Raw genomic sequence first — 56,030 nt, 5'->3', positions numbered from 1 at the left:
TTTCTGGCCGGGTCGATCGGGGTGGCGGCGGCCGAGCGGATCGTGTCGGCGGTGGAGCGGGCCACCGAGCTGGGGCTGCCGTTGATCGCCTCGCCGACCTCCGGTGGTACCCGGATGCAGGAGGGCACCGTCGCTTTCGTGCAGATGATCAAGATCGCCGGGGCGGTCACCGTGCACAAGGCGGCGGGGTATCCCTACCTGGTTTATCTGCGTGATCCGACCATGGGTGGTGTGTTCGCCTCGTGGGGATCGCTGGGGCACATCACCTTCGCCGCGCCGGGAGCGCTCATCGGCTTCCTCGGCCCACGGGTCTACGAAGCCCTCTACGGCAAACCGTTTCCGCCCGGTGTGCAGACCGCCGAGAACCTCTATCGCAACGGCGTGATCGACGGCGTGGTCCCGGTCGAGGTGTTCCGCCGCATCGCCCATCGCGCGTTGAGCGTGGCCAGTGGCGCGGTGCTGCCGGTCTCCGCGGAGCCGGGATGGGCCGCGCCCGTGCTGAGTCCGGCGGCAACCGCGAATACCACAGCGAGCGCCTGGGATTCGGTACTCAGCACCCGCCGCCCCGGCCGCCCCGGCATTCGCGATCTGCTTCGCCATGTGACGCAACGAGTTCCGCTCAGCGGCACCGGGCAGGGCGAATCCGATCGCACGGTGGTGCTGGCCCTGGTGCGTTTCGGTGGTCAGCCGTGCGTCGTCTTCGGTCACGATCGCTCGGGTCAGCGCGGCGAACACACCATGGGCCCGGCCGCATTACGCGAAGCGCGTCGGGCGATGGCGCTCGCGCAGGAGTTGCGTCTGCCGCTCGTACTCGTCATCGATACCGTCGGCGCAGCCCTGTCCAAGGAGGCCGAGGAGCGTGGCCTGGCGCCCGAAATCGCCCGCTGCCTGGCCGATCTCGTCACCCTCGACACCCCGACCGTCTCGATCCTGCTCGGTCAGGGCACCGGTGGCGGCGCCCTGGCGCTGCTGCCCGCCGACCGCGTGCTGGCCGCCGGGCACGGCTGGCTGGCCCCACTGCCGCCCGAAGGCGCGAGCGCGATCGTCTTCCGCGATACCGCCCACGCACCGGAACTGGCTGACGCGCAAGGCATTCGCGCCGCCGACCTGCGCCGCGACGGCGTGGTCGACCGCATCGTCGACGAATACCCCGACGCCGCGGACGAACCCGTCGCCTTCGCCCGCCGCATGGTCCTGGCCGTCACCGAGGAACTCGCCGGCCTGCGCGCCACCCCGGTCGGCGAACTGCGCACCCAACGCGCCCGGCGATACCGCCGGATCGGGCTCCTCAGGGTCCCGCACTGACCAGCGCCCCGTTTCATACCCATTCCACGACCCGGGAAACACGCACAGTGGCGTCGTTGACGCTACGGCCAACCACTTCTACGGTCGGAAGGGTGACCTTCCGTAGCGCAAGCAGTCCCGTGCCCACCATCGTGCTCAACGACGGGCACGTGATCCCGCAGCTGGGGTTCGGCGTGTTCCAGGTGCCCGCGGACGATGTCACCGGAGTGGTCGCCGAGGCGTTGAAGGTCGGCTACCGCAGTATCGACACGGCCGCGGTCTACGGAAACGAGGAAGGCGTAGGCCGCGCCATCCGTGAGTCGGGCATTCCGCGCGACGAGATCTACCTGACCACCAAGTTGTGGAACGCCGATCAGGGCTACGACTCCACGTTGCGCGCCTTCGACCTCAGCATGAAGCGTCTGGGACTGGACTATTTAGACCTGTATCTCATCCACTGGCCGGTGCCCTCGGCCGGACGCTACGTCGACACCTTCCGCGCGTTCCAGGCGCTCAAGGCCCAGGGCCGGATCGGCTCGATCGGCGTCTCGAACTTCCGGGTGATCGATCTCGAGACCCTGATCGCGGAGGCGGGCGAGACCCCGGCGGTCAACCAGATCGAACTGCACCCCACGCTGTCGCAGCGTGACCTGCGCCAATACGGCGCCAACCACGCCATCGCGACCGAGGCGTGGAGCCCGCTCGGGCAGGGCACCCTGCTGGACGACCCCACCATCGCGAGCATCGCCGAGGAGCTCGACCGCACCCCGGCGCAGGTGCTCATCCGCTGGCACCTGCAGCTGGGCAATATCGTCATCCCCAAGTCGGTCACCTCGTCGCGGATCGCGGAGAACTTCGACGTGTTCACCTTCGAACTCGACGCCGAGGCGATGGAGGCGATCAGCCGCCTCGACAAGGGCACCCGGGTCGGACCCGACCCCGCCACGTTCAGCGCCGGTCTGGACTGATCCCCAAGTAGCCGGTCAGTTCGACCGCCGCCGCCCGGCCCGCCCGGTTCGCGCCGATGGTGCTGGCCGATGGCCCGTAGCCGATCAGATGCACGCGCGGATCGACCTCTACCTGGGTGGCGAGCCGCCCGGTCATGGTGATCCCGCCGCCCGGCCCGCGCAGCCGCAGCGGCGCCAGATGATCGAGCGCGGAACGGAATCCGGTCGCCCACACAATGACATCGGCCGCCTGGAACGTGCCATCGGCCCAGCGCACCCCGTCGGTTTCGATCCGCTCGAACATCGGCCGCCGCGCCAGCGCGCCCCGCTCGCGCGCGGCCCGCAGCCGGTCGTCGAGTGGCAGGCCGGTCACCGAGACCACCGATCCCGGCGGCAGCCCGCGCCGCACCCGGTCCTCCACCACCGCCACCGCGTCGCGGCCGTCCTGCTCGGCGAACGGCGTCTCGCGCCAGCGCGGCTCGGTCCTGGTGACCCACGTGGTGGAGGTCACCTGGGAGATCTCGTCGAGCAGCTGCACCGCCGAGATGCCACCGCCGACGACCACCACGTGCTCGCCCGCGAACTCCGCGGCCGTGTGGTAATCGCGGGTGTGCAGCTGACGTCCGGCGAATCCGCTCGCCCCGGGATACCTGGGGATGAACGGATGTTCCCAGGTGCCGGTGCCGTTGATCAGCCCGCGCACCCGCAGCGTGCCCGCACCCTCGGTCTCGACCTGCAGCACCTCGCCCCGGCCCGCGCAGCTGTTCCCGTCGGCGGTCCGGTCGCACACCACCTGCACCGAAACCTGCCGCTGAACCCGCAGGTCGAAGCGCTTTTCGTAGAGTTCGTAATAGTGCGGCACGGCCGTCGCGGCGGGCGCGGACGCCGAACCGGGCGGCAGCGTTTCGGCGAAGGACATCCCCGGCAGATCGTGCACCCGGTTCACCGTGGTCAGCGTCAGCGAGGGCCACCGGAACTGCCAGGCGCCGCCGGGTCCCGGTGCGTGATCGACGATCAGGAAGTCGCGTTCGGGCGCCAGGCCGAGCCTGCGCAGGTGATAGCCGGCCGACAACCCGGCCTGCCCCGCGCCGATCACCAGGATGTCGAAGTCGGTCGCCACAGCCGCCGATGGTATCGCCTTACCCGGCCCCGACCGTGGCCTGTGGCAAAGTGATGACATCCAGTGAACCCGTCCTTCAGGGGAGGATCCATGCTCGGCGTGACCCGCGACGGTGACGTGATCACTATCGAATTGCAGCGTGAACAGCGGCGCAACGCACTCAACGAGGACCTGGTCGGCCAGCTCCGTACGGCGATGCTCGATGCCGTCGACCAGGGCGCCCGCGTCATCGTGCTGACCGGCCGTGGCCCGATCTTCAGTGCCGGTGCCGACCTGACCGGCGTGTACTCCGAGTCGTTCCTGACCGGTCTGCTCGACATGCTGCACACCATCGAATCCCTTCCGGTGCCGGTGATCTCGGCGATCAACGGCGGCGCGCTCGGCGCGGGGGTGCAGCTGGCGCTGGCCTCGGATCTGCGGGTGATCGAACCCGACGCCTACATCGCGGTGCCCGCGGCCAAGCTGGGCATCTCGGTGGATCGCTGGACGGTGAGCAGGCTGGTCTCGCTGATCGGCGGCGGACCGGCTCGCACGATTCTGCTCGGCGCCGAACAGGTCTCGGCCGCCGACGCCTACGCCTACGGCTTCGCCAACAAGCTCGGCACTCTGGCCGATGCCAAGGACTGGGCGAAATCCATCGCCGCGCTGGCCCCGCTGTCGCTGCGGGCGATGAAACTGATGCTCAACGACGACGGCACCCGCGAACCGGCCAGCGCGCTGCAGCAGGCCGCGCTGGAGGCCGCGTGGACCAGTGACGACGCGAAGGAGGGCAGATTGGCCCGGCAGGAGAAGCGTCCCGCGAAATTCGTGGGCCGGTGAAGCGCCTCACGCGCGTCGCCGGGTCGGTGGCGAGCTCGCTCGGGCTCGCCTGGGTGGCGCGCGCGGTGTGGGGTCTGCCCACCGCGCTCGGCGCCGGGCCGTCGGCAATCGCGCCGACCGCCCTGGGCAAGTCGTCCTATCGGGACGGCCGGTTCCACAACACCGAACCCGCCAGCATGCTCGCCGCGGGGGCGGCGCCGTCGCTGCTGTGGTCCGGGCTCACCAAGGGCCGGATCGGGCGACCGGGCAAGCCCGTCCCGCTGGTCACGCCCGCGGTCCCCGAACAGGCCGCCGACCTGGCGGTCACCTGGTACGGCCACGCGAGCGCGCTGATCGAGCTCGACGGCTACCGCGTGCTGGCCGACCCGGTGTGGAGCGAGCGGGTCTCGCCGTCCCCGCTGATCGGCCCCGCCCGGCTGCACCCGGTGCCCGGCGCGCTGGCCTCGCTGCCCAGCGTCGACGCGGTGATCATCTCCCACGATCACTACGACCACCTCGACAAGGCGACCGTCGACGAGCTGGTCCGCGGTCAGCTCGCCCCCTTCGTCGTGCCCACCGGTATCGGCGCCCACCTGCGCCAATGGGGTGTGCCCGAGTACCGGATCATCGAGCTCGACTGGGGCGGCTCGGTCTCGCTGGGCCATCGCGAGGGCGATCGCGGCCTGACCATCACCTGCGCCGAGGCCAGGCACTTCTCCGGTCGCGGGCTGGTCCGCAACACCACGCTGTGGGCCTCGTGGGCGCTGGCCGGGCCGGCCAAGCGGGTGTATTTCGGCGGCGACACCGGTTACACCAAGGCCTTCGCCCAGGCCGGCGCGGTGCTCGGCCCGTTCGATCTCACGCTGCTGCCGATCGGCGCCTACGACGAGCGCTGGACCGATGTGCACATGAATCCCGAGGAGGCGGTGCGCGCGCACGCCGACCTGTGCCTGGGCGATCCGGGCTACGGGCTGCTGGTCCCGATCCACTGGGCGACGTTCAATCTGGCCTTCCACGGCTGGTCCGAACCGGTCCATCGGCTGGTCGCGGCGGCCGATGCCGCCGGAACGGCGACGGTCGTGCCCAAGCCTGGCCAGCGGGTGGTTCCGAATGACCTCCCACCACGGGTTTCGTGGTGGGAAGATGTGGAGTGACCCTCCTCGCGAAAGGAATTTCGGCAGATGAGTCTCGTGGATACCTTGAAGGGCCTGCTCGGTAAGGGCAAGGACGCGGCCGCCCAGAACGCCGACAAGATCAACGACGCGGTCGACAAGGCCGGTTCGTTCATCGACGAGAAGACCGGCGGCAAGTACAGCGACAAGATCGAAAAGGGCAAGGACGCGGCGAAGAAGGTCGTGCCGCCCCAGCAGCCCGGCACCGGTCAGGGGCCGGCCACCGGCGGTCCGGTCGATCCGGAACCGAAGGCCTGATCGGGGCCGACCCAGGTCGATGGCCCGCCGGGAGTTCCGGGGCGCGCCGGGTGAGCCGGACATCGAGGTTGAGCTCAGCAACCTCGACAAGGTCCTGTACCCGGCGACCGGAACGACCAAAGGCGAGGTGATCGCCTACTACTCGGCGATCGCCGAGGCGATGCTGCCCCATCTCGCGGATCGGCCGGTCACCAGGAAGCGGTGGCCGAACGGGGTGGACGGCGGTGATTTCTTCGAGAAGAATCTGCCCGCGCACGCGCCGGAGTGGATCCGCCGCGTCGCCGTCGAGCATTCCAGCCGCCGGGTGGTGTACCCGCTGATCGACTCCGAGGCGGGGATGGCCTGGCTGGGTCAGCAGGCCGCGCTGGAAGTCCATGTGCCGCAATGGCGTTTCGACGGCGACCAGCGTGGGCCTGCCACCCGGATCGTCTTCGACCTCGATCCGGGCCCCGACGTGGGGCTGGCCGAATGCGCGCGGGTGGCACTGGCGGTGCGCGACATGGTCGCCGGGATCGGCATGTCGGCGTACCCGGTCACCAGCGGCAGCAAGGGAATTCACCTCTACGTGCCGCTGGACCGGACGGTGAGTTCGCGGGGCGCCTCGACGGTGGCCAGGCAGGTGGCCACCAATCTCGAACAGCTGCACCCGGATCTGGTGACGGCGACCATGGCGAAGGCGGCGCGCACCGGCAAGGTGTTCCTGGACTGGAGCCAGAACAATGCCGCCAAGACCACCATCGCCCCCTACTCCCTGCGCGGGCGCACCGAGCCCAATGTCGCGGCCCCGCGCACCTGGGCCGAGCTAGAAGACTCGGATGTCCTGCGCCAGTTGCGTTTCGACGAGGTGCTGGCCCGCTGGCGCGACGACGGCGACCTGCTCGCCGCCCTGGACCCGCCGCTGCCCGGCCGGGCACGCGGTGACGCACTCGACAAGTACCGCAGCATGCGCGATCCGGGCCGCACGCCCGAACCGGTCCCCGCGGCCACTCCCGCTCCGGGACCTGGCAACCGCTTCGTCGTCCAGGAACACCACGCCCGCCGCCTGCACTGGGACGTCCGCCTCGAACGTGACGGCGTGCTGGCCTCCTGGGCCGTGCCCAAAGGCCCGCCGACCGAGCCCCGGCACAATCGGCTCGCCGTACGCACCGAGGACCACCCGCTGGAGTACCTCGACTTCCACGGCACCATCCCGAAGGGCGAATACGGTGCGGGGGAGATGACCATCTGGGACTCGGGCACCTATCTCACCGAGAAATGGCGTGCCGACGAGGTGATCGTCGAACTCGACGGCACCCGCCTGCAGGGCCGCTACGCCTTCATCCAGACCAAGGGCGACCAGTGGCTCATGCACTTCATGCGCGACCAGGTCCGCCGGGAACCGGTGGCGGACAACGGTTCCGGTGATCTACCGCGCGGACTCTCGCCCATGCTCGCCACCGCGGGCGAGGTCACCGCGCTGACCGCCCGCGACTGGGCCTTCGAAACCAAATGGGACGGGTTCCGCGTGATCGTCGAGATCGCCGACGGCGCTGTCACCGTCCGCAGCCGCGCGGGCAACACCGTCACCGGCCGCTACCCGCGCCTGGCCGCCCTCGGCACGGAACTCGCGGGGCACCGCGTCGTGCTCGACGGCGAGGCGGTGGTCCTCGATGATGCGGGCCTCTCGGATATTTCAGCGCTGCAAGCGGATTCGGCCCGGGCGATCTTCATCGCCTTCGATGTCCTGTACCTGGACGGCACCTCGCTGCTACGCAAGAAATACACCGACCGGCGCGCGGTGCTCGAGGCGCTCGCCCAGCTGTCACCGTCGATGAATGTGTCCGCGCTGCTGCCCGGTTCAGGAGCCGAGGCGATGGAACTCAGCCGGGGCCAGGGCCAGGAAGGGGTGGTCGCCAAGCGCCGCGAGTCGGTGTATCAACCGGGCAAGCGCGCGCGGACCTGGCTCAAACAGCGCAACTGGCGGTCCAGGGAAATGGTCGTCGGCGGCTGGCGGCGCAGCGAGAAACGGCAGTTCAAGTCACTGCTGCTGGGCATTCCGCACGACAACGGGCTCGTCTATGTTGGCCGGGTAGGCACCGGATTCGACGAGGAGCAGGCGCGCCGGATCGCCGGGCACCTGGCCCACCTGCGTCGCGACAGCTCGCCGTTCGTCAATGAGATGACCGCCGAGGAACGTCACGACGCCGAATGGGTCGACCCCGAACTCACCGGCACCGTCCGCTTCCAGTCCTGGACCGACTCCGGCCGCCTCTGGCACCCGGTCTGGGACGGTGTGACGAGTTCACCGCGATGAGACCTGCCCGCGAAAGCTGTGGTGTTGCTAGGGTGATCGCGTTGTACCCGGTTTCACACAGCGAGGAGTGCACGGTGGATTTCAAGAACCTGGCAGGCAAGGCGATGGACCTGGCGGCCCAGCACGCGGACAAGGTCGACGATGTGATCGACAAGGCCGGTGATGTGGTCGACGCGAAGACCGGTGGCAAGTTCGCCGGTCAGGTCGATTCGGCCCAGGAAGCCGCCAAGAACGCTATCCGCGACAAGGCCTGATCCGCTACGGCGGGCCGGCCGCCACCGGCCCGCCGGACAGCGCGCTGAGAGTTTGCCGCGACGTCACTGTCCGGTCATCAGTCCGGTGATCGTCGCGACATCGGTGACCAGCGCATTGCCCTGAAAAGTGAACTCGTCGTAGGCCCGTGCCATCGCGTCCTTGTCGCGACCGCCGCAGGCATCCGAGATCACCACCGGGACGAAACCGAGGTCGGTGGAGTGGGCGACGGTCGGCACGATGCCGATCTCGAGTGCCACGCCGGCGATCGCGTACGAGCCGATGCGCAGGTCGCGCAGCAGGGTGGCCAGGGCGGTGCCCTCGAAGGCCGACATCGACATCTTGTCGAGGACCAGTTCGTCCGAGCGCGGAACCAGTTCCGGCACCAGTTCGAACGGTGGGGTGTCGCGCTGCAGGACGAAGTCCAGTTCGTCGACGGAATCGGTCTGTTGCCAGCTCATCAGCAGGCGCAGGCCGTAGGTGCCGGTGAGGCGGCGCGGCGGGAAGAAGTGCCGCAGGAAGATGATCGGGTAGCCGCCGCGACGGGCGGCCTCGACTACGCGCACCACCCGGTCGACGACCTCCTGGCCGTCCGGCAGCTGGCCGAGCACGCCGACCTGCATGTCGTAGACGATCAGCGCCATCCGGTCGGGCGTACACAGGTCGTCGAGGGTTTCGGGGATGTCGAGTCCGTTGCCTTGTCGCACCGGCGCCAGTGTAGGCGCCGGTGCGACAGGCAAAGGGGTTGTTCGCGGACTAGCTGGTCTGCTTGGCCCACTGGGTGGTGCCGGGCGGGGCGGCGAGGGTGTTGATCAGGTCGATGCCTGCCACGATCAGCGTCGGGCCGCCGACGATGATGGTGCCGAGGATGCCGCCGACGCTGGCGCCGGTGATCAGGCCGGGGATCGCGCCGATGCCACCGGCGGCCGCGCCGATGACCAGACCGATCACCGCGCCGATCCCCATGCCGACGAAACTGCCGATGGCCGTGGCCAATCCGAAGGTCGAGGCGAAGTTGTTCTGCGCCGCATAGTTTTCCGCGGGCGAGGCGACCGGGGTGAGGTTCGGCTTCGCGTTCGCGACGTCCTTGACCGCGGTGATCTCCAGAACCCGGTTGTCCTCCCGAAGGCTGTGCGGCAGCGGGTATTCCAGCGCACCGTCGCGCACCGAGAGCGGCAAGGCGATCAAGGTCGCGCCCGCCTCGTCCTTGATCTCGACGCCGGCGTCGGTGAGCGAGAAGGTGCCGTGGGTGAGAGTGGTGACGACCTTGTTGCCGACCAGTTCGGTGCGGTAGTCGACATTGGGTGTGACCGGCTCGGCATGCGAGATGCCGGTACCGACCAGTGCTGCCGCGAGCACGGGAATGGCGACCGCGGCGATCTTACGGATGATCATGTGAACGATTCCCATCTAGGTTCATCAGGTGACGTGCCCAAACGAAATGCGCCGTGGTCGTGCCTCCCCCGAGAAGCTAGTGACGGCGCGTGATGCGGTCCAGCTCGAATTATCGGTTGAACCATAGCCCGCTATGCGGTGTCCGAACAGCGAATTCCGATTTTAAACCTAAAACTTCTCATAGATAATCGCTATGGATCGACGGTGTCAGAGCGCGATGCTGAGCGCAACGCCACCCGCGCACACCGCGACGACCAGCGCCAACGCGACCGCGTCGCGGCGTCCGGGCGCACTCGGGTGCGCGGTGAGCATGCCGGTGCCGCCGCGCGCGGTGATCGCCTCGCCCAGCTCGCCCGCCCGGCGCGAAGCCACTGCCATGCAGGCGGTGAGGATGTCGATGAGCGGATTCTGGTCGGCGGCGCGATGCAGCAGGTTGTCCTTGGGGCGCAGTTTGCGCGCGGCGCGCAGTACCCGGATCTCGTCGAGCAGCAGCGGCAGGCCACGCAGCGTCAGCGCCACGACCACCGCCCACTCGTCGACCGGCAGACCCAGCTTGCGCAGGGGCGCACCGAGTTTCGCGAGCGCGGGCGCGATCTCGCCCATCGGGGTGGTGTAGGCGATCAGGAACGACGCGGCGACCAGCACCATGCTGAAAACGAACACCTGCGCGTAACCGAGCACCGCCTTGGTGCCGATCGGCAGGTTGACCAGCGCCCCGGCCACGACCAGACCCCAGAACCACCACGGCAACCGCGGCAGCGTGCGGATCGGCAACCGGGCCGCGATCCAGATGACGACCAGGAACGCGATCATCAGCCCGAGCACCGGCCACGACGGCAGGAACACCAGCAGCAGGCTGATTCCGAACGCGGCGATCATCTTGGTCCCGGCCCAGAGCCGGTGCACCACACTGTCGACCGGGACCTCGCGCAGCAGGACGGTGCTCATCGGACCCCCGGTTCGTTGTGCGGTGAATTGTCCAGGCGCCACCGGGTTTCGGCGCGGCCCGCCGCAGCGGCGACGGGATGGCGGGCGCCCGCGGTCTCCACGATGACGCCCGCGTCCAGGTGCACCGTGCGGTCGCACACCGTGGCCATATCGGCCACATCGTGTGAGATGACGATCAATGTCAGCCCTGAATCCCGCAGCCGGGCAAGCAGTTCCACGATCTCGGCGCGACCCTGCGGATCCAGGCCTGCCAGCGGCTCGTCCAGGACGACCACCTGCGGGCGGCTGGCCACCATCGCCGCCAGCACCACCCGCTTGGCCTGCCCGCCGCTGAGCTCCTCGATCGACCGGGCGGCCAGCCGGCGATCCAGGCCCACCGCGTCCAGCGCCTGCCCGACCGCGCCGGAACCGGTCGCCCGGCCACCCCAATCCGCGATCTCGGCGCCGACGGTCTGCTTCTGCAACTGCAACCGGGAATGCTGGAAGGCCAGCGCGACATCGCCGATCTGCTTGTCGACCGGGCTGCCACGCAGGGCGCAGCGGCCCTCGCTCGGGGCGATCAGACCGGCGATGATCCAGGCCAGCGTCGACTTACCCGAGCCGTTACCACCGACGATCAGCAGTGCCTCACCCTGCCGCACCGTCAGATCGACACCGTGCAGCGCGGGTGCCTCCCACGGGGTGCCCCGGTTGTAGGTGTGGCGCACGCCGGACAGTTCCAGGACGGTCGCGCCCATCGCGCTGCGGCGCCGAGCACCGGCCGGTTGCGGCCAGCTCGCCAGCCGCTCGACCATCCGGCCGTTCGCCAGGTGGACCACCCGGTCGGCCGCGTCGGCATCGGCCTCGTGATGGGTGACCAGCACGACGGCGGTGCCGTGGCGGCGCGGCAGCTCGGCCAGCAACGCGACCAGACCGCGGCGGCCGTCCGGGTCGATCATCGATGTCGCCTCGTCGGCGATGAGCAGGGCGGGGCGGCGGGCCAGTGCGGCGGCCACCGCGAGGCGCTGCTGCTGGCCGCCGGAGAGCGTGGCGGTCTCGCGCGCGCCCATCCCCGCCAGGCCGACCTCGGCGAGCAGCCCGTCGACGTCGACCTCACCGGCCAGCTCCGCCGACAGACCCCACACCACATCGTCGGCGACCGACACACCCAGCGTCTGACTCTCCGGGCGTTGCAGCACCAGCGCCGTGCCGCCGAGCTCGCCCAGCCCCGCTGAACCGGGGCGATCCACCGCACCGGCCGTCGGCGGCCGGCCCGCTAACACCCTGGTCAGCGTCGACTTCCCCGAACCGTTGTGGCCGACGACGGCCACGAACTCCGCGGCCGCGATGGTGAGATCAATATCGGTCAGCGCGTCGACACTCGCCCCCGCGTACCGATAGCTGACGCCGTGCAGGCGCACCGGCAGCGGCGCCACCGGGCGATCATCGGCCGGGGCGTCGAGCCGGTCACTGCCCGGCAGCCAGGCCAGCCGATCCAGCACCGTGCCGAGCACGAACCACGACACCGCCGCGCTGACGACCACGCCCAGCCCCACCGTGGCGCCGATATACAGCCACCACCAGCGCAGCACCGCGTCCGTGGCCTCGGCGGTCATCCGGCCCAGCGGTTCGAGCTGGGACTGCCTGGCCGCCAGCTTCTCGATGCCCTCGGCGGTATTACGGATGGCGTTGAAGAACAGCTCCCTGGTCCGGGCGAACAGCAGCAGCGCCCCGACAGTGAACAGCGACCACGCCACACCGGCGACCACCGACATGGCGAGCACCGTGGCAAGCCCGCCACCGCGCCGCTTGACGATGCCGATGATGCCGGCCAAGGTGGCCGCGCCGAGCACGCCGACAGCAGGCATCACACCCGCGGCGACGAAGGTGACCAGGGCGGCCGCGATCGTCGCGGTGACCAGGGCGCGCACGCGGTAACGGTGCGCCAGCAAGCCCAGCGGGACGGCGGCGACCAGTTGGAGAGCGGCGGCCATGGGGACCAGCGAACCGATGGTGATCAGGCCGACGGTGAGGCCGGCCATGACCGCGGCGGTGGCCAGTTCTATCGGGCGTAGGGGGCCGCGGGTATCTGCCGCGGGCTGGTCTCTCACGCGTCCAGTCTGCCAGGGAGGCCTGTGCGGACGATGTGAGTGGGAGTGGGGGTCGTGTGGAGAAACGGTGTACCGGTCGCGGGTGCGGGGTCAGGCCGGGGGTTCGGAGAGCCAGCCGCCCATGGCGATTGTGCGGAAGTGGGTGGTGAGGGTGAAATCGTCGTCGATGGCGTGGAGGGCGATGGCGGGGTCGGGGGCGTAGTCCATGACGCGGTGGGGTGGGGTGAGTTCCCAGGTGCCGCCGAGGACGGAGGCGGTGCTGGGGCAGGTGATCATGGGTTTGCCGGCGAAGGTGGTGGCCACGGGGGCGTGGGCGTGGCCGGTGAGGGTGCCGACGATGCGGTGGTCGCCGGCGACCACGGCGGCCAGGCGGCCGGGGTCGGCCAGGGCGATGACGTCGACGATGGGGCTGAACAGGGGTTTCGGCGGGTGGTGCAGGGCCAGCAGGATGGGGTCGGCGGCGGGTGCTTCGGCGAGGGCGGTGCGCAGCCAGTCGTAGGTGTCCTCGGACAGGCGGCCGCTGGGTTCGCCGGGGATGCTGGAATCGAGCATGAGGACGGTGAGCGGACCGACACGGTGGGCGCTGTTGAGCGGGGTGCCGGACGCCGGTTCGCCGAGGAATTCGGTGCGCAGCGTGGCCCGGTCGTCGTGGTTGCCGGGCAGCACGTGCACGGGGATCTCGGAGCGCAGAGCCAGGCGCGCTTGCGCGTATTGCTCCGGCCGGCCGGAATCGGTCAGGTCGCCGGTCACGAGAATGACGTCGGGCCTGCGTGGCAGCTCGGCCAGGTACCCCATCACCGCCACTACCCGTTCGGCATTGCGTGCGCTGAGGTCGAAGTGGGTGTCGCTGAGCTGAGCCGCCAGAATCATCGGCAGTCGCTTTCTACTCCGGGATCGCTCCGTTGCGTCAGAGTGTGCCGGTATGACTCATCGACACCTCTCAAGGCTAGATGACCTGCGCATATCCGTCTTCATGAGCCGTACCACGACCGAAAACCCAATCACCGGTCTGTGACGTCAGTCACTGCTCAGCTGTGTGGCGGTGTGGAGAAGTTCGGTGCCCGCGTCGGGGTCGGTGGTGAGGGGCGTCCAGAAGTCGGGGCCGGGGGTGGCTTCGAGGGCGAGGACCGGGGGTGTCAGCCAGTCGGCGTCGAGGCGCAGGCGCCAGGAGTGCAGGTGGGTGCGGGGGTGGGTGGCGGTGCGGTCGAAGAGGGGGTCGCCGAGGATGGGGTGGCCGATCCAGGCCAACTGGACGCGGATCTGATGACGACGGCCGGTCACCGGTTCCACCGCGAGCAGGGCGGTGTCGCCGTGGCGCGCGACGGTGGTGAACAGCGTGCGCGAGGGATAGTTCTTCGCGGGCAGCAGATCGCCCTCCTCGACGAACCAGCGATCACCCGCGCGCTGGATCGCCTCCCGCTGCGCCGCGATCCGCACCCGGTTCTTACGGCCGACGCTCAACGGCAGGTCGATCTCGCCACGCTCGGGCAGATCCGCGCCCGACACGATCGCCAGATACCGCTTACTCGCGGTCTGCTTGTTGAACTGCCTGGTCAGCTGCCCGTGCGCCGCGAGATCGGTCGCCAGCAACACCAGCCCGGAGGTGACCTTGTCGATCCGATGCACCGGATACAACTGCGTGCCCGCGGCCTGCGCCAACTCGACGAGGTCGATATCGTGCCGCTCACCGGTCACCGAAATCCCCGCGGGCTTGTTCAGCGCGAGCACCGCGTCATCGGCGAACACCGTGCACCGCTCCCGCACACCGTCCCAGTCCATCTCCACCCACATACCCTAGAGAATGTTCCGCTCGATGCGTGCGACAACGGGGTGGCGCGGAACCGGCATCGGCATCACAGGTCGGCGGGCAGGACGCGGAAAGCGGTGATCCCCGGTGTCAACGGCTCGATCGCGCGGAAATCGCGTTGGTCGAGGGTGAAGACGGTGTCGGTACGGAACTTGTCCGCGAGCACGACACCGACGGCGTCGGCGAGGTCGAGTCGCAACGATTCGTACTTGGCTCGAATCGTCTGCGCGGCAGCGAGATCAACGTGCTTCAGTTCGGCGAGTCGATACCTGCCCTCGATCATGCGGGCCATGAGTGCTTCGGTCACCTGCATGGCGGCCGGGAATCCGAGATCGCGGTGGACGAGATGGTCCAGTTCGGTCAGGACCAACGGTGAGATCACCAGAGTCTCGGACTCCATGACCGCGACGGCGCGCTCGTGCTCCTCCTGATCGGCATCGAATGCGGCGAAGAGGGCGGACGTGTCCGCGACGATGATCATCGTCGGGTGGACTGCTGCTTGATGTGGGCGTAGACGTCGTCGTTCATCTCGTCGGCTGTGCGCGAACGGCCGCTGCGGAAGACTGGCAGCTTGGCGTCGCTTCTCGGTCGATCCGAGGCGTCGAGCAGCATGGCGATACCGCGTCTGATCAATTCGGCTTTACTGACGCCGGTCACCGCCGCTTCCGCATCCAGCCGGACCTCCAGTGCCTCCGGGAGGTACACCGTAGTCTTGTTCATGCCACATATGGTACCACCCATGTCCGTGTGGTCATGCTGGTCGCAGGCGGTGTGGGCGTAGGCGGTTGAAGCCGCGGACGCGGACGCTGCGTAGGTGGCGGATGGCGAATTCGGGGTGGCCGTCGAGGGCTTCGGCGGCGGCGTCGTCGATGAGGACATTGCCGGGGCGGGCCACACCGGTGAGGCGGGCGGCGATATTGACGACCGAGCCGTAGAGGTCGCCGAAGCGTTGCAGCACTTCACCGTAGGCGAAGGCCACCCGCAGTTCGGGGGTGCCGCCGACGAGCATGGTCGACTCCTGGATGGCCAGCGCGATGCGGCCCGCGTCGACGGCGGTCTCGGCGGCGAACATCACCTCGTCGCCGACGTTCTTGATCACCCAGCCGCCGTTGTCGGTGATCGCCGAGGTGGTGGTCGACTCGAAAGCCTCCAGCAGCGTGGACAATTCGTCGGGATGCAGGTGCCGGGTGAGCCGGGTGAAGCCGACCATGTCGGCGAATCCGACGGCCACCGTGCGCAGCGACCCCTCGGCGGTCGCGGTCTCGTCCATGGCCCGTGCGGCCGCCGCGGCCAGATGCCTGCGCCACACATAGGACTGCAACTGCTCGATGCCGGCCATGGTCGCCACGGTGGCGACCCGGACCCGCTCGTCGAGCGGAATCGCCGGATCGGCCGCGCGCGCCCGCGCCTTGATCTCGGCGATCACCAGGTCGGCCTGCCATTCGGCCAGTCGCGCCATGCCCTGACCGATGGTCCTCGCGGCCGCGGCCTGCTGGCGGATATTCGACTCGGACACCACTGTCATACTGCGGAAGTTGGTGATCGCGGTGACGTCGATCTGGGTGTAGTCGACCTGGTCGTCGTCGTTGGCCGGAAACCCCAGCGCCGTCCACAGCCTGCGCGATTCGGCCTCCGGTACCCCGGACTGCTCGCCCACCTGCGTGCGCGTATAGATCCGTGGCCCGCCGAGCAACGCCTCGTCGACAGCGCGCTGAACCAATTCGGTCATCTCGGTGTCCGGCATAGGAAAACTCTACGACGCACCCCCGACACCCAGGCCAGCCTCGTCCGCACCTTGGACACTTCACAGTCCCCCGGTGCCCCCGGCTGCGACGCGCCGTCGCGGCAGGCCGTGGCGAGCAGCGCAGCACCGCGTCGTTCGAGCTGGTCAGGGCCTAACGCAGCACGCTGTAGGTGGCCGAGAGCACGAACCCGTGCTCGCCCACTTCGCAGCTGACCGTGCCCTGGTAGCCGACGCCGCAGGTGGTGTTCTCCAGCGTGATCTTGTGCCCCTCCGGCAGTACCAGCGCGTCCGGATGGGTGAAGGTCGGGCGTTCGGAGGTGACGAAGTGCGCGGGTTCGACGATGCCGACACGCAGCTGATTCGTGCCTGCCGGCGCGTCGATCGGTACTGCGTCGCAGCCGGCCGGGCCGTTGTTCCAGTAGATGGCGCAGTGGCGTCCGTCGGGGGTGGTGAAGAAGACCGTGCCCGCGTATTCGGGTCCGGGCACCTGGAAACCGACGGGGTCGAGCGGGGTGTAGTCGTCCAGTCCTGATTGCGCGCCCGCCGGTGCGGCGGCGGCGAACAATCCGGCGGTCAGCGCGACTGCGGCGAGCATGGATCGATACGACATGGACGTCCTCCCTCGAACTCGTATACCTGCTGTTTCGCCGTGCTCACCAACGGCGTTAACCCTCGCACGGATCTCACCCGCAACGTGTGACGCGCGGCGTGCCCGCCGGATCTAGCGTGAGCGGCATGGGCTCAGTCATCGGCGATCTGCTGCCGCTGGCGGTGGGTGTGGCGATCTCGCCGATCCCGATCGTCGCGGCCATTCTCATGATCCTGTCCAAGAACGCGGGCGGCGCCGCGAAAGGGTTTGCGGCGGGCTGGGTGGGCGGCATTCTCCTGGTCACCGTGGTGGTGACCCTGCTCGCGGGGATACTGGGCGATTCCACCGGCAAGGAGCCGTCGGCGGCGGCCTCGTGGATCAAGATCGTGCTCGGTGTGCTGCTGATCGTGCTCGCCGCCGAGCAGTGGCGTTCGCGCGCGGACACCGAGCCGCCGGCCTGGATGCGGGCGATCGACACCTTCACCGTCGTCAAGGCCGCCGGGCTGGGCGCGGTGCTCTCGGCGGTGAACCCGAAGAACCTGCTGCTGTGCGTCTCGGCGGGTGTCGCGATCGGCGCGGGCGGGCTCGGTGCGGGCGGGGACATCATCGCGATCGTCGTGTTCACCCTGCTCGGCTCGGCCACCGTCCTCGCGGTGGTGATCGGCTATGCGCTGGCCGCCGACCGGCTACGGCCCACCCTCGACCACGCTCGGCAGTGGTTGCAGGCCAACAACCACGCGGTGATGGCGATCGTGCTGGTGGTGATGGGCGCGGTGGTCGTCGGCAAGGGCATCGGCGGACTCTGAACGAAAGGTTCCACGTGCGATCGCTGCCGGTTTTCACCTCGCTCCAGGGTTATCACCGCGACTGGGTGCGCCCCGACATCGTCGCCGGGCTCACCGTCTGGGCGGTCATGGTGCCCGAGGCGCTCGCCTACGCCTCGATCGCCGGGGTCCCGCCGGTCATCGGCCTCTACGCGGCGGTCCCGGCGCTGGTCCTCTACGCGCTGGCCGGCAGCTCCCGGCACCTAGTCGTCGGCCCGATGTCGGCCACGGCCGCGCTCTCGGCCGCGATCATCACCCCGCTCGCGGGCGCGGACGCGGGCCGCTACCTCGCACTGTCGACGGCACTGGCCATCGCCACCGGCATCGTCGGCCTGCTGGCCGGACTGATCCGGCTCGGGTTCATCGCCGCGTTCATCTCCGAACCGGTGCTCAAGGGTTTCATCGTCGGCCTCGCCCTGACGATCATCATCGGCCAGGTGCCCAAGCTGTTCGGTGTGCACAAGCACGAGGGCAACTTCTTCGAGCAGGCGTGGGGTCTGCTCGGCGATCTCGGCGACACCCAGTGGCGCACCCTGCTGATCGGCCTGCTGAGCCTGGCCGTCGTGCTCGGGGTGAAGCGCTGGCTGCCGCTGGTGCCCGGTTCGCTGCTGGCGGTGCTGTTCGGGATCGTCGCGGTGCAGTTGTTCGGCCTCGACGACAAGGGAGTCGGCATCGTCGGCCACATCGATGCGGGTCTGCCGTCGCTCGGTCTGCCGGACGGTGTCGGTTTCGGCGACTATCTCGAGCTGCTCGGCCCGGCGATCGGCGTGCTGCTGATCGGTTTCGCGGAGGGGCTGGGCGCGGCGAAGACCTATGCGGCCAAGGCGGGATACGCGATCGACGCCAACCGGGAACTGGTCGGGTTGGGCGCGGCGAATCTGGGGTCCGGGCTGTGTTCGGGCATGGTCGTCAACGGCAGTCTGTCCAAGACCGCGGTCAATGGTGGCGCCGGCGCGAAAACCCAGCTCAGCGGGCTCGTCGTCGCCGCGCTCACGGTCCTGACGCTGCTGTTCCTGACCGGCCTGTTCGAGAAACTGCCCGAGGCCACCTTGGCCGCGGTGGTGATCGCGGCGGTCATCGAACTCGTCGATATCGCCGCCCTGCGCCGCCTCTACCGGGTGTGGACCCAGCTGCTCGGCAGCATCTACGGCCGTGTCGCCCGCGCCGATTTCCTCGCCGCGGTGGCCGCGATGGTCGGTGTGCTGCTGTTCGACACGCTGCCCGGCCTGCTCATCGGCATCGGCGTGTCGATGCTGCTGCTGGTCTACCGCACCTCCCAGCCGCACATCGCCGCGCTGGCGAAGGACGGTTCGCTGTGGGTCGACACCGCCCGCCACCCCGAGCTCACCGCCCGCCCCGACCTGCTGGTGGTCCGGGTCGAATCCAGTTTGTTCTTCGCCAATTCCGACTATGTGAAGGAGCGGATCCAGAGCCTGTGCACCGAGTCGACCCGCCTGGTCGTCCTCGATGCCGAGACTTCACCCGCCCTCGACGTCACCGCCGCCGCCATGCTGCTCGACCTGCGTAACACGCTGGCGCACCGCCGGATCGATTTCCGCATCGCCCGCTCGGTCGCCCAGTTCGGCGAGGCGCTCGGGTCAGCCGCGGCCGGCGACACCCCGATCGGTGTGTACCCGACCGTCGCCGAGGCCGCCGCCGACCTGCCCGAACCACCGCCCCCTCCGCGCAGCGCCGGGTGACTGCTGTTCACCCGTAGCGGGTGATGCGTAGCGCCACGGTCCGGCCGACCATCGGGGAGACGTCGACGAACCGAGCTGAGGAGCTGATATCCGATGACCTTGGACTACGAGGACCGCACCGATTTCGAGAACGCGGACCGCGGGTTCATCGCGACGCTGACGCCGATGCGGATCACCAAGGCCGACGGCACCGTCGTCTTCGACACCTCCGGGTACCGCTTCCTCGACGGCCCCTGCCCGGACACGGTGAACCCGAGCCTGTTCCGCCAGGCTCAACTGGTCGTGAAGAACGGCCTCTACCAGGTGACCGACGGGATCTATCAGATTCGCGGCTTCGACATCTCCAATATGACCATCGTCGAGGGCGACAAGGGCGTCGTCATCATCGACCCGCTCATCTCCGCGGAGTGCGCCGCGGCGGGACTGAAGCTGTATCGCGAGCATCGCGGTGACCGGCCGGTCACCGGCGTGATCTACACCCATTCCCACGGCGACCACTTCGGTGGCGTCGAAGGGGTGCTGCCGGACGGCCGTGGTGACGTGCCGATTCTCGCGCCGCGGGGATTCATGGCCGAGGCGGTCTCGGAGAATGTCTACGCGGGGGTGGCGATGACCAGGCGCGCGACCTACATGTACGGCGTCGGCATGACGCCGAACCCGGAGGGCCAGTGCAGCACCGGCCTCGGTATCCAGACCTCACAGGGCAGTTTCGGCCTGATCCCGCCGACAGTCGACATCACTCACACCGGTCAGCAGGAAACCGTCGACGGCGTGCCCATCGTGTTCCAGATGACGCCCGGCACCGAGGCGCCGGCGGAGATGAACTTCTATTTCCCGCGCCACCGCGCGCTCTGCCTGGCCGAGAACGCGACCCACAATCTGCACAACCTGCTGACCCTGCGCGGCGCGCTGGTCCGCGATCCCCGGATCTGGTCGCACTACATCGACGAGGCGATCGAGTTGTTCGTCACCGATGCCGATGTCGCCTTCGCCTCGCATCACTGGCCCACGTGGGGCGTCGACAACATCCGCGCGTTCCTGTCGGTGCAGCGCGACCTCTACATGTACCTGCACGATCAGACCCTGCGACTGCTCAACGAGGGGCTCACCGGTGTGGAGATCGCCGAGGCGATCGAGCTGCCGCCGGGCCTGGACGATGCCTGGAGTGCGCGCGGTTACTACGGCTCGGTCAGCCACAACGTCAAGGCGATCTACCAGCGTTATCTCGGCTGGTTCGACGGTAATCCGAGCTCGCTGTGGCAGCGGCCGCCGCAGGAGCTGGCGGTGCGCTACGTCGAGACGATCGGCGGCATCGATCAGGTGATCGCCAAGGGTGAGGAATACGCGGACAAGGGCGATCTGCGCTTCGCCGCCGAACTGCTCAAGCACGCCGTGTTCGCCGAGCCTGACAACGCCCGTGCCAAGGAAGCGCTGGCACAGACCTACCAGCGGCTCGGCTTCGGGTCCGAGAACGCCACCTGGCGCTGCTTCTACCTGACCGGCGCCAACGAACTGCGCCACGGCATCGAGGTGGTCCCGATGGACCTCGGCGGCGGTATGGCCGCCGCGCTGACGATCGAGCAGCTCTTCGACACCATCGCCATCCGGGTGAACGGCCCACGCGCGGCGAAGGATTCCTTCCGTATCGAATGGCATTTCACCGACCTGGACACGGTCATGCGCCTGACCCTGTCCAACGGTGTGCTGATTCGCACCGTCGACCCGCGCTCGAAGGCCGACATCGATCTCACCCTCACTCTCACCAAGGCCCAGCTCCTGGGGGTGCTGGCGGGCAAGGGCATCGACGGGATCGACCACACCGGCGACCCCGCCGTCCTACAGCGCCTCTTCGGTCTCCTCGACACCCCCGACCCGAACTTCCCGGTCGTCACCCCCTGAGCCGGACCTCACCGTCCCCGCCCCGTCACCCGGCGGGTGGGGACGGTGTTCGCACGTTCGGGTTCGGTGCGGTGGGGAGCTGGGTAGGGTCGGCGGGACAGTGGCCGGAACGGAAGGTGGACAGCGGTGGGAGTCAATCAGCGGGCGACGGTGCAGATGAGCGCCGAGGAGATCGCGGAGTTCCTCGACCGCAGCCGGGTGCTCACGCTGGCCACCCTCGACGCGGAGGGCAAGCCGCATCTCACGGCGATGTGGTTCGGGCACGTCGACGGGGTGATCTACTTCGAGACCAAGGCCAAGTCGCAGAAAGCGGTGAACCTGCGCCGCGACCCCACCATCACCTGCATGGCCGAAGCCGGTGACACCTACGACCAGCTGCGCGGCGTCTCGATCGAGGGCACCGCGCGCCTGATCGAGGACACCGACGACGAGGAGTACTGGAAGGCAGGCATCGATGTCTACGAGCGCTATGTCGGCCCGTACACCCCCGAGCTGCGCCCGTATGTCGAGGCGATGATGAACAAGCGCATCGTCGTGCGCGTCGAGCCGGTCCGTGTGCGCTCCTGGGACCACCGCAAACTGGGACTGCCCGCCATGCCCCTGTCCGGCAGCACCGCCGAGGTCTGATCACATCCGGCGTGGGCCGGTGAGTTCGCTGTAGGCCGTGGCCGATTCGACGCCCCAGGCCACTGGATTCAGCTGCTCAGCCGGATGACCTCGGCCAGCGCTGCCGAGCCGTCGAGCAACGCGCGCGAGCGGGCGGTGATCGCAGCCTCCCGGTCGGCCAGGGCGGCGTGGAGCTCTCCGGGTGTGCGCAGCAGCTCCGGGAGGACTGTGCGCAATCGGGGGATGCGGTAGCCGGCCAGGCGGAGCTGGTGGACGATCCGCGCGTCGCGGACCTGGGCGGGGGAGTAGCGGCGCGCCGATCCGTGGCGATCCGGCACCACCAAACCGGTTGCGTCCCAATGCCGCAGGGTCGACGGGCGGATACCGAGGGCGGCGGCGAGCTCGGAAATGGTCATGGCATCCGATGTGCGAACCTCGGCGATGGGCTCGGTGGAAACGGCGGCGGCGGCGCGGACCGCGAGCTCGAGCTCACGACGTTCGGTGTGCAGGCGGGCGTGCACGGCGTCGAGGACGGCCAGCGCCTGTGCCGGTCGGCCGGTGTGGACGGCGCGCAGGATCTGTTCGGCCTCGGAAAAACCCGCTCCGGCGGCGAGCGCCCGGTAGGCCAGCGCCGAGCGCAGATGGATCTCCCGGTACATCCGGTGCCCGCCCGGCGTCCGTTCGGCCGCGGGCAGTACCCCGTCGCGTTCGAGATCGCGGACCTGCTGCACGGAGTACCCCGCACGCCGCGCGACATCGCCGGTCCGGCCGATCACCGAGTGGCGGTTTTCCACCAGAATCTCCTGGTCATGATCGAGAAAGTCCACACAAGCACATGAATGAGACGCTCGAAGAATGACGATAACCGACATCATCGACTACGTCGCCGGCCTCGGTGGCGTACTCGTGCTCAGCCCGGCCGAAGGTGACGGCAGCCCGGAGATCAGCTGGGGCGACACCTTCTTCTACTACGCCCCCGACGGAATTGTCCCCACCACTACCCAGCCGTTCGCCACCATCGTCACCAAGAACTACCCCGGCGACGAGCGTTCCCGGCTCGACCGTCCCGGTGCCTTCCGGGTGAATATCGCCGCGGGCAGGCAGGCCTTCCTCGACCACACCGGGCACCTCCCGCCCGATGCCGACCCCGGCGTCCCCGACACCGTCCACGCCCATCCGGTCTACAGCGGAGCCGCTTGGCTGGCTGTCGTCGAACCGGGTGAGCGCACCGATTCCGTCGTGCGCGAGCTGCTGCGCGACGCGCACGGCCGCGCCCGCGCGCGGTTCGAGCAGCGCCGCCGATGATGGCACTCATGGTCGCCAGAAAGTAGCTGGTGTCGGTGGTGGCATCGGTCATGTCACGGTGTGGCGTGGCGAAGTCCTGGACAGGTACCTTTCAGTTATCAGTTCACTAGGGTTTCAGAGCGGTAACTGAAAGGGGCACCCATGTCGGTTCAGCGGGCACGGTCGACCGGGATGGTGCTGGGTGCCGTCGAATTGGTCACCGGCGGGGTGCTGCTGGTCGCTGTCGGGTTGGCCATGCTCGGCCCGCTGGTGGCTGCCCTCCTGATCCGGCACAACGGCGCGAGCCGCACCGACTTCGGCGCGACGGCGCCGCTGATCCTGCTGGCCGTCGCGGTGGTGCTGGCGATCGGTTCGGGCGTGGCGATGTTCGTCGCCGCCTACCGGCGCTCGGACCGGTCCACATTCATCGAGTGACAGCTCAGCCGGCGGCCAGCAGGGCGATGCCGCCGACCAGCAGCGCGACGGTCTTCACCACTTCCAGCCCGATGTAGACGAAGTGCCCGTGCGAGCGCGGCGCGTCCAGTCCGGCCAGCACCGCGTCACTGCGCCGGGTCAACCGCGGCCGCACCGCGATCAGCTGCACGGCCAGCGCGACCACCGCGACCGCCAGCGCGACCACAGCGCAGGCCCCGGGCGGATCGAGCACGAGCAGCGCGACCACAATCACCGCCCACACCGTCTCGATCCCATTGAGCGCCCGGAACACCAGTCGCCCGATCCCGAGCCCGATCGCGAGGGTGACATCCGGTGCGCGAAACTTCAGCGGGGCCTCGATGAACGAGATGGCCAGCACCATGCCGAGCCAGACGAACACGACGGCGACAGCGACTGCCGATGCGGTACTCATGGATCGATTCTGACCGAAACTCGGGTGCTGGGGCATGTCATCGGCCGCGTATGACTACCAAATAGTAGTCACGGAGCTTGACTACGAAAAGGTAGTCACGTACCTTGACTACTAAATGGTAGTCAAGGAGGTGTTGTGGCCTACACGGGCAAGGTGACCAGTGGGGAATCGCTCGGCCGAATCCTGCAGCAGGCTCGGTTGCTGAGCGGACTCAGTCAACGTGAGCTCGCTGAGCGGCTCGGCACCACCCAGCGCTATATCTGGGAGATCGAGTCGGGCAAGCCGTCGATCTATGTCGATCGGCTGTTCGCTGTGATGCGGGAAACCGGGATGGAACTCACCGCAACGATCGAACCGCGGGACCACCGTGGCTGACCTCGTCGTCGAGTTGTATGACACCCGAATCGGAACAGTGATCGGCACCTGGCGAAACTTCGATTTCATCGCCGATCAGTCGGCGGTTGCCGAGTTCGGCATCGACAGCACGATTCTGTCTGCCGCTATCCCGTTGGCGGCGATCGCAACCCGTCCGCGCAAAGACCGGCGGCAGAACTTCTTTCGTGAGCTGCTCCCCGAAGGGCGGATACTGACACGAATGGCAGCTGAGGCCGATCTACTCGAACGCGATGTCGTCGGATTGCTCAGAAGGTACGGGCGCGACATCGCCGGTGCGTTGCAGATCTGGGACCCCGACCGCCCTGGTGAGCCGAAAAGCCCAGCACTGGAACCGCTTACGGACCAGGGGGTTGCTCATCTACTGACCGATACGCACCATCATCCGCTGGGTAACAAACCTGTCAGTGGTAAGTCCTCGCTGGCAGGAGTGCAAGACAAGATCGTGCTCGCGCGGACCGCTGACGGGTGGAATCAGGTGATCGACGGCTATCCGTCGACACACATCCTCAAGCCGGAGTCGCGTGATCACCCCACGGTCATCTATGACGAGGAATACGGTTCCCGTTTCGCTCGCGCGCTCGGGCTGGCCGAATTTCGTACCGAGATACAGGAATTCGCGGCGGTTCCGGCGTTGGTGATCGAACGCTATGACCGAACTCCTGATGCCGGTCGTATCCATCAGGAGGACTTCAATCAGGTGCTCGGGGCGGGCGGGGATCAGAAGTATCAGAAGCTGGGTGGGCGGGTCAGCGCTGCCCGGATCGCGGGTGTGCTGTCTTCGATCGGTGATCGGGCGGGAATGGCGCAGTTGTTGCGGATGACGACGTTGGCGGTCGCCATCGGCAATCTGGATATGCACGCGAAGAACATTTCTCTTCTGCACCACCGGGACGGCTCGATGAGTCTCGCGCCCGCCTATGACGTTGTGCCCCAAGCGCATCAGCCTATCGACGGGGAGATGGCGCTCGCGATCGATCGCGAGTACCGGCATCGGGCGATCACTCGCGCGCATCTGCTCGCCGAAGCGCGGGAGTGGGGGCTGGATTGGGCGGCGGAGATCGTCGACGAGACGCTCGCCGTGGTGTTGGAGGTGGCGAGCGCCGAACGGCCGGATCCGCGCGCGTATCCGGGGCTGGTCGCCGACATCACCCGCTTCGCCACCAATCTGGTGGAAGGTCGTGGGGCGGGGGAGGAGTGATCAGTCGACGGGATGCGGCGGTGGTGGCTTTCTGGTGTGATGGGTGCGGGAGGGCCTATGCAGCGCGCCGTGTTTGTCGTAGTCGGTTGCCTCGGTGTGGTGGCCGGCCTGTTCTGGTTGCGGCTGGTGGTCATGGTGCTCGTCTCCCGGCTCTTGACCGATCCGCTCACCGATCCGCACGGTTACGCCCTGATCTTCGGCACCGTGTTCGCGATGCCGGCGGCCGCCCTCACCGTCGCCGCGTTACCGCTGCTGTTCCCGCCCGCCCGCCGCGCGATCGTGGGGAAGGTGACCGCCCTGGTGGTGTTCGCCGGCACCGCGGCCACGATCATCGCCCTGCTGAGCGGGAGTTGACGCTCGCGCATTGCCACCTGCGATGTCGCGGCGGACACTGGAGGAATGGTTGACAGGGAGCAACGCACACCGTTCTACGGGGTGGTGCTGATTCTCGCCGCGCTCGGTGCATCGATGGCGGTCAGTTTCTCCGGACCGACCTGGGTGCGCGTCACCGTCTATATCCTCACGGTGATGGTTGTCCTGGTCGGCGGCATCATGACCTTCCGGGACTACTCGCACTGACGTCGCGAACCTCGACTGCGCCGCCCCGGCTCGTGGGGCGGCGCGGACAAGAGCGGCTCAGGTGTCGATCCGGCGGATGCCCGCGAGAACGGCCCGCAGCACCTGCAGATCCGGCGTGCCGACCGCGGTGAGCTGCGGGGCGCGGGCGACCAGCCTGCCCTCCTCGATCAGGTCCGCGATCAGCACCTTGGCCAGGTTCAGCGGCAGCTTCAGATGCGCCGAGACCTCGGCCACGGCCATCGGGCTGCGGCACAGGTCGACGATGGCCGCGTATTCGGGTTCGGCGCGGCGCAGCCGGGTGCCCGCGCCCGCGTCGACCAGCAGCGTCGTCAGGTCGAGTTCGGCGCGCTGGGTCCGGCCGCGCCCGCGGGTGACCGCGAACAGGCGCACCATCGGACCGGCGTCCTCTTCGTACCAGTGTTCGCGTTCGTCACTCATGCGCGTCGCGACACAGCGGGGAACTGGCCGGAGATCGGGGACGAGAGGTCGGCGGCTTCGGCCAGTGCCGACGGGATCAAGACCACGGCGCGCGTCCCGCCGTACTCCGATTCCGAGAGCCGCACCGAGATCTTGTTCCGCCCAGCCAGTTTCGCGACCACGAACAGCCCGAGCCGGGAGTTGCCCGACATCGCGGCGACGCTGAAGTCCGGGGGATCGGCCAGCATCGCGTTGCGTTCGCTGTATTCCGATTCCAGCATGCCGAGGCCCTGGTCGACGACCTCGACGACCACGCCGCGCCCGACCACGGTCCCGGAGACCATCACCTGGGTCTCCGGCGGCGAGAACGCTGTCGCGTTGTCGATGAGCTCGGCGAGCAGGTGGATCACGTCGGCCACCGCGTGCGAGGCGATCCGCACGTCCGGCACCGGTTTGGTCTGGCAGCGGGTGTACTCGGTGCTCTCGGCGATGGCGCCGCGCACCAGGTCCATCAGCGCCACCGGGTTGCGCCAGCGCCGGCCGGGCTGCTCGCCGCCGAGGATGATCAGGTTCTCGGCGTTGCGGCGGCTGCGGGTGGCCAGGTGGTCGAGCTGGAACAGCAGTTCGAGCTGCTCGGCGTTGACCTCCTCGCGCTCGGCCCGGTCCAGCAGCGCCAGCTGACGATGCACGACGACCTGGCTGCGGTGGGCGATCGTCAGGAACACCGTATTGATGCCGGCCCTGGTCTGCGCCTCGCCGATCGCCGCCGACACCGCGGCGTGATGCGCGCGGTTGAACGCGTCGGCGACCTCGCCGAGTTCGTCGGTGCCGAAGTCCAGTGTCGAGGTCTCCGCGTCGGCCTCCACCTGTTCGCCGGCTTCGAGCCGTCGCATCAGGTCGGGCATGCGGTCGTCGGCCAGTTCCAGCGTCTGGTGACGCAGCCGCCGCATGCGGGCGATGAACCGGTTGGCCAGCAGCAGCGAGGTCAGGAAGGCGCCGATCGCGACCAGCGCGACGAGCGCGCCGCCGATCAGCGCATTGCGCGAGGCTTCCTCACCCTGGGTCCGGGCGATGGCCTGGGCGTCACTGCTCTGGTCCTGCCACAGCTTCTGCAGCCCCAGGTTCACGAAGCGGCTGGCATCCTGCCATTGGGCCAGGGTCAACGGCAGCGCCGCGTCGTCATCATCGCTGGTCACCGGGCCGCGGGTCAGGATCGCGTCCTGCATGGCGGTCACCTGCTGCCACTGCGCACTCGCGGTGATGGCATTGAGCTGGTCGAGCCGGGTGCCCTTCAGCACCGTGCCGGAGTAGGTGGTCGCGCCGCGGAATTCGCCGACCTTGCGGCCGAACGCGAGCAGTTCGGCGGCCGACATCCGGCCGTGCGCCAATGCCACCGAACCCATGGTGTCGGCCTGCGAGAGTGCCTCGGCGGCCCGCAACTGTTCGACGGCGTAACCCAGTTCGATGGCGACCTTCGCCTCCGGCGCCACCCGCGCGGCCAGCAACGAGGCCGCGACAATGGTGCCGATGACCTGGGTGAAGAAGCCGAACACCTGGTCCGGCGGCACCTGCCCGGTGTCGACGCCGGTGCGCAGCTTCGGCACCATGGCGAACAGCTGCTGGTAGGCGTCGATATCGCCGCCGGAGCCGTCCGGGTCGAGCTCGCGCGCGGCGTCACCCTTGTTCCAGATCTCGACGAGCGCCTCGTCGGACCGCTGCCGCGCCACCCCGAGGGGAGCCGCCACCGCCAGGTCACCGGCCAGGCGCAGCATCGACAACCGGCGTTCCTCCTGGAACGCCGACACCATCAGCACGGCGGGTGCGGTGGTACTGGCCGCCAGATCCGCCCACTCGGTGGATTCCGACGCCGAGTCCACCAGGTAGATCGCGGAGCCACCACCGATGGCCAGCAGGCTGACGCTGGAGATGAGCACAATGGATAGGAGGCGAATCCGCACACTGACCCGGCCGCGCACTCCGCGCCCCCCGGACCACACATTTCTCAACCACGAACTGTGCCAGATCTTCACGCCGAAACTTTCCGCTCCCGGAGCCGCCCCGCGCGCTCCGCTGCGTGCCCCCGTCACCATCGACGTTGCGACACGCTCGTCCTCGCCGAGAGAGTAACCGAACCGAAGGATCTTCGGCGGGGGAACTGTGCGACCGAAAATGCCTATGTGTCAAGCTAGCTCGCGGTGGCGATAGGTGTGACTAGGGCCGATCGGGGCTACTCGCCGGTACAATTCGCCGCGGCGGGAGACAGAATTCGTTCACTCCATCTCATCGGCGAGGGCGGCTGCCGGTCGGGTGATGCGCACGGGCTGGGTACGCAGTCCGTGCAGGACCGGGCTGGCGATGCGCTCGGGTCGTCCGGCCGGGGCGAGGCCGGGCAGGCGGCGCATGATCTCCTCGATGGCCGCGGTGGCTTCCATGCGGGCGAGCGCATTGCCGATGCAGTAGTGGATGCCTGCGCCGAAACCCAGGTGGTCCTGGATGTTCGGGCGTTCGAGCCGGAAGTCGTCGGGGTCGGGCCAGTGTTCGGGATCGCGGTTCGCCGAGCCGACCAGCGGCAGCACGTGGGCGCCGGCCGGGATGGTCGTGCCGCCCAGTTCGACGTCCTCGATCGCGACCCGCAACAGCGCCTGCCCCGGCCCGTCGAACCGCAGCGCCTCCGCGACCACAGCGCCGGCGAGCGCCGGATCATCGCGGACCTGCTGGTGCACAGCGGGGCGATCGAAGAGGGCGAGCATCGCGCTGCCGATGAGGTTGGTCGTCGTCTCATGGCCCGCGACGAGCAGCAGAATGCAGAAGTTGACCGTTTCGGCGAGCGTGAGGGCCTCTTCGCCGTCACCGGTGACCAGCAGACTGATCAGGTCGGCGCCCGGATCGCGGCGGCGGGCGCGAATGGTCCGGGCGAAGAACCAGGAGATGGCGATCGCGCTGCGGATCATCGCCGATCTGCTGCCGCCGGTCAGCAGGCCGTCGACGAGTCCGTCGGACCAGCGTTTGAAGTCGTCCTGACGCTGCGGCGGCACGCCGAGCAGCTCGGCGATGATGGTGGCGGGCAGCGGCGAGGCCAGATCGCGGATGAGATCCAGCGGCCGGTCGGCGGCGAGCATGTCGTCGACCAGCGCGGCGGTGACCTCGCGGATACGCGGCTCCCACGCCGCGATCCGGCGCGGGGTGAACGCGCGACTCACCTTGCGCCGCAACATCGTATGGTCCGGGGGATCGCTGGTGAGCAGTACCCGCATGGCTGGAATCCGCGCGAGCGGTCGCGTCAGCCATCGCGGCGGATCCAGTCGCGGGTTGAACGGATCGGAGCCGATCGCGGAGACCTGCGAGGAGAACCGTTGCGCGTCGCGCACTACGGTGCGCACGTCGTCGTATCGGCTGACGATCCACAGATCCGGGTGCGGCGAATGGTAGATCGTGCCTGTGCGCGGAGGTGGGCGTAGCTGGGATAGGGGTCGGCGATCACCGCCGGGCCGTTGAGATCGAAAGTGTAGGTCATCGTTTCGCCCCCATCCGGCGCCCGACTCGGCGGAATTCCGGTGGTGCCGGCCGAGTAGATGGGGCGCCCTGATGCGCTCAGTGTACTGATCTGACTGGCATTTTCGTGCAATCGGACCGCTGAACACGCGAAATAGGGGGGTCGGTCGATCACTTTGCACGTTTACGCCGGTCGATCGGTCAGTTTCCCGGTCGCGCTGCTGCCCGCGTCGGCGGCGGAAGTCTTCATGTGCGAGACCGAACGCGCCGGGCGATGACGCCCGAGGTCGCCACACCCTGCCCTTCGCTACCGGGGTCGACGACCGTGAGTCGTTCAGGAGTGTTCCCTGGCGGCCACCAGGTCGCTGAAGGCGGTGGCGACCAGGGCGACGCTGGGATCGGCGTCCGCGCTCAGTGACCGCAGAGTCGCGAGAGCGCTGGTGCCGGGCAGCTCGACCAGAGCCTGGACGAGCCGGATCCGGATGTCGGCGTCTTCGTGGGTGGTCAGCGCGTGGTTCAGAGCGCCGAGTATGCGATCGGCGGATTCCGGGTCCTGCGAGAGCGCACCCAGTACCTCGCCCGCGTCGACATCATTGGTGCCCGCGACCACCATGGCCACCAGGGTCGGTTCGGCCGCGCTCACCCCGCGCGCACCGGCGGCGAGGGCGGCGGGCGCGCGGACCGTGGCGGCGGGGTCGTCGAGGGCGGCGGTGAGCAGTGCGGTCGCGGCGTCGCCGGGGATCTCGGCCACTGCCTGCACGGCCCGGCGCCGGATCTCGGCATCGGGCGAGGTCAGCCCCGCCGCGAGGGCGGCCAAGCCGTCGTCGCCGGCGCGCGAGAGCGCCCAGCGCAGGGCGCCGGCCATATTGGGTTCGGTCTCGGCGAGCACCGCCGCGGCCAGCAGGTCGGTCGGCACCGGCTCGTTCGCGGCCGGGTTCAGCACCGCTTGTAGACGGCGTGGCGGGTCGGCCGAGCCGAGCGTGCGCACCAGCTCGACGATGCGCAGCACATCGCGCCAGTCGTCGGGTTCGGCGCCCTCGACCGCGCGCAGCCGCTCCAGTAGTTCGCGCTCGCGGATCAGCCGCTCCTCGGTGCGCCGGATGAGATCGGCCACCAGCGTCTGCGGCGCGAAGGACTCCTCCGCCAGCGCCGCGGCGATCTCGCGCAGCGAAAGACCGAGGGAGCGAAGACTTTCCACGTGAAAGATGCGCCGGATATCCGCATCGGCGTACTGGCGATAACCGGCGACGGTGCGTCCGGTGGGGCGCACCAGCCCGAGCGAGTCGTAGTGGCGCAGCATCCGGGAGCTGACTCCCGAACGCCGCGCCACCTCGCCGATCAGCACGGGGCCCCGTCGAGTGCCGCGACCCGCTTGGCCGCGTCGACATCGAGATCGAACGCGGCGTCCGGGTCACGCAGCAGCTGCTCGGTGGCCTGTGCGTGCGCGCGGACCTCCGGGTCGGTACTGCCGGCCGCCCGGCGCAGCACCGGCACGATCACCTCGCCCAGCGCCGCCAGCGCCCGGCTCAGACTGCGCCGGACCTCCCGATCGCCCCGCGCGAACTGGGTGGCGAGTTCGCCGGCCAGTGCCGCGCGCTCGTCGTCGGGCACGAGCACGACCGCGGCCCGCCACGCGCTGCGCGCCACCTCGTCGTCGGGGTCGCGCAGCAGCGCGGGCGTGATCGCGGGCCAGACGGCCGGGTCGCCGATCTTGGACAGCGTGTGCAGGGCCTGGCTGCGGGCCTGGGTGCGGTCGGAGTCCAGTTCGGTGCGCAGCCGGGGCACGGTCAGCTCGGCGGGGAGCCGGGTCAGTGCCCAGGTCAGCATGTCGCGGACGTAGAAGTCCGGCTCCACGGCGCAGCGGTCGATCAGTGTGTCGAGCAGGGCGGGGTCGGGGCGCGTGCCCGCGGCCAGTGTGGCCTGCAGCCGGGTCGACGCATCGGTTGCGCTCAGCGCGTCGAGCAGTCGCGGGTCCACGGATTTTCCTGACGTCGAGTTCATGGGGAACCACCTCCGGCATCCAGTGAAGACGTTGTCACTGTGTCAAGGTCAAGCACTCGCCACCGCATCGCCATGCCGGGGGTGTGTCGCGGAAATCCGATAGCTAGCAGCGCTAGACAATCTAGCGATCGGACTGCTACCTTTGCTTCAGTTCCTAGCGCTGCTAGATTTCTTGAGAAGGGAAGCCGAAATGCTCGTACTGACCGGACAGATCATCGCCACCGTCGCCGTTCTCGCCAATGCCGTCGTCTATGGCACCGATGTCTGCGGGGCGGTGATCACGCGGTCGGTGTACCGCAAACTCGACGACGCGACCGTGACCCTGAGCGCGGGCTGGGGTCACTACTACGGCGACAAACGAATGCCGATCGTCGGCGCGGGCGGCGTGGTCACCGCGGTCCTCACCCTGCTGATCGCCCTGCTGGCCGGGCAGACCGGCGCGGCCGTCGCGGCGGGAATCGCGGTGGCGGCCCTGCTGACCTGGCTCGCGTTCTATGTCCGCGTCGCCAAGCCGATCAACACCAGGCAGACCGCCGCCGCGCTGAGTGGCGTCATTCCCGCCGATGCCCGTGCGCTGCAAGACAAATGGGACAGCATCCTGAAATACCGCGTCGGCCTGCAGTTCCTCGCCATCGCCGGCCTGTGCGCCACCCTGGTCCTGTTCTGAACCACCCGATCTCGACCCGAGGAGTACCGACATGAGCTTCACCGCCAACGAGCAGCAGTTCCTCGCCGAAGCCGGCATCGGCCGCCTGGCCACCGTGTCACCCGACGGCACCGTCCAGAACAACCCGACCAGCTACCGGGTCAACCCCGACGGCACCATCGACATCGGCGGCATGCGCATGCGCGCCACCCGCAAATACCGCAATGTCGAAGCGGGCAGCCGAGTCTCGTTCGTCATCGACCAGCAGGTCTCCCTCGACCCCTACATAATCCGCGGCCTCGAAATCCGCGGCACAGCCCAAGCCCTCGACAACGAGGAACCCCCGTTCCCACCCCAGGAACGCGCCATCATCCGAATCCACCCCGACCGCATCATCTCCTGGGGCATAGACGGCGGATCCTTCGACTTCACCAGCCGCCGCGCGGAGTAGTCGAGGCGCGAAGCAGTCATTTACTATGCATTTAGTTGGGTTAAAGCCAACTAAATGCATACTCTTCGAGGAGGTGTCTATGGCCGAACATCGCGGTACCGCGCTGCCCGCCGAACTCTGGCGAGTGCCGCTTCGAACCCTCCGGCCGCAGGATCTGGCCGAGATCTACGCCCAGCCGCGACCCGAGATCGCGCGGCTCGTCGATCGAGGCGTGCTGCACCGCGTCGCACACGGCTACTACATCATCGTTCCACCGGACCGCGTCGGCCGAACCTGGCTCCCCGGCCTCGAAGCAGCCGCCGCGGGTATCGCGACCTCGATATTCGGCCCAGATCACGCGATCCTCATGGGAATCAGCGCGGCCCGCGTGCTGGGGGCGGTGCCGCGCGCCCTCGCCACCGTCGTTATCGCGGTTCCTGGCCAGCATCGGCCGATCGCGCTGGCCGATCGCCCGGCGCGAGTTCGATTCGTCCGCCGCGATACCGAAGTGCTCGACGCGGAGCGCGTCGAGACCCCGCTCGGCCCGGTGCTGGTCACGACGCCGGAACAGACCGTTCTCGATCTCGCCCGGCGCCCCCAACTGGGTAACGCCGAATCGGAGGTTCGGCAGGCCATCGAAACGCTCTACCGCCGCAGCGATCCGGCGAGACTCGCGCAGCTCGCCGCGGACCAGCGACTCCGCGCGGCACTTCGACGTGCGGAAGGCTGGGTGGAATGAACATCGACGAACGGGACAGTGTCGCAGCTCAATTCGGCGTGTCCCCGGAACAGGTCGACCGAGACCACCTGATCTCCCACCTGCTGGCGGTGCTCAGTAGCGACTTCGGAGACCGTCTGCTTTTCATCGGTGGAACTGCGCTCGCCCGTACACACCTGGCGACCGGCAGGCTCAGCGAAGACATCGACCTGGTGGCTGTGGGCAACCGAACGATACTGTCGGCCGAACTCGACGCTGCCTTGCCGAGGTCGGTCGCTCGAAACTACGGTCGGCTCGAATGGACGCCGTCGTTGAGCAGCGTCCCGGCTACGGGCACTGCCCGTCTGCACTCGGCATCCGGTGTGTCGGTCAAGATTCAATTGCTGTCGGCAAGTGGCAGCCGATGTGGCCGACCGAACTCAGGAATCTAGAGCAGCGGTACAGCGACGTATTGCCAGCGGTACTTCGCGTGCCCACATTGCCGGCATTCGTCGCCGGCAAGACCGCGACATGGCACGACCGTCGCGCGCCACGCGATCTGTGGGATCTGTGGGCACTGAACGGCATCGGTGCGATCGATCGCCCTGCGGCTGAGTTGTACCGGAGGTATGGCCCGACCAATCGCCTCCCCAGCCCACAATTGTTCGATCGTGCACCGGACGAGGGCGACTGGACAACCCAATTGGCTGGACAGACCCGGCTGTCGATCAGCGCCGAGATTGCGCTCGCCGTGGTTCGGGACGCCTGGGCGCGCTGGGCAGAGTGACTGTCAACCATCAGTCTGACCTGCGAATATCTTGGTGCCCTCGGCAGGATTCGAACCTGCGACACCCGCTTTAGGAGAGCGGTGCTCTATCCCCTGAGCTACGAAGGCGGGGGTCCGGGGTGGACGAGTAGGGAGTCTACCGGGTGGGGGTGTGGTGGTCACAACCTCGGGGCGACACGGAATGTGAAATGGGTGTGGGGGTAGGGGTGGGGGAGTTGGTGATCTAGCGTTCGGTTTGTTTCCGCCCGGTCGGGCGACGGTGCGCATGCGGAGTGTTCTTCTCGCGAGGAGTACGGAGTCATGGCTGTTTGTCGGGGAATTCTGGTGGTTGTCGCGGTGTGCCTGCTCGGTGGGTGCGCGGTCGACGGCGGGTGGGTCGATCCGGATGCGGGGCTGTCGCCGCAGGCCGATCCGGCGGCGGTGGCGCGCACCTCGGAGATCGAGGCGGCGGGGCCGGGGACGCAGGCGGTGATGGTCGCGTTCTATCAGTCGGTGTGCGCCTTGCAGACCCGCTACCGGGCCGAGTTGCAGGCGGCCGAAGGTGGGGCCGGGCAGCTCACTGCGGTGCAGTATCGGGACGCGGCTGTGGCGATGCTGTCCGCGCGCGCCACCGCCGCCGAGACCGCGCGGCGCAGCGCGGCCGAACTGCCCATCCCGGACCTGTTCCCCGATGAATGGCGTTCCGCGCAGGCCGAATTGACGCTCCTGTTCGACGGCCTGGACCTGGCGGACCGCTCCCGCGCGACCGAGATGGCCGCCGTCGACCCCGCCGACGCGGACCACCTGAAGACCACCGCCCGCAACCTCATCGCCGCCTCGGCCCAGCAGATCGAGAACGAGAACCCGCGCATCCGCGTGGTCGCCGACCGCCTGCCCGCCCCGAAGCAAGTCCGCAGGCAGGCCGCGGAACTGGACGAGTGCCGCACCCCGAGCTGACCCACCATGGCTGTATGGCATAAACATTCTTCTTGACAGTTACTGTCAGATGGGTTGATACTTTCGATAGGCGGTGGTGGATGGTCACCGCGGGATCGGGAGGTTTGGATGTCTCTGCGGGAACGGCAGCGGCGGCAGGTGCGTGCCGATATTCAGCGGGCGGCGTTCGCGCTGTTCGCCGAGTCGGGGTTCGAGGACGTGACCACCGAGCAGATCGCGGCGGCGGCGGGGGTTTCGGCGAGTACGTACTTCCGGCATGTGCGCAGCAAGGAGGATCTGCTGCTGGATCCGGTGCGGGAAGGGGGGACCGGGATCGCGGCGCTGCTGGAGGAGCGGCCGGCGAGCGAGCCGGTCGACATCGCGCTGGCGCGGGCGATTCTCACCCGGTCGACCACGCTCGGGAGCGAGGAGCTCGAGCAGTGGCGGGCCGCGTTCGCGACCGCGCCGCATCTGCTCGACCGGGTGGCCCTGATCGCGCCCGATCATCGGGTGCGGCTGGTGGAGCTGGCCGCGCGGCGGATGGGTGTGGATCCGGCGACCGACAGCAATCCGGGGCTGCTGGTGCATTTGATGCTCGCGGCGGCCGAATTCGGTTATCTGCAGTGGCTGCGCAGTGCGCACAATCCGGCGGCTTCGCTGCCGGTGTGTGTGGAGGCGGCGACCGTGGCTGTCCTGGCCGACCGGTGGAGGACGGTATGAACAGCGTGATTCCCGAGGCAGTCGATGTTGTGGTGGTCGGTTCGGGGGCGGCCGGGATGACCGCCGCGATCACCGCCGCACGGCACGGGCTGTCGGCAGTGGTGGTGGAGAAGGCGAGCCGGTGGGGTGGGTCGACCGCGCGGTCCGGTGGCGGGGTGTGGATACCCGGCAACGCGGTGCTGCGGGAGCAGGCGCCCGCTGACGATCTCGAGGCCGCGCGCGCCTACCTCGCCGACATCATCGGCGCGGACGTCGACCCGGAACTGATCGACGCCTACCTCGACCGAGGGCCCGAGGCATTCGAGTTCCTCCGGGCCAACACGCCCCTCGAAATGCGCTGGGTCCCCGGCTACAGCGACTACTACCCGGAGGCTCCCGGCGGCCGGGCGCATGGCCGATCAGTCGAACCGAAGCCCTACGACGCGCGGGCACTCGGTGCCGAATTAGCAACGCTGGAACCTGATTACGGCAAGGCGCCGCGCAATTTCGTGCTGACCCAGGCGGACTTCCGGCAGATCCATCTGGGTCTGCGTAATCCTCGAGCGCCGTTCCGGGTGCTCGGGATCGCGGGCCGCTGGCTCGGCGGCAGGCTGCGCGGCAAGCATCTGCTCGCGCGGGGGCAGGCGTTGAGCGCCATGCTGCGCCACGGACTGCGGGACGCGGGGGTGCCGTTGTTGCTGGACACCGCACTGACCGAACTGTCGGTCACCGGTGATCGGGTCACTGGCGTCGTCGTCTCGCGGGACGGAGTGGAGCGGGTGATCGCCGCCGAGCGCGGCGTGATCCTGGCCTGCGGCGGGTTCGAACACAACGCGGCCATGCGCAAGGAGTATCAGCGCGAACCCATCGGCACCGACTGGACCGTCGGTGCGAGCGCCAATACCGGCGACGGCATCCGGGCAGGCCAGAATATCGGCGCGGCAACCACATTCATGGGCGACGCCTGGTGGGGTCCGTCGATCCCACTGCCCCGGACGCCGTGGTTCTGTCTGGCCGAACGTAATCTGCCCGGCAGCCTCATCGTCAACGATCGTGGCCACCGGTTCATGAACGAATCGCTGCCCTATGTCGAAGCCACCCACCGCATGTACGGCGGCGAACACGGACAGGGCGAGGGCCCCGGCGAGAACCTGCCCGCCTGGCTGATCTTCGACCAGCGCTACCGCAACCGCTATCTCTTCGCCGGCCTGCCGCCACGCCAGCCACTGCCCAAGCGCTGGTTCGATGCCGGAATCCTCACTCGCGCAAACACTGTCGAAGAATTGGCGACCAAGATCGGCGTCCCCGCCGGCCAACTGGCCGCCACCACCGCCCGCTTCAACACCTTCGCCCACACCGGCGTCGACGCGGACTTCGGACGTGGCACCAGCGCCTACGACCGCTACTACGGCGACCCCCGCAACCGCCCGAACCCCAACCTCGGCGCCCTCGACACCGCCCCCTTCTACGCCGCCCGGCTAGTCCCCGGCGACCTCGGCACCAAGGGCGGCCTGGTCACCGACACCCACGGCCGCGTCCGCCGCACAGACGGCACCCCCATCCCCGGCCTCTACGCCGCAGGCAACACCAGCGCCCCGGTCATGGGCCACACCTACGCCGGCCCCGGCGCCACCATCGGCCCAGCCATCGTCTTCGGCTACCTGGCCGCCCTCCACGCCGCCCAGGTGTGAGGCCTCCCGAATCACGGGGGTCGAGTGGGTGATTCATCACCGCTGCCGGTGCGGGGCACGTCGTGGAGACCGCCGGGGCCGGAGTCGTATCCACTGGCTCGATGTCTGGGCCGAGAGCGGGCTCAGGGTGTGTTCAGGCGAAGCCGCCGTCGAAGCCGGGGTCGCCGCCCCAGGTGGGGTCTTCGAAGCCGCTGGGGTCGTCGAAACCGTCTGGGTCGAAACCGGGGTCGGGTGGGTCGAGGGGGGTTTCGCCGGAGCCGTTTTCGAAGGCTTGGGTGTCGTAGGCGACGCCTGGCATGCCGGCGAAGAGGGAGGTGAACAGCAGGGCTGAGCCTGCGCCCCAGGCGCCGGCTACGAGGGCGGGTTTCCACCAGGGTTCGGAGTACCAGCCGGCGGGGACGGGGCGGCCTGCTACGCGGCCGCCGGGATAGTAGTTGGGGGTGCCGGGGGAGGCGGCGGGGGAGGCGGCGATGCGGTGGCCGTTGTGGTCGATGACGCGGGGCTGGTCGACGCGGCCCGCGACGTCCTGGCCGGGGAGCGCGGGGATGGGTGGGCCGGGGTCCATGCCCATGGCCGTGCGGGCGGCGGCGATGTAATAGAGGCCTTCGACGGCGGATTGTTCGGCCAGGCCGGCCTGGGTGGGGGAGGTGGCGCGGTCGAGCTGGGCGCCCGCGGCGTTGTAGCGCTCGGCGGCGTCGGCCAGGGCCTGGCGCGAGGACTCGTTGCGGGGTGTCAGCTGGTAGACCTGCCCGCCGAGCCGCTCGATGACCACCCTGGCCCCGGCCTGCGCCTCCTCGAGTTCCCTGGCATTGCGCCGGTTCTGCTCGGCGCGCAGGTACAGCAGCAGACCCACGCAGACGATCACGATCACGACCAGCCACCACAGCATCGCGCACCTCTTTCCGTCGAGGTCTCGAGATGCCGTCCAGTTTACTGGTCGGTTGCCAGATCGCGCTGACCGGCCGTAACAGGCGCGTTGCCGGTTAGCTATCCGGCGAGGTGGCGGGCGATCACCAGGCGCTGGATCTGGTTGGTCCCCTCGAAGATCTGCATCACCTTCGCCTCGCGCATGTAGCGCTCGACCGGGAAGTCCTGGGTGTAGCCGTAGCCGCCGAAGACCTGGACCGCGTCGGTGGTCACCTTCATCGCGGCATCGGTGGCGACCAGCTTGGCGACGCTGGCCTGGCGCGAATAGGGCAGTCCGGCGTCGCGGCGGCGGGCGGCGTCGAGGTAGGTGGCGCGGGCGGTGTCGACGGCGGCGGCCATGTCGGCGAGCACGAAACCCAGGCCCTGATGGTCGATGATCTTGCGGCCGAACGCTTCCCGTTCCTTGGCGTAGGCGACGGCCTCGTCGAGAGCGCGCTGGGCGACGCCGGTGGCGACGGCCGCGATGCCGAGGCGGCCCGCGTCGAGCGCGCTGAACGCGATCGAAAGGCCTTGTCCCTCTGCGCCGATGCGGCGTTCGGCGGGCAGGAAGGCGGCGTCGTAGGCGGCGGTGGTGGTGGGGATGCCGCGCAGGCCCATCTTCTCCTCGGGCTTGCCGAAGCTCAGGCCCTCGGTGCCCGCGGGGACCAGGAAGCAGGAGATGCCGCGCGAGCCTTCGCCGGTGCGGGCGAACAGTGTGTAGAAGTCGGCGCGACCGCCATTGGTGATCCACGCCTTGGTGCCGTTGATCCGGTAGCCGCCGTCGACGGGGGTCGCGCGGCAGCGCAGGGCGGCGGCATCGGAACCGGCGTGCGCCTCGGAAAGGCTGTAGGCGCCGATGGTTTCGCCGGAGAGCATGCCCGCCAGCCACTGCTGTTTCTGCTCGTCGGTGCCGTAGGTGAACAGCGGATGGCACGACAGGCCGTGCACGCTGACCGCGACGGCCACCGCGGCCCAGCGACTCGCCAGTTCCTCGAGTACCTGCAGGTACACCTCGTAGGGCTGCGCGCCGCCGCCGAACTCCTCGGGATACGGCAGGCTCAGCAGTCCGGCCGCGCCGAGCGCGGGGAACACGCCATCGGGGAAGACGCCGGTCTTCTCGCTCTCGGCGACCCGTGGCTCGAGCACCTTGCCGGCGATGTCGCGGGTCAGTTCGATCAGCTCGCGCGCCTCGTCGGTGGGCAGCATCCGGTCAACAGCCATGCCCATCACAGTACGTCCAGCACTGAATTGCGTGCAAGGCAGCACGGAATTTCCACCCTCTATAATGGGTCGATGCCCGCGCTACCGCCGAACAAGCATCAGGAGAAGAGCCTGCGTACGCGCACGCTGCTGCTCGATGCCGCGATCGAGAGCCTGGCCGAGGCCGGCTACGCGGGCGCCTCGATCGCCGACATCACCGCGCGCGCCGGGGTGACCCGTGGCGCGCAGCTGCATCAGTTCCACACGCGTGGTGAGCTTTTCGCGCAGACGATCGGTCATCTCACCGAGCGGCAGCGAGAAGCAATGCAGCGCAAGGCGAAAGCGCTCCCGGCCGACACCTCAGCCGGCGCGGTGCTGGTGCAGCTGGTCACCGCCACCTTCGCGGGCGCGCTCGGGCGGGCCGCGGTCGAGCTGTATGTCGGCATCGCCAACGACCCACCGCTGCGGCGCGAAATGTTGCGCGTACAGCACGATCTCACCGTCGAGACGCTCGACCGGTGCGCGGCGCACATCGATGCCGGGATCTCGCGCGATCGGCTGGAGAGCGCCTTCTGGCTGACCATCAACCTGGTCCGTGGCGCGACGCTCGACGAGATGGTCGGCCGGGACCGGGCGCGCCGCAAACAGGTGCTGGCCGACTGGACCGCGCTCGTCGAGCTCGCGCTGCGCTGATCGGCGCGGGCCTATTATCTGCGTATGAACGCAGATGGCCGTCCGCCGCTGGCCGAGGACCAGGTGGGTCTGGTGGTCGAGGTGTTCCGGATGCTGGCCGACCCGACCCGGGTGCAGATCCTGTGGGCGCTGGCCGAGGCCGAACTGTCGGTGAACGAGCTCGCCAGCCGGGTCGGTAAACCGGGGCCGTCGGTCTCCCAGCATCTGGCGAAGCTGCGGATGGCCCGGCTCGTGCGGACCCGCCGCGAGGGCACCACGATCTTCTACAGCCTCGACAACGATCATGTCCGACGCCTGGTGGTCGACGCCGTGTACAACGCCGAACACGCGGGGCCGGGCGTGCCCGCGCACCATCGCGGGCCGGACGCGCAACCACCGCACGACCCACCGTCGAGTTTCCGGTGACCCTACAGACCTGCAGGAATGTCACCGGAGGAAACAAACTCCCGATTCGTACTTTTCGGTAGCATCCGGTGTGACGTGGCTCATGCCGCGGCAGGGAACGAAGGAGCATCAATGCTGAGCACCATGCAGAACGACCAGCTCTCGCTGGCCACACTGCTGAAATACGCTGCCACCTTCCAGGGCGACTCGGTCGTGTCGACCTGGACCGGCGACGGCGTGCGCACCATGACCTATCGCGAGCTGGGCGCCGATTCGGCGCGCCTGGCCAACGCGTTGCGTGGGCTCGGCATCGGCGAGGGCGATCGCGTCGGCACCTTCATGTGGAACAACAACGAGCACATGACCGCCTACATCGCGGTGCCCGCGATGGGTGCGGTGCTGCACGCGCTCAACATCCGCCTGTTCCCCGAGCAGCTGGTGTTCGTCGCCAACCACGCCGAGGACCAGGTCGTGCTGGTCGACGGCACGCTGCTCCCGCTGTTCGGCCAGTACCTGCCGAACCTGAAGACGGTCGAGCACGTGATCGTCGTCAACGGTGACGCCGCCGCGCTGACCGCGCCCGAGGGCGTGCGGGTGCACTCCTACCGCGAGCTGCTCGACGCCCAGTCCGCCGAATTCGACTTCCCGGTCATCGACGAGCGCTCGGCCGCGGCCATGTGTTACACCTCCGGCACCACCGGTGACCCCAAGGGCGTCGTCTACTCGCACCGCTCCAACTGGCTGCACGCCATGCAGGTCAACTCGCCCAACGGCATGGGTTTCCAGGGCTCGGACTACGTGCTGGCCATCGTGCCGCTGTTCCATGCCAACGCCTGGGGCCTGCCGTACGCGGCGCTCATGTCGGGCGCCAATATCCTGATGCCGGACCGTTTCCTGCAGCCCGCGCCGCTGCTGGAGATGATGGCCGCCGAGAAGCCGACCTTCGCCGCCGCCGTGCCGACCATCTGGGGTGGCGTGCTGGCCGCGCTGGCCGCCCAGCCGCAGGACATCTCGCACCTGCGCACCGCCGTCGTCGGTGGTTCCGCGGTGCCGCCGTCGATGATGCGCGCGTTCGAGGAGAAGCACGGCGTGCGCATCCTGCACGCCTGGGGCATGACCGAGACCTCGCCGCTGGGCAGTGTCGCGCACGCGCCGGCCGGTGCCGAGGGCGAGGAGGCGTGGGCCTACCGCTACACCCAGGGCCGGTTCCCGGCCAATGTCGAGGCGCGGCTGGTCGGTGACGATGGCAAGATAGTGCCCAACGACGGGGAGTCGCTCGGCGAGCTGGAGGTGCGCGGCGCCTGGATCACCGGCTCCTACTACTCGCCCACCGGCGCGCAGATCGACCCGGACAAGTTCGACGACGGCTGGCTGCGCACCGGAGATGTCGGCAAGATCAGCCCCAACGGCTACCTCACCCTGGTGGACCGCTCCAAGGACGTCATCAAGTCCGGTGGCGAGTGGATCTCCTCGGTGGACCTGGAGAACGCGGTGATGGGCCATCCGGCCGTCGCCGAGGCCGCGGTGATCGGTGTGCCGGACGAGAAGTGGGACGAGCGTCCGCTGGTCGCCATCGTGCTGGCCGACGGTTCGGCCGCCGAGGCCGCCGAACTGCGCGACTTCCTGGCCGACAAGTTCGCCAAGTGGCAGCTGCCGGAGCGCTGGACTTTCATCGCCGAGGTGCCCAAGACCAGCGTCGGCAAGTTCGACAAGAAGCGGCTGCGGGCGCAGTACGCGGAGGGCGAGCTGGACGTGGTCACGCTCAGCTGAGTACGGACAGCACAGCGGGCGTGGAATCGATTCCACGCCCGCTGTGTCGTGTCAACAGTTGCGTAGCTCCGGGCTCTGGTTGAGGAGCTGGGCTCGGGGGCTGATGTAGCGGGTGTAGGTCTCCCCGCCGACCGAGGACAGCGGGAAGGCCGCGACCCGGTGGCAGTTCTGGAAGGCCAGTTTCACGCCGAAGTGGCGTTCGAGGCCGCCGCGGATGGCGTCGGAGGCCAGGGCGCGCAGCAGCTGGCCGCGGGCCACCTCGTCCGGCGGCGGCACCACGTTGTCGGCGAATTCCGCGTCGCCTGCTCGCAGCTCGCCGGCGACCCGGCTCACCACTTCCCAGGCGTACGGCAGTGATGTGCGGACGCATTCGACGAATTCCGCGTCGTCGATATCGCCCTGTTCGGCGCGTTCGAGCAAGGCGGCGGGTACATCGAGGGACATGGCGCTCTCCTCCTGCTTGGGGCGGGGTGTGCCTGTCCGAGTCTAAACGATATTCGTTGTCAATAACCCTGGATTCATTCCGAAAGTGCTTTCCGGAGTGCGGTTTTCGTGTCCGCGGCCAGGTCGCTGACCAGTTCGCTTGCCGATTGCTCGCTGCTGAGCGAATGTGCTTGCCCCGCCCACAGATTCACCTCGTCGGGGTTGCCCGCAGCCCGGCCCGCGGCGCGCAACGGTGCGGTGGCGTAATGGATTTCGGGGTAGGCGGCGGGCGCGTCAGCGGAGTGCTCGAGCAGGAAACGGTTGCGGATTCCGCGCGCGCGGCGTCCGGTGAACGCGCGGGTGAGCATCGTCGGCTCGGTGGAACCGATCGCGGCCCGGTGCACGGCGTTGGTGCCCGCTTCGGCGCAGCGCAGCAGGGCGGTGCCGAGCTGGGCGGCCCGCGCGCCCGCGGCGAGCACGCCGGCCACCCCGGCGCCGGTGGCGATTCCGCCGGCGGCGATCAGTGGTCGGTCGGTGACGGCGGTGAGCAGTTGCAGGAGGGTGAGCAGGCCGAGTGGGTCGACCGGATCGTCGGCGGGGTCGTCGAGGAAGGTCGCCCGGTGCCCGCCCGCCTCGGCGCCCTGGGCGATCAGGGCGTCGGCGCCCGCGTCGACGGCGATGCGTGCCTCGGCGGGCGAGGTCACGGTCACCCAGACCTCGGTGCCGACGGCGTGCAGCCGGTCGACCTCCACCGAGGTGGGGCAGCCGAAAGTCGTGGAGACCACCGCGACCGGGTCGGCCGCCAGGAGGTCCAGCTTCTCGGCCCAGGCGTCGGTGTCGTGGTTCGGGGTGCCGAGCGGGAAGCTCGCGCCGAGTTCGGCGAGGTAGTTCGCGTAGGTGGCGGGCTCGGCGGCCGGGCCGGGGGCGAAGAGGTTGATGCCGAAGGGGGCGGCGGTGGCGGCCCTGGTCGCCGCGAGCTGGGCGGCCACCGCGTCGACGGTCAGATAGCCCGCGGCCAGCTGGCCGAATCCGCCCGCCGCCGCGACGGCGGCCACCAGTTCGGGAGTGGAGGGTCCGCCCGCCATGGGCGCGGCGACGATGGGGACACGCAAGCTCTCGAGAACCATGGGTTCGAGTCTGCTCGACGGGGTCGGATGTTCAGGCCCCATGACGGCGTATGTGACCGTTCGACATGGCTTCGTCACGTGTTCGACACGTCATCTACCTGCGTTTTCGGGGGAGAAGGTTGCGGAATGGTCACGGCCGAGTAGAGTTCCCGTCACAACGGATGCCGAACCGTTACAGACAGTTCGGCACCGGGGAACACTTCGGTGGCTCCCGGACCGGCCTCGCGCCGGTGACGTTTTCCTTGTAGTCGGAACGCTAGGACGAAACGTTGTCGCAGCACCGTGTGGGCCCCGAATCCATCTCCGTCAGCACCCTGCTGGGTGACGGAGCGGCCGGGCGGCCCAGCAGGCACCGCGCCGAGCCGTCGCGTACCGACCGGGTGCGCGTCGCCGCCAGCGCGGCCGTCGCCACCGGCGCACTGGTCGGCATCGCCGCCCAGGTCGCCCCGGCCATCGCCTACGCGGCCCCGCTGCTGCCGACGGCCAACGACGACGTCGCCGATTCCGTGGTGCCGGAGTCGGTCCGCCAGGAAGTGAACCTGGTCGCCGCGCAGGAAGTCGCCGCGCACACCGAGGTCCCCGTGCAGCAGGCCGACGCCGTCGCCGCCCCGATCGCCGCCGCCCCCGTGGCCGCGCCGTTCGGCATCGGCAACCTGCCGCCCGAGATCGCAGGCCCGCTGAGCCAGGTCGAGGACATCATCCAGGGCATCCAGCACCAGGTCGCGCCGCAGCAGAGCGTGCGCCCGGTCGCCGGCCCGATCAGCTCCGGTTTCGGCTCCCGCTGGGGCGCCATGCACTACGGCATCGACTTCGCCGACTCGATCGGCGCCCCCATCCACTCGGTGTCCAGCGGCACCGTCGTCGAGGCGGGCCCGGCCTCCGGCTTCGGCCTGTGGGTCCGGGTGCTGCAGGACGACGGCACCACCGCGGTCTACGGCCACGTGAACGAGATGCTGGTGACCGAGGGTCAGCGGGTCAACGCAGGCGATGTCATCGCGACCGTCGGCAACCGCGGCCAGTCCACCGGCCCGCACCTGCACCTGGAGATCTGGGACCAGGGCGGCGCCAAGATGGACCCGATGCCCTACCTCGCCTCCAAGGGCGTGCCGCTGGAGTGGGGTCCCTCCGCGCACTGAGTTGAGCGTTGACCACGCGGAATCCTCCGCGTGCGCAGGTGACGGGTGGTTGGCTATGACCCCCGTCACTTTGCTGTTGAACCGGCAACAACGCCCGGGGTCGAGCCGATACTCCTCTGGGCCCCGCGTTCTGGGGGCACCAGCGCGACCGTCGAGGCGATGTGGCCGGTCGATATGATGGCTCGATGTGCACGGTGCGGGTTGCCGTGTGTCCAGGCTCGATGAGAGGTGAATGAACTCGAATGGAAACTGCCCGCCGTTCTGCCCGCGGTAGCCGCCGTCGCCGGTCGAGCAGTCCGACATTCGGGCAGTTGCTGACGGCAGCCGTCGAATCGGCCGCCGAGGCCGTCGCCCTTCGGTTCAACCCTACCGGCGACCCCGCCGACCAGCGTGAACTCACCTATCGCGAGCTCGACGAGCAGTCCTCCCAGCTGGCCCGCGAACTGATCGGGCGCGGCGTCGGCCCCGGCGACATCGTCGCGGTGGCGATCACCCGCTCGGTCGAATCGGTGCTCAGCGTGTGGGCGGTGGCCAAGACCGGCGCCGCCTACGTGCCGATCGACCCGTCCTACCCGGCCGATCGCATCACCCACATCGTCACCGACTCGCGGACCGTGCTCGGCGTGACCACCACCGCCCATCGTGGCGGCCTGGGTGACACCACCACCTGGCTCGAGCTCGATGATCCCGCCGTGGCCGCGGCCGTCGCGGCCCAGCCCGCGCACGCCATCTCCTACAGCGACCGGGTACGCACCCTCGACGAGCGGCATCCGGCCTACCTCATCTACACCTCGGGATCCACCGGCCTGCCCAAGGGCGTCGCGGTGACCCAGGCCGGTCTGGCGACCATGGCCGCGGTGGGCAGGCAGTACCGGATCGACGCGGGCGCGCGGGTGACCCATCTGAGCTCGCCCAGCTTCGACTTCTCGCTGATGGAGATGCTGTTCACCTTCACCGCGGGCGCCACCCTGGTCGTGGTCCCACCGACGGTGTTCGGTGGCGACGAGCTGGCCGATCTGGTGCGCCGCGAACAGGTTTCGCATCTGCTGATCACTCCGGGCGCGCTCGAGTCGGTGGACACCGGCACGGTCGAGAGCGTGCGGGTGATCGTCACCGGTGGCGACAAGCTGGGCCCGGAACTGGTGGAACGCTGGGCGGCACAGGGCCGTTCGGTGTTCAACGCCTACGGTCCGACCGAGGCCACTGTCATGGTGACCACCGGCGAGATGGTCGCGGGCGAGGCGGTGACGCTGGGTTCGGTGATTCCGGGGGTGGCCGCGTTCGTGCTGGACGCGCGGTTGCGGCCGGTGCCCGCCGGGGTGGTCGGTGAGCTGTATCTGGCCGGTCCCGCGCTGGCGCAGGGCTACCTGCACCGCGCCGAGCTGACCGCGGAGCGCTTCGTCGCCAACCCCTTCGGTGCCGACGCGGGCGCGCCGGGCGGTCGTCTCTACCGCACCGGTGATCTGGTGCGCCGCAACACCTCCGGTGATTTCGAATACCTGGGCCGCTCCGATTTCCAGGTCAAGATCCGTGGCCTGCGCATCGAACTCGGCGAGATCGACAACGCGCTCACCACCCATCCCGACGTGGACTTCGCGGCCACCCTCGGACGAACCCTGGCCAGTGGCACGACCTCGCTGGTGGCCTATGTGCTGCCCCGCGCGGGCGCCACGGTGACCCCGGCCGAGCTGACCCAGCACCTGACGGGCCTGCTGCCCGCGTACATGGTGCCCGCCGCGATCATGCTGCTCGACGAGATCCCGCTGACGCCGGTGGGCAAGCTGGATCGAAAAGCCTTGCCGGAGCCGACTTTCACGGCGCGGGCCTACCGGGCGCCGAGTACGCCGGTCGAGGAGATCGTGGCGCGGGTCTTCGCGGATCTGCTGGTGGCAGAGGGCGGCGAGGAGGTCGGCGCCGACGACGACTTCTTCGAGCTCGGCGGCAACTCGCTGCTGGCCGCGCAGGCGGTGGCCCGGATCGGCACCGCGCTCGACACCCGGGTGCCCGTGCAGCTGGTGTTCGAGGCCTCGTCGGTGGCGGCGCTGGCCGCTCGCGTCGAATCGCATGTCGGGGTGGGCACCGGCAATCCGCTTACTGCCCAGCCGCGTCCGGAGCAGATCCCGCTGTCGTACGCGCAGCAGCGGATGTGGTTCCTCAACCGGTTCGATCCGGCCAGTGGCGCCAACAACATTCCGCTGCCGGTGCGGCTCACCGGCAGCCTCGACGTGGCCGCCATGCGCGCCGCGGTGACCGACCTGATCACCCGCCACGAAGTGCTGCGCACCATCTACCCCGAGGTGGACGGGGATGCCGTGCAGCTGGTGCTGCCGGTGCGCGACCCGCGTGCGATCCCGCTGGTCGAGGTGGTCGAGACGACCGCCGCGCAGCTGCCGCAGCTGATCGCCGAACAGGCGAGCGCCGGTTTCGATGTGGCGCTCGCGCCGCCGGTGCGGGTGCGGCTGTTCCGCCTCGGCGCCGAGGAACACGTGCTGCTGTGCGTGGTCCACCACATCGCCGCCGACGGCTTCTCGATGGGCCCGCTGACCCGCGACCTGATCTCGGCCTACTCCGACCGGCTGCGCGGTCTCGCGCCGCGCTGGCGCGAACTGGCGGTGCAGTACGCCGATTTCACGCTGTGGCAGCGGGCGACGCTGGGCGCCGAATCCGATCCGGATTCACTGCTGGCCCAGCAGATCTCGTTCTGGCGTGACGAATTGGCCGGGCTGCCCGAGCAATTGGACCTGCCTGCCGACCGGCCGCGCCCGGCCGCCATGACCAACCGGGGCGCGAGCTACGACTTCCGCATCCCCGCCGAGGTGCACGCCGCGCTGGATCGCCTGTCCCGCGAACACAATTCGACGCTGTTCATGGTGGTCCACACCGCGCTGGCGGTCCTGCTGGCCCGGCTGTCGGGCACCACCGACATCGCCGTCGGCACCCCGGTCGCCGGTCGTGGCGAGGCGGTGCTCGACGATGTGATCGGCATGTTCGTCAACACCCTGGTCCTGCGCACCGAGGTCGACCCGGCTCGCAGCTTCGACGAACTGCTCGGCACCGTCCGCGCCACCGACGTCGCGGCCTTCGGCCATGCCGACGTGCCGTTCGAGCGGCTGGTCGAGCTGCTCGATCCGGCCAGGTCGATGGCCAGGCACCCGCTGTTCCAGGTGATGCTCACCTTCCAGAACCTCGCAGGCACCGAACTGCGGCTGCCCGGACTCACCGTCGGCGGTGTGGATCTGGCCGTGCCGTTCGCCAAGTTCGACCTGGAACTGACCATGGTCCCGCTGGAGACCGACGGCGTCGCCGACGGCGTCTCGGCGGCGTTCACCTATGCCACCGACCTGTTCGACGAGGCCACCGTCGCCGGTTTCGCCGATCGCCTGGTGCGGCTGCTCGGCCAGGTCGTCGCCGATCCGGCCCGCCCGGTCGGCGCCATCGACCTGCTCGAGCCCGTCGAGCGCGAGCGAATCCTGGTGCGCTGGAACGACACCGGCCACGAGCTGGTGCCCGCGCTGCTGCTCGACGGTTATCGCGCGGCCGTGGCCGCGCACCCCGACGAGATCGCGCTGGCCTACGAGGGCACCGAGCTCACCTACCGCGAGTTCGACGAGCGGGTCAACCGGCTGGCCCGGTTGCTGGTGCGGCGCGGGGTCGGCGCGGAGTCGCTGGTCGGGCTGGCCGTGCGGCGCTCGCTGGATCTGGTGATCGGCATGTACGCGATCGTCACCGCCGGTGGCGCCTACGTGCCGCTGGACCCGGATCATCCGGCCGAGCGCATCGCCCACATCCTCGACACCGCGCAGCCGGTGTGCGTGCTCACCACCACCGCCGACGCGGTCGAGGTGGCCGCGAGCACGCCGGTGATCACGATGGATACCGTTGCGCTGGAAGACTTCCCGGGCACGCCGCTGACGGCAGCCGAGCTGTTGCGCCCGGTGCTGCCGCAGCATCCGGCCTATGTCATCTTCACCTCGGGTTCGACCGGCCGCCCCAAGGGTGTCGCGGTCTCGCACGCGGCGATCGACAACCAGACCGCCTGGATGCTCGCGGAATACCCGCTGGGTCCCGGCGATGTCTACCTGCAGAAGACCGCGACCACCTTCGACGTGTCGCTGTGGGGCTACTTCATGCCGCTGCGCACCGGCGCGAAACTGGTGGTGGCCACCCACGACGGCCACCGCGACCCGGCCTACATCGCCGAAACCATTGCCGCCCAACGTGTCACGGTGACCGACTTCGTGCCGTCGATGCTCACCGTGTTCGCCGCGCACACCACCGCGGGCAGCATTCCCACCCTGCGCGATGTGTTCGCCATCGGTGAGGCGCTGCCGCCGGAGACGGTCGAGGCGCTGCGGACGGTGTCGGGCGCGCAGGTGCACAACCTGTACGGACCCACCGAAGCCGCTGTGTCGGTGACCTATTGGCCCGCGGGCGAGACCGACCGGGGTTCGGTGCCGATCGGTGTGCCGCAGTGGAACACTCGCGTCTACGTGCTGGACGGGCAGTTGCGCCCGGTGCCGGCCGGGGTGGTCGGCGAGCTGTATCTCGCCGGTGACCAGCTCGCGCGCGGATACGTCGCACGGCCGGATCTGACCTCGGATCGGTTCGTGGCCAACCCCTTCGAGCCCGGCGCGCGGATGTACCGCACCGGCGACCTCGTCGTCTGGCGCACCCCGACCGCCGACACCCACGTGCTGGAATACCTGGGCCGCACCGACTTCCAGGTGAAGTTCCGTGGCCAGCGCATCGAGCTCGGCGAGATCGAGACCGCGCTGCTGGCCCAGCCCGCGGTGAGCCAGGCCGTGGCGATCGTCGCCGATTCGGCCACCGGCGAACAGCTCGTCGCCTATGTGGTGCCCAAGCCGGGCGCGGAGATCGAGCAGGCGCCGCTGCTGGCCGCCATCGGGGAATCGTTGCCCGCGTACATGATTCCGGCCGCGCTCGTCGCCCTGGACGCGTTCCCGCTGAACCCGAGCGGCAAACTCGACCGCAAGGCCCTGCCCGCGCCGACCTTCACCGCCGGCGAGTTCCGCGCGCCCGCCACACCCGCCGAGGAGATCGTGGCCGGGGTGTTCGCCGAGCTGCTCGGAATGGGTCGCGTCGGCGCCGACGACGACTACTTCGCCCTCGGCGGCAACTCGCTCATGGCGACTCGCGCGATCGCCCGCATCAACGAGGCCCTCACCGCCGAGCTCACCATCCGCGATCTGTTCGAAGCGCCCACGGTGACGGCACTGGCCGCCCGGATCGGCGCGACCGGCACCGCACGACCCGCGCTCACGGCAGCCGTACGCCCGCAACGGATTCCGCTGTCGCTGGCCCAGCAGCGCATGTGGGTACTCAACCAGCTCGACCCGGCCTCGGGCTCCTACAACATCCCCTTCGCCATCCAGCTGACCGGCGACCTCGACATCGCCGCACTCGACGCCGCGGTCCGCGATGTGCTCGACCGACACGAGTCGCTGCGCACCCGTTTCCCTGTGGCGGGTGCCGTGGTGCCGAAGGACCTTGCCGCCGTGGGCGACTCGACGGTGGCTGACGGGTCGCCGATTCAGGAGATCGTGTCGGTGGCGGAGGTGCTGCCGGAGGGGCTCGTCGTGGAGACCACCGGCGATGTGCTGGGCCGGGCGGCCGAACTGGCCGCCGCCGGTTTCGACGTCACCCGCGAGGTTCCCGTGCGGGCGCGGTTGCTGACCGGTGGCGCGGACGCGCGGTGGCTGCTGGTGTTCGTCGTGCACCACATCTCCGCCGACGGCGCCTCGCTGGCCCCGCTCGCGCGTGACCTCATGACCGCCTATGTGTCGCGCAGCGGTGGGCAGGCGCCGGCCTGGACGCCGTTGGCCGTGCAGTACGCCGATTTCGCCCTGTGGCAGCGCGAGGTGGTCGGCGCGGACGACGAGCCGGGCTCGGTCGCCACCGCGCAACTCGACTACTGGCGCGAGCAGCTGGCCGGCGTGCCGCCACTGCTCGAGCTGCCGCAGGACCGGCCGCGCCCGGCGGTGCCGACGCTGCGGGGCGCCACCACCGAGCTGCGGTTGTCCGCCGAGGTGCATCAGCGGCTCAACGGTATTGCGCGCGAACACAAGTCGTCGCTTTTCATGGTCGTGCACGGGGCGCTGGCGGTGCTGCTGGCGCGGCTGTCGGGCACCTCCGATATCGCCATCGGCACCGCGGTCGCCGGACGGGGTGAACGGTCGCTCGACGAGCTGGTCGGCATGTTCGTCAACACGCTCACCCTGCGCACCGCGCTCGACCCGGCCGGGTCCTTCGACGAGGCCGTCGATCTGGCCCGCGAGACCGATCTGGGCGCGTTCGCCCATGCTGACCTGCCGTTCGAGCGGGTCGTCGAGGTCGTCGCGCCGGGCAAGGGCAGCGCGCACAATCCGCTGTTCCAGGTGGCGCTGACCTTCAGCAACAACGAGGCCGCCGCGCTCGAACTGCCCGGGCTGACCGTCGACGCGCTGGCGACGGCGGTCGCGGCCAAGTTCGATCTGCAGGTCGACGTGGAGCCCCGCTTCACCGAGACGGGCGAGCCGGGCGAACTGGTGACCCTGTTCAACTACGCCACCGACCTGTTCGACGAGGCGACCGTGCGGACCCTCGGCGAGCGCTTCGCCCGCATCCTGACCGCGGTGGCCGCCGACCCGCAGCTGTGCATCGGCGACATCGACATCCTCGACGAACAGGAACGCGCCCGGCTGCTCGGCGGTGCCGAACAGGCCGTCGTGTCGAGCGCGCCGACCGGCGGCACCACCCTCGCGCAGTCCTTCGCCGCGGCCGCCGAGGACGATCCGGACGGTCCCGCGCTGGTGTGGGGCGAGGAGTCGCTGAGTTACGAACAGCTCGACGCGCGCTCTTCCCGGCTGGCTCGCCTGCTGATCGCCCGCGGTTTCGGGCCGGGCACCGGCGTGGCCGTCGACCTCGCGCGCGGGGTGGACTGGGCGGTGTCGGTGTGGGCCGTGCTCAAGGCCGGCGCGGCCGTGGTGCCGGTCGGCGTCCACGTCGACGGCGAGCCGTGCGCCAAGATCGGGCTGACCCTCGGCGCGCCGCCGGTGAGCGAGATCGACTGGGTCGTGCTCGACGACGCGGCCGTGCGCACCGAGCTGTCCACGCAGTCCGCGCGGCCGGTCACCTACGCCGACCGCACCAGGGCACTGCGCGGCGGCGACCCGGCCTTCGTCGGCCCGGACGGGGTGCGCAGCTACGACGAGCTGGCCACCGCCGGTGCGCGGGTGCGCGCCGAGACCGACCTGACCTTCGAATCCCGCACCTTCGGCCACGGCCCGGCCGACAGTTTCGCCGCGCTGGTGGAGCCGGTCGCCGCCGGTGTCGCCGGTGCGTCGATGGTGCTGGTGACGCAGGTGTCCGCGCAGGCGCTCGCTGAGGAATGGGTGAGCCATCTGTTCGGTGATCAGGCCGGTCTCGAAGCTCTCGGCACCGCGGGCCTCGATGACCTGCGGGCAGTCATCGCCGATGACACGGCCCCGGGCGATCCCGGACCCGCCGAGGTGGTGCTGGTACTCGGGGGCTCGCGCGCGCCCGTCGCGTGAGCCCGGCCGCCGGTCAGCTGCGTGATGACGCGAAGGGCGGGCGAGGCAACAAGTTTCGGTGATGGTGAGGTGGAACGGCTATGACACGTCCGGCACGGACTCGACCGGTGCGCACGCGGCGCCCCAGGGTGACCACGCTGGCACAGCTGCTCGCGGCCGCCGCCGAGACCAACCCCGACGGTGTCGCGGTGGTGCTCGCCGACGCCACCCGCACGCTCGGCACCCGCACCTACGCCGAACTCGACGAGCAGTCGACCCGGATCGCCCGGCTGCTGATCGCGCGCGGTATCGGCGCGGGTGACCTGGTCGCCATCGGGATCTCGCGCTCGATCGAGTCGGTGCTGGCGGTGTGGGCCGTCACCAAGACCGGCGCCGGTTTCGTGCCGGTGGACCCGAACTATCCGCCGGATCGCGTGACGCACATGGTCACCGACTCCGGCGCTGTCTTCGGCCTGACCGTCGCCGCCGTCGCCGACCGCCTGCCCACCGAGGTGGACTGGCTGGCCATCGACGGTCCGCTCGCCGCCCCGCTGCTGGCCGAGGTCGCCGGCGAGCCGATCACCAATGCCGACCGGCTGCGCCCGGTCCGCGCCGAGGACCTCGCCTACCTCATCTACACCTCCGGCTCCACCGGCCTGCCCAAGGGTGTCGCGGTGAGCCAGGCCGGGCTGGCGCCGTTCTGCGAGGAGCAGCGCAGGCTCTACGGTGTCGAATCCGGTTCGCGCACATTGCATTTCGCCTCACCCTCGTTCGACGCGTCGCTGCTGGAACTGCTGCTGGCGATCGGTGCGGCGGCGACCATGGTGATCGTCGACCCCAGCGTGTTCGGCGGTGACGATCTGGCCGCGCTGCTGCGCCGCGAGCGGGTGAGTCACGCGTTCATCACTCCGGCCGCGCTGGCCTCGATCGACCCGGCCGGGCTCGACGATTTCCGGGTGGTGGCCGTCGGCGGTGAGACCGTCCCACCGGATCTGTTGCGCCGCTGGGCGATTCCACTGGCCGACGGGACACTGCGCGAATTCCACAATGTGTACGGGCCGACCGAGACGACCATCGTCACCAATATCAGTGTGCCGTTGAAGCCGGGTGACCCGCTCACCATCGGCGGGCCGATCGGCGGCGTCGCCGAATACGTCCTCGACGAGCGTCTCGGCCCCGTGCCGCCCGGGGTGACCGGCGAGCTGTACATCACCGGCGCCCAGCTGACCCGCGGCTACCACGATCGTCCCGGGCTGACCGCCTCCCGTTTCGTGTCGAACCCGTTCGACCCGGCCGGATCCCGGCTCTACCGCACCGGCGACCTGGTGCGCTGGACCGTCGACGGATCACTGGAATACGTGGGCCGCAACGACTTCCAGGTGAAGATCCGCGGTTTCCGGATCGAGCTCGGTGAGATCGACGCGGTGCTCTCGGCACACGAGAGCCTGGACTTCGCGGCCACTCTCGGCCACGAACTCGACAGCGGCGCCACGATTCTCGTGTCGTATGTGCACGCCGCGCCGGGCGCCACGGTCGACGCCGCCGCGCTCATCGCCCATACCGAGCGCAGCCTGCCCGCGCACATGGTCCCGACCGTGATCATGGCGCTCGACACCATCCCGCTGACCCCGGTCGGCAAGCTGGACCGCCGCGCACTGCCCGAACCGGTGCTCGAGCACGCCGAATTCCGCGCACCGAGCACGCCGGTGGAACAGATCGTGGCGGGGACCTTCGCCCAGGTACTCGACCTGGACGCCGACGCGGCGCTCGGCCTCGACGACGACTTCTTCGCCCTCGGCGGCAACTCGCTGCTGGCCACCCAGGTCGCCGCCCGCCTCGGCGCGGCGCTGGACACCGACTTCCCGGTGCGGTTGCTGTTCGAGGTGCCGACGGTCGGCGCGCTGGCCCAGCGGCTCACCGAAACCGCCGGTGCCGGTGCGCGTCCCGCGCTGGTGGCGGGGGAGCGGCCCGCGCGGATTCCGCTCTCGCTGGCCCAGCAGCGGATGTGGTTCCTCAACCAGTTCGACCCGGAGTCGGTGGCCTACAACATCCCGATGGCGGTGCGGCTGCACGGCGGTATCGACGTCGAGGCGCTGCGGGCCGCGGTCGGTGACCTGGTCGCCCGGCACGAGACGCTGCGCACGATCTATCCCGAGACCGGCGACGGGCCGGTGCAGCAGGTGCTGGCCGCGTCGGAGTCCACGCCGCAGCTCGAGGTGCGGCGGATCGCGCCCGAGCAGCTCGGCGCCGCCATCCACGAGCTCGGCTCCTCCGGGTTCGATGTGCGCGCCCAGGTGCCGGTGCGGGTCGCGCTGTTCCAGCTCGGCGCCGAGGAAGTGGTGCTGGCGGTGGTCGTGCACCACATCGCCGGCGACGGCTCCTCGCTGACGCCGCTGACCAGGGACCTGATGCTGGCCTACGGCGCGCGGTCGGCCGGGTCGGCCCCAGAATGGACGCCGCTGGCGGTGCAATACGCCGACTACGCACTGTGGCAGCGGGCGCTGCTCGGCAGCGAGGACGACCCGCGATCGCTGGCCTCGGCGCAGCTGGACTACTGGCGGACCGCGCTGGCCGGGCTGCCCGATCAGCTCGACCTGCCCGCCGACCGGCCACGCCCCGCCGTGCAGTCCTTCGCGGGCGGGCGCGTGTCGATCGAAATCGACGCCGCGACACACCGCGCGCTGGTGGCACTGGCCCGGCGGCAGGGCGCGACGCTGTTCATGGTGGTGCACACCGCGCTCGCGGTCACCCTCGCCCGACTGGCCGGCACCGACGATCTCGCCATCGGCACCCCCATCGCGGGCCGGGGCGAGGCGGCGCTCGACGACCTGATCGGCATGTTCGTCAACACCTTGGTCTTCCGCACCACCCTCACCCCCGGAGAGCCGTTCGCCGAACTGCTGGCCCGCCAGCGCGATATCGACCTGCAGGTCTTCGCCCACGCCGACCTGCCCTTCGAGCGCCTGGTCGAGGCGATCAACCCGGCTCGTTCGACCGCCCGGCACCCGCTGTTCCAGGTCGGCCTGTCGTTCCAGA

Annotated in this window: 53 protein-coding genes and 1 tRNA gene (2 of these 54 only partly in view); 31 read left to right on the top strand and 23 right to left on the bottom strand. The window is 69.3% G+C overall.

Annotation, left to right across the window (positions count from 1 at the left end):
• Both ACFXK0_RS05930 and ACFXK0_RS05925 read left to right on the top strand, forming a co-directional pair.
• A protein-coding gene (locus tag ACFXK0_RS05930) for a carboxyl transferase domain-containing protein (protein WP_379408688.1) crosses the window boundary here: on the top strand, positions 1 to 1,305 show its 3' portion. Its footprint begins 207 nt before the window's first position; the window shows 1,305 of its 1,512 coding nt (coding positions 208-1,512); the start codon falls outside the window, past its left edge; its stop codon occupies positions 1,303 to 1,305.
• A gap of 92 nt (positions 1,306 to 1,397) precedes the next feature.
• On the top strand, positions 1,398 to 2,252 hold the full coding sequence (locus ACFXK0_RS05925) for an aldo/keto reductase (protein ID WP_379408687.1): 855 nt from the start codon (positions 1,398 to 1,400) through the stop codon (positions 2,250 to 2,252).
• On the opposite strand, the gene ACFXK0_RS05920 is transcribed toward ACFXK0_RS05925, so the two are convergent.
• Positions 2,233 to 3,351 (bottom strand): NAD(P)-binding domain-containing protein, encoded by a 1,119-nt coding sequence (locus tag ACFXK0_RS05920; protein ID WP_379408685.1) that lies wholly within the window; start codon positions 3,349 to 3,351, stop codon positions 2,233 to 2,235. The two genes, ACFXK0_RS05925 and ACFXK0_RS05920, sit on opposite strands and share 20 nt — an antisense overlap.
• 90 nt (positions 3,352 to 3,441) lie before the next feature.
• Here ACFXK0_RS05920 and ACFXK0_RS05915 point away from each other — a divergent pair, with 90 nt between their 5' ends.
• The 5 genes from ACFXK0_RS05915 (at position 3,442) to ACFXK0_RS05895 (ending at position 8,126) form a co-directional block, all read left to right on the top strand.
• On the top strand, positions 3,442 to 4,170 hold the full coding sequence (locus tag ACFXK0_RS05915; protein WP_379408684.1) for an enoyl-CoA hydratase: 729 nt from the start codon (positions 3,442 to 3,444) through the stop codon (positions 4,168 to 4,170).
• Positions 4,167 to 5,303, top strand: a complete 1,137-nt coding sequence (locus ACFXK0_RS05910) for an MBL fold metallo-hydrolase (RefSeq protein WP_379408683.1) — start codon at positions 4,167 to 4,169, stop codon at positions 5,301 to 5,303. Before ACFXK0_RS05915 ends, ACFXK0_RS05910 begins: the two co-directional genes overlap by 4 nt.
• A gap of 27 nt (positions 5,304 to 5,330) precedes the next feature.
• Positions 5,331 to 5,579, top strand: a complete 249-nt coding sequence (locus ACFXK0_RS05905) for an antitoxin (RefSeq protein WP_379408681.1) — start codon at positions 5,331 to 5,333, stop codon at positions 5,577 to 5,579.
• 19 nt (positions 5,580 to 5,598) lie between these two features.
• On the top strand, positions 5,599 to 7,872 hold the full coding sequence (locus ACFXK0_RS05900; RefSeq protein ID WP_379408680.1) for an ATP-dependent DNA ligase: 2,274 nt from the start codon (positions 5,599 to 5,601) through the stop codon (positions 7,870 to 7,872).
• A 74-nt stretch (positions 7,873 to 7,946) separates the two neighbouring features.
• On the top strand, positions 7,947 to 8,126 hold the full coding sequence (locus ACFXK0_RS05895; RefSeq protein ID WP_379408679.1) for an antitoxin: 180 nt from the start codon (positions 7,947 to 7,949) through the stop codon (positions 8,124 to 8,126).
• A gap of 63 nt (positions 8,127 to 8,189) precedes the next feature.
• Here the strand turns inward: ACFXK0_RS05895 and ACFXK0_RS05890 are convergent, their stop codons facing one another.
• The 10 genes from ACFXK0_RS05890 to ACFXK0_RS05845 form a co-directional block, all read right to left on the bottom strand.
• A complete protein-coding gene (locus ACFXK0_RS05890; protein WP_379408678.1) occupies positions 8,190 to 8,831 on the bottom strand; it encodes an isochorismatase family cysteine hydrolase in 642 nt (213 codons plus the stop codon).
• A gap of 49 nt (positions 8,832 to 8,880) precedes the next feature.
• Positions 8,881 to 9,519, bottom strand: a complete 639-nt coding sequence (locus ACFXK0_RS05885) for an ammonium transporter (RefSeq protein ID WP_379408677.1) — start codon at positions 9,517 to 9,519, stop codon at positions 8,881 to 8,883.
• Positions 9,520 to 9,726: 207 nt separating this feature from the next.
• Entirely contained in the window at positions 9,727 to 10,467 is a 741-nt protein-coding gene (locus tag ACFXK0_RS05880) for a CbiQ family ECF transporter T component (RefSeq protein WP_379408676.1), read from the bottom strand.
• Positions 10,464 to 12,557, bottom strand: coding sequence for an ABC transporter ATP-binding protein (locus ACFXK0_RS05875; protein ID WP_379408674.1), 2,094 nt, complete (start codon positions 12,555 to 12,557; stop codon positions 10,464 to 10,466). Before ACFXK0_RS05875 ends, ACFXK0_RS05880 begins: the two co-directional genes overlap by 4 nt.
• A 90-nt stretch (positions 12,558 to 12,647) precedes the next feature.
• The gene (locus tag ACFXK0_RS05870) at positions 12,648 to 13,427 is read right to left on the bottom strand and encodes a metallophosphoesterase (RefSeq protein WP_379408673.1); all 780 of its coding nucleotides are present in this window, start codon (positions 13,425 to 13,427) and stop codon (positions 12,648 to 12,650) included.
• Between the two features lie 147 nt (positions 13,428 to 13,574).
• A complete protein-coding gene (locus ACFXK0_RS05865; RefSeq protein WP_379408795.1) occupies positions 13,575 to 14,336 on the bottom strand; it encodes an RluA family pseudouridine synthase in 762 nt (253 codons plus the stop codon).
• A 74-nt stretch (positions 14,337 to 14,410) separates the two neighbouring features.
• On the bottom strand, positions 14,411 to 14,845 hold the full coding sequence (locus tag ACFXK0_RS05860) for a type II toxin-antitoxin system VapC family toxin (RefSeq protein WP_379408672.1): 435 nt from the start codon (positions 14,843 to 14,845) through the stop codon (positions 14,411 to 14,413).
• Entirely contained in the window at positions 14,842 to 15,084 is a 243-nt protein-coding gene (locus ACFXK0_RS05855; protein ID WP_379408671.1) for a ribbon-helix-helix protein, CopG family, read from the bottom strand. The genes ACFXK0_RS05860 and ACFXK0_RS05855 overlap by 4 nt, the downstream gene beginning before the upstream one ends.
• A 31-nt stretch (positions 15,085 to 15,115) precedes the next feature.
• Positions 15,116 to 16,108, bottom strand: coding sequence for an adenylate/guanylate cyclase domain-containing protein (locus ACFXK0_RS05850; RefSeq protein WP_379408670.1), 993 nt, complete (start codon positions 16,106 to 16,108; stop codon positions 15,116 to 15,118).
• 151 nt (positions 16,109 to 16,259) lie between these two features.
• Positions 16,260 to 16,718: a hypothetical protein gene (locus ACFXK0_RS05845; RefSeq protein WP_379408668.1), complete on the bottom strand. Its 459-nt coding sequence runs from the start codon at positions 16,716 to 16,718 to the stop codon at positions 16,260 to 16,262.
• Positions 16,719 to 16,843: 125 nt separating this feature from the next.
• Between ACFXK0_RS05845 and ACFXK0_RS05840 the strand changes: the two genes are divergently transcribed.
• The 4 genes from ACFXK0_RS05840 to ACFXK0_RS05825 all read left to right on the top strand — a co-directional run bounded on the left by ACFXK0_RS05840 (position 16,844) and on the right by ACFXK0_RS05825 (position 21,747).
• Positions 16,844 to 17,503, top strand: a complete 660-nt coding sequence (locus tag ACFXK0_RS05840; RefSeq protein WP_379408667.1) for a GAP family protein — start codon at positions 16,844 to 16,846, stop codon at positions 17,501 to 17,503.
• 14 nt (positions 17,504 to 17,517) lie between these two features.
• Positions 17,518 to 19,221: a SulP family inorganic anion transporter gene (locus ACFXK0_RS05835; RefSeq protein ID WP_379408665.1), complete on the top strand. Its 1,704-nt coding sequence runs from the start codon at positions 17,518 to 17,520 to the stop codon at positions 19,219 to 19,221.
• Positions 19,222 to 19,314: 93 nt separating this feature from the next.
• Entirely contained in the window at positions 19,315 to 21,120 is a 1,806-nt protein-coding gene (locus ACFXK0_RS05830; protein WP_379408664.1) for an alkyl/aryl-sulfatase, read from the top strand.
• Positions 21,121 to 21,246: 126 nt separating this feature from the next.
• Entirely contained in the window at positions 21,247 to 21,747 is a 501-nt protein-coding gene (locus ACFXK0_RS05825) for a pyridoxamine 5'-phosphate oxidase family protein (protein WP_379408663.1), read from the top strand.
• A 68-nt stretch (positions 21,748 to 21,815) separates the two neighbouring features.
• Here ACFXK0_RS05825 and ACFXK0_RS05820 read toward each other — a convergent pair whose 3' ends face one another.
• Positions 21,816 to 22,520, bottom strand: a complete 705-nt coding sequence (locus ACFXK0_RS05820) for a MerR family transcriptional regulator (RefSeq protein ID WP_379408662.1) — start codon at positions 22,518 to 22,520, stop codon at positions 21,816 to 21,818.
• Between the two features lie 61 nt (positions 22,521 to 22,581).
• Here ACFXK0_RS05820 and ACFXK0_RS05815 point away from each other — a divergent pair, with 61 nt between their 5' ends.
• Positions 22,582 to 23,031, top strand: a complete 450-nt coding sequence (locus ACFXK0_RS05815; protein WP_379408660.1) for a DUF6194 family protein — start codon at positions 22,582 to 22,584, stop codon at positions 23,029 to 23,031.
• A 141-nt stretch (positions 23,032 to 23,172) separates the two neighbouring features.
• Positions 23,173 to 23,445, top strand: coding sequence for a hypothetical protein (locus ACFXK0_RS05810; RefSeq protein WP_379408658.1), 273 nt, complete (start codon positions 23,173 to 23,175; stop codon positions 23,443 to 23,445).
• A gap of 4 nt (positions 23,446 to 23,449) precedes the next feature.
• On the opposite strand, the gene ACFXK0_RS05805 is transcribed toward ACFXK0_RS05810, so the two are convergent.
• Positions 23,450 to 23,878, bottom strand: a complete 429-nt coding sequence (locus ACFXK0_RS05805) for a hypothetical protein (RefSeq protein WP_379408657.1) — start codon at positions 23,876 to 23,878, stop codon at positions 23,450 to 23,452.
• Between the two features lie 135 nt (positions 23,879 to 24,013).
• Between ACFXK0_RS05805 and ACFXK0_RS05800 the strand changes: the two genes are divergently transcribed.
• From ACFXK0_RS05800 to ACFXK0_RS05785, 4 genes are all read left to right on the top strand, one after another.
• Positions 24,014 to 24,253 carry a helix-turn-helix domain-containing protein gene (locus tag ACFXK0_RS05800; RefSeq protein WP_379408655.1) on the top strand — a complete coding sequence of 80 codons (240 nt, stop codon included), beginning with the start codon at positions 24,014 to 24,016 and terminating at the stop codon, positions 24,251 to 24,253.
• Positions 24,246 to 25,472 (top strand): type II toxin-antitoxin system HipA family toxin, encoded by a 1,227-nt coding sequence (locus ACFXK0_RS05795; protein ID WP_379408654.1) that lies wholly within the window; start codon positions 24,246 to 24,248, stop codon positions 25,470 to 25,472. Before ACFXK0_RS05800 ends, ACFXK0_RS05795 begins: the two co-directional genes overlap by 8 nt.
• A 69-nt stretch (positions 25,473 to 25,541) precedes the next feature.
• Positions 25,542 to 25,826 (top strand): hypothetical protein, encoded by a 285-nt coding sequence (locus ACFXK0_RS05790; protein ID WP_379408653.1) that lies wholly within the window; start codon positions 25,542 to 25,544, stop codon positions 25,824 to 25,826.
• A gap of 45 nt (positions 25,827 to 25,871) precedes the next feature.
• Positions 25,872 to 26,051 carry a hypothetical protein gene (locus tag ACFXK0_RS05785; protein ID WP_379408652.1) on the top strand — a complete coding sequence of 60 codons (180 nt, stop codon included), beginning with the start codon at positions 25,872 to 25,874 and terminating at the stop codon, positions 26,049 to 26,051.
• 57 nt (positions 26,052 to 26,108) lie between these two features.
• On the opposite strand, the gene ACFXK0_RS05780 is transcribed toward ACFXK0_RS05785, so the two are convergent.
• The 5 genes from ACFXK0_RS05780 to ACFXK0_RS05760 form a co-directional block, all read right to left on the bottom strand.
• Positions 26,109 to 26,489 carry a DUF742 domain-containing protein gene (locus ACFXK0_RS05780; RefSeq protein ID WP_379408651.1) on the bottom strand — a complete coding sequence of 127 codons (381 nt, stop codon included), beginning with the start codon at positions 26,487 to 26,489 and terminating at the stop codon, positions 26,109 to 26,111.
• Complete coding sequence (locus ACFXK0_RS05775; RefSeq protein WP_379408649.1) at positions 26,486 to 28,402, bottom strand: nitrate- and nitrite sensing domain-containing protein; 1,917 nt, start codon at positions 28,400 to 28,402, stop codon at positions 26,486 to 26,488. Before ACFXK0_RS05775 ends, ACFXK0_RS05780 begins: the two co-directional genes overlap by 4 nt.
• Before the next feature lie 336 nt (positions 28,403 to 28,738).
• The gene (locus ACFXK0_RS05770; RefSeq protein WP_379408648.1) at positions 28,739 to 29,848 is read right to left on the bottom strand and encodes a cytochrome P450; all 1,110 of its coding nucleotides are present in this window, start codon (positions 29,846 to 29,848) and stop codon (positions 28,739 to 28,741) included.
• Positions 29,849 to 30,294: 446 nt separating this feature from the next.
• Positions 30,295 to 31,305, bottom strand: coding sequence for a MerR family transcriptional regulator (locus ACFXK0_RS05765; RefSeq protein WP_379408647.1), 1,011 nt, complete (start codon positions 31,303 to 31,305; stop codon positions 30,295 to 30,297).
• Positions 31,299 to 31,961 carry a HEAT repeat domain-containing protein gene (locus ACFXK0_RS05760; RefSeq protein WP_379408646.1) on the bottom strand — a complete coding sequence of 221 codons (663 nt, stop codon included), beginning with the start codon at positions 31,959 to 31,961 and terminating at the stop codon, positions 31,299 to 31,301. Before ACFXK0_RS05760 ends, ACFXK0_RS05765 begins: the two co-directional genes overlap by 7 nt.
• A gap of 190 nt (positions 31,962 to 32,151) precedes the next feature.
• Here ACFXK0_RS05760 and ACFXK0_RS05755 point away from each other — a divergent pair, with 190 nt between their 5' ends.
• The 5 genes from ACFXK0_RS05755 to ACFXK0_RS05735 all read left to right on the top strand — a co-directional run bounded on the left by ACFXK0_RS05755 (position 32,152) and on the right by ACFXK0_RS05735 (position 34,521).
• Entirely contained in the window at positions 32,152 to 32,628 is a 477-nt protein-coding gene (locus ACFXK0_RS05755; RefSeq protein WP_379408645.1) for a DUF1772 domain-containing protein, read from the top strand.
• Positions 32,629 to 32,659: 31 nt separating this feature from the next.
• Complete coding sequence (locus ACFXK0_RS05750) at positions 32,660 to 33,058, top strand: PPOX class F420-dependent oxidoreductase (protein ID WP_379408644.1); 399 nt, start codon at positions 32,660 to 32,662, stop codon at positions 33,056 to 33,058.
• A gap of 79 nt (positions 33,059 to 33,137) precedes the next feature.
• A complete protein-coding gene (locus tag ACFXK0_RS05745) occupies positions 33,138 to 33,776 on the top strand; it encodes a type IV toxin-antitoxin system AbiEi family antitoxin (RefSeq protein WP_379408643.1) in 639 nt (212 codons plus the stop codon).
• Positions 33,773 to 34,186, top strand: coding sequence for a nucleotidyl transferase AbiEii/AbiGii toxin family protein (locus ACFXK0_RS05740; RefSeq protein ID WP_379408642.1), 414 nt, complete (start codon positions 33,773 to 33,775; stop codon positions 34,184 to 34,186). Before ACFXK0_RS05745 ends, ACFXK0_RS05740 begins: the two co-directional genes overlap by 4 nt.
• Positions 34,159 to 34,521: a nucleotidyl transferase AbiEii/AbiGii toxin family protein gene (locus ACFXK0_RS05735; RefSeq protein WP_379408641.1), complete on the top strand. Its 363-nt coding sequence runs from the start codon at positions 34,159 to 34,161 to the stop codon at positions 34,519 to 34,521. The genes ACFXK0_RS05740 and ACFXK0_RS05735 overlap by 28 nt, the downstream gene beginning before the upstream one ends.
• Before the next feature lie 32 nt (positions 34,522 to 34,553).
• On the opposite strand, the gene ACFXK0_RS05730 is transcribed toward ACFXK0_RS05735, so the two are convergent.
• Positions 34,554 to 34,629 (bottom strand) — tRNA-Arg (locus ACFXK0_RS05730).
• A 192-nt stretch (positions 34,630 to 34,821) separates the two neighbouring features.
• On the opposite strand from ACFXK0_RS05730, the gene ACFXK0_RS05725 reads away from it, so the two are divergent.
• The 3 genes from ACFXK0_RS05725 to kstD all read left to right on the top strand — a co-directional run bounded on the left by ACFXK0_RS05725 (position 34,822) and on the right by kstD (position 37,826).
• A complete protein-coding gene (locus ACFXK0_RS05725) occupies positions 34,822 to 35,457 on the top strand; it encodes a hypothetical protein (protein ID WP_379408640.1) in 636 nt (211 codons plus the stop codon).
• A 108-nt stretch (positions 35,458 to 35,565) separates the two neighbouring features.
• Positions 35,566 to 36,156: a TetR/AcrR family transcriptional regulator gene (locus ACFXK0_RS05720; RefSeq protein WP_379408639.1), complete on the top strand. Its 591-nt coding sequence runs from the start codon at positions 35,566 to 35,568 to the stop codon at positions 36,154 to 36,156.
• Positions 36,153 to 37,826, top strand: a complete 1,674-nt coding sequence (gene kstD / locus ACFXK0_RS05715) for a 3-oxosteroid 1-dehydrogenase (protein WP_379408638.1) — start codon at positions 36,153 to 36,155, stop codon at positions 37,824 to 37,826. Before ACFXK0_RS05720 ends, kstD begins: the two co-directional genes overlap by 4 nt.
• A 133-nt stretch (positions 37,827 to 37,959) precedes the next feature.
• Here the strand turns inward: kstD and ACFXK0_RS05710 are convergent, their stop codons facing one another.
• Positions 37,960 to 38,715 (bottom strand): DUF1542 domain-containing protein, encoded by a 756-nt coding sequence (locus ACFXK0_RS05710; RefSeq protein ID WP_379408636.1) that lies wholly within the window; start codon positions 38,713 to 38,715, stop codon positions 37,960 to 37,962.
• A 98-nt stretch (positions 38,716 to 38,813) separates the two neighbouring features.
• Entirely contained in the window at positions 38,814 to 39,953 is a 1,140-nt protein-coding gene (locus tag ACFXK0_RS05705) for an acyl-CoA dehydrogenase family protein (RefSeq protein WP_379408635.1), read from the bottom strand.
• Positions 39,954 to 40,025: 72 nt separating this feature from the next.
• Between ACFXK0_RS05705 and ACFXK0_RS05700 the strand changes: the two genes are divergently transcribed.
• From ACFXK0_RS05700 to ACFXK0_RS05690, 3 genes are all read left to right on the top strand, one after another.
• Positions 40,026 to 40,625 carry a TetR/AcrR family transcriptional regulator gene (locus tag ACFXK0_RS05700; RefSeq protein WP_379408634.1) on the top strand — a complete coding sequence of 200 codons (600 nt, stop codon included), beginning with the start codon at positions 40,026 to 40,028 and terminating at the stop codon, positions 40,623 to 40,625.
• A gap of 24 nt (positions 40,626 to 40,649) precedes the next feature.
• Positions 40,650 to 41,030 (top strand): ArsR/SmtB family transcription factor, encoded by a 381-nt coding sequence (locus ACFXK0_RS05695; protein ID WP_379408633.1) that lies wholly within the window; start codon positions 40,650 to 40,652, stop codon positions 41,028 to 41,030.
• 111 nt (positions 41,031 to 41,141) lie between these two features.
• On the top strand, positions 41,142 to 42,779 hold the full coding sequence (locus tag ACFXK0_RS05690; protein WP_379408632.1) for a long-chain fatty acid--CoA ligase: 1,638 nt from the start codon (positions 41,142 to 41,144) through the stop codon (positions 42,777 to 42,779).
• A 51-nt stretch (positions 42,780 to 42,830) separates the two neighbouring features.
• Here the strand turns inward: ACFXK0_RS05690 and ACFXK0_RS05685 are convergent, their stop codons facing one another.
• On the bottom strand, positions 42,831 to 43,223 hold the full coding sequence (locus tag ACFXK0_RS05685; protein WP_379408631.1) for an SCO5389 family protein: 393 nt from the start codon (positions 43,221 to 43,223) through the stop codon (positions 42,831 to 42,833).
• A 74-nt stretch (positions 43,224 to 43,297) separates the two neighbouring features.
• On the bottom strand, positions 43,298 to 44,329 hold the full coding sequence (locus ACFXK0_RS05680) for a nitronate monooxygenase (protein WP_379408630.1): 1,032 nt from the start codon (positions 44,327 to 44,329) through the stop codon (positions 43,298 to 43,300).
• Positions 44,330 to 44,598: 269 nt separating this feature from the next.
• Here ACFXK0_RS05680 and ACFXK0_RS05675 point away from each other — a divergent pair, with 269 nt between their 5' ends.
• From ACFXK0_RS05675 to ACFXK0_RS05665, 3 genes are all read left to right on the top strand, one after another.
• Positions 44,599 to 45,465, top strand: coding sequence for a M23 family metallopeptidase (locus ACFXK0_RS05675; RefSeq protein WP_379408629.1), 867 nt, complete (start codon positions 44,599 to 44,601; stop codon positions 45,463 to 45,465).
• Between the two features lie 242 nt (positions 45,466 to 45,707).
• Entirely contained in the window at positions 45,708 to 53,015 is a 7,308-nt protein-coding gene (locus ACFXK0_RS05670) for an amino acid adenylation domain-containing protein (protein WP_379408627.1), read from the top strand.
• A 107-nt stretch (positions 53,016 to 53,122) separates the two neighbouring features.
• Positions 53,123 to 56,030 carry the start of an amino acid adenylation domain-containing protein gene (locus ACFXK0_RS05665; protein WP_379408794.1) on the top strand. Its footprint extends 3,296 nt past the window's final position, so only the first 2,908 of its 6,204 coding nucleotides appear in the window; the start codon lies at positions 53,123 to 53,125; its stop codon lies beyond the right edge, outside the window.

Source organism: Nocardia sp. NPDC059177 (assembly GCF_042755165.1).
In the GTDB taxonomy this organism is placed as follows: Bacteria; Actinomycetota; Actinomycetes; order Mycobacteriales; family Mycobacteriaceae; genus Nocardia.
Note: the sequence above shows the minus strand (reverse complement) of the source record. Positions and strands in the feature narration are given on the sequence as shown.

Excerpts from the sequence above, each read along its gene's own strand:
- ACFXK0_RS05905 (WP_379408681.1), top strand. The coding sequence starts at position 5,331 with ATGAGTCTCGTGGATACCTTGAAGGGCCTGCTCGGTAAGGGCAAGGAC.
- ACFXK0_RS05760 (WP_379408646.1), bottom strand. The coding sequence starts at position 31,961 with ATGAACTCGACGTCAGGAAAATCCGTGGACCCGCGACTGCTCGACGCG.
- ACFXK0_RS05900 (WP_379408680.1), top strand. The coding sequence starts at position 5,599 with ATGGCCCGCCGGGAGTTCCGGGGCGCGCCGGGTGAGCCGGACATCGAG.
- ACFXK0_RS05780 (WP_379408651.1), bottom strand. The coding sequence starts at position 26,489 with ATGAGTGACGAACGCGAACACTGGTACGAAGAGGACGCCGGTCCGATG.
- ACFXK0_RS05855 (WP_379408671.1), bottom strand. The coding sequence starts at position 15,084 with ATGAACAAGACTACGGTGTACCTCCCGGAGGCACTGGAGGTCCGGCTG.
- ACFXK0_RS05845 (WP_379408668.1), bottom strand. The coding sequence starts at position 16,718 with ATGTCGTATCGATCCATGCTCGCCGCAGTCGCGCTGACCGCCGGATTG.
- ACFXK0_RS05710 (WP_379408636.1), bottom strand. The coding sequence starts at position 38,715 with ATGCTGTGGTGGCTGGTCGTGATCGTGATCGTCTGCGTGGGTCTGCTG.
- kstD (WP_379408638.1), top strand. The coding sequence starts at position 36,153 with ATGAACAGCGTGATTCCCGAGGCAGTCGATGTTGTGGTGGTCGGTTCG.
- ACFXK0_RS05695 (WP_379408633.1), top strand. The coding sequence starts at position 40,650 with ATGAACGCAGATGGCCGTCCGCCGCTGGCCGAGGACCAGGTGGGTCTG.
- ACFXK0_RS05670 (WP_379408627.1), top strand. The coding sequence starts at position 45,708 with ATGGAAACTGCCCGCCGTTCTGCCCGCGGTAGCCGCCGTCGCCGGTCG.
- ACFXK0_RS05815 (WP_379408660.1), top strand. The coding sequence starts at position 22,582 with ATGACGATAACCGACATCATCGACTACGTCGCCGGCCTCGGTGGCGTA.
- ACFXK0_RS05735 (WP_379408641.1), top strand. The coding sequence starts at position 34,159 with ATGTGGCCGACCGAACTCAGGAATCTAGAGCAGCGGTACAGCGACGTA.
- ACFXK0_RS05785 (WP_379408652.1), top strand. The coding sequence starts at position 25,872 with ATGGTTGACAGGGAGCAACGCACACCGTTCTACGGGGTGGTGCTGATT.
- ACFXK0_RS05840 (WP_379408667.1), top strand. The coding sequence starts at position 16,844 with ATGGGCTCAGTCATCGGCGATCTGCTGCCGCTGGCGGTGGGTGTGGCG.
- ACFXK0_RS05805 (WP_379408657.1), bottom strand. The coding sequence starts at position 23,878 with ATGAGTACCGCATCGGCAGTCGCTGTCGCCGTCGTGTTCGTCTGGCTC.
- ACFXK0_RS05810 (WP_379408658.1), top strand. The coding sequence starts at position 23,173 with ATGTCGGTTCAGCGGGCACGGTCGACCGGGATGGTGCTGGGTGCCGTC.
- ACFXK0_RS05750 (WP_379408644.1), top strand. The coding sequence starts at position 32,660 with ATGAGCTTCACCGCCAACGAGCAGCAGTTCCTCGCCGAAGCCGGCATC.
- ACFXK0_RS05705 (WP_379408635.1), bottom strand. The coding sequence starts at position 39,953 with ATGGCTGTTGACCGGATGCTGCCCACCGACGAGGCGCGCGAGCTGATC.
- ACFXK0_RS05725 (WP_379408640.1), top strand. The coding sequence starts at position 34,822 with ATGGCTGTTTGTCGGGGAATTCTGGTGGTTGTCGCGGTGTGCCTGCTC.
- ACFXK0_RS05755 (WP_379408645.1), top strand. The coding sequence starts at position 32,152 with ATGCTCGTACTGACCGGACAGATCATCGCCACCGTCGCCGTTCTCGCC.
- ACFXK0_RS05680 (WP_379408630.1), bottom strand. The coding sequence starts at position 44,329 with ATGGTTCTCGAGAGCTTGCGTGTCCCCATCGTCGCCGCGCCCATGGCG.
- ACFXK0_RS05720 (WP_379408639.1), top strand. The coding sequence starts at position 35,566 with ATGTCTCTGCGGGAACGGCAGCGGCGGCAGGTGCGTGCCGATATTCAG.
- ACFXK0_RS05885 (WP_379408677.1), bottom strand. The coding sequence starts at position 9,519 with ATGATCATCCGTAAGATCGCCGCGGTCGCCATTCCCGTGCTCGCGGCA.
- ACFXK0_RS05830 (WP_379408664.1), top strand. The coding sequence starts at position 19,315 with ATGACCTTGGACTACGAGGACCGCACCGATTTCGAGAACGCGGACCGC.
- ACFXK0_RS05700 (WP_379408634.1), top strand. The coding sequence starts at position 40,026 with ATGCCCGCGCTACCGCCGAACAAGCATCAGGAGAAGAGCCTGCGTACG.
- ACFXK0_RS05850 (WP_379408670.1), bottom strand. The coding sequence starts at position 16,108 with ATGCCGGACACCGAGATGACCGAATTGGTTCAGCGCGCTGTCGACGAG.
- ACFXK0_RS05685 (WP_379408631.1), bottom strand. The coding sequence starts at position 43,223 with ATGTCCCTCGATGTACCCGCCGCCTTGCTCGAACGCGCCGAACAGGGC.
- ACFXK0_RS05870 (WP_379408673.1), bottom strand. The coding sequence starts at position 13,427 with ATGATTCTGGCGGCTCAGCTCAGCGACACCCACTTCGACCTCAGCGCA.
- ACFXK0_RS05865 (WP_379408795.1), bottom strand. The coding sequence starts at position 14,336 with ATGGACTGGGACGGTGTGCGGGAGCGGTGCACGGTGTTCGCCGATGAC.
- ACFXK0_RS05690 (WP_379408632.1), top strand. The coding sequence starts at position 41,142 with ATGCTGAGCACCATGCAGAACGACCAGCTCTCGCTGGCCACACTGCTG.
- ACFXK0_RS05915 (WP_379408684.1), top strand. The coding sequence starts at position 3,442 with ATGCTCGGCGTGACCCGCGACGGTGACGTGATCACTATCGAATTGCAG.
- ACFXK0_RS05745 (WP_379408643.1), top strand. The coding sequence starts at position 33,138 with ATGGCCGAACATCGCGGTACCGCGCTGCCCGCCGAACTCTGGCGAGTG.
- ACFXK0_RS05880 (WP_379408676.1), bottom strand. The coding sequence starts at position 10,467 with ATGAGCACCGTCCTGCTGCGCGAGGTCCCGGTCGACAGTGTGGTGCAC.
- ACFXK0_RS05740 (WP_379408642.1), top strand. The coding sequence starts at position 33,773 with ATGAACATCGACGAACGGGACAGTGTCGCAGCTCAATTCGGCGTGTCC.
- ACFXK0_RS05860 (WP_379408672.1), bottom strand. The coding sequence starts at position 14,845 with ATGATCATCGTCGCGGACACGTCCGCCCTCTTCGCCGCATTCGATGCC.